We start from the raw sequence: 51,505 nt of genomic DNA on the forward strand, positions 1-51,505 counted from the left end.
GGGCCAGTAGAAAACCCGGACACAGTCTATAGAAGCGTCAACGCCGCGCACATTAACCCTTGGTCGCGTCGTAGGCTACTTTTGCCTGCACTACAACGCCAGCTTTCGTACTGTTCTCAGTCAACTTTTGCGCCACTGAGCCGTTCGAAAGCGTGACTGGTGCGTGTGACGAAACCTGTATCGGCACGAATCACAAAGAATGCACCAATGTCGTGTTTTTCGGCATAGTCCCAGGCCTTTTCAGGCCCGAGAATCAGCAACAGAGTCGATAGTCCATCGGCCATCAGCGCTGAAGGATGAATCACCGTGACCGACGCCAGGTCATGTAGGACGGGCGCACCGCTCCGGGCATCGAAGGTGTGGGAATAGCGCCGGCCATCCTGCTGAAAATAGTTGCGGTAGTCACCGGAGGTGGACAGGCCGTAGCCATCCACATTAATGACGCGCTCTGCCACCTGCTGATCGTCTTGCGGTTCTTCCAGAGCGATACGCCACGGCGAACCATCAAGCTTCTTGCCGGACGCCTTGAGCTCGCCGGTGGCTTCCGCGAGATAGTCATGGATGCCCAGAGCCTCGAGCCGCGCAGCAATGGTGTCGACCGCGTAACCGGCGGCGATGCTGTTGAAATCCACCTCGACCGCCGCATCCTTGCACAACCGGTCGCCGTCGATGTGCAGGTGTTGATGACCGACTCGCTGGCGCACTTCGGCCAGCGCCGCCGCATCCGGGACTTTTTCTTCACGCCCTTGCGGGCCGAATCCCCATAGATTCATCAGCGGCTCAACCGTGAGGTCGTAGGAGCCTTCGCTTTGTTGCGACAGCTGCTCGCCCACGCGGATCAATTCAAGGATCGGTGCGGGCATGATCTGACAGCGATCAGCCGGCAATGCATTGAAGCGCGAGATATCGGAGTCTGCGCGGTAAGTCGACATCTGCCGGTCGACGTCCGCGAGGATTTTTTCCACTTCGACACGCACCTCCTGCGGCGCAGGCAGATTGGCGTGGCGCACGTACTTGATCGAATAGGTGCTGCCCATCGTCGGGCCGCCGAAAGTCTCCAGGGAATCACCGTTGCCGCAGCCGGACAAAAAAACGCTCAGCAGCACGAGAATCCCCCACCGTCCAGTTAACAATTCTTCATCTCCCCGCAAAACCGCGCCGGCCATTATGGGCTACGAGCGCAACGCTTTCTTACAAGATTTAGAGCGAGTACCTACCCATGTCCTCCACGACCGGCAAAGGCAAGGCGATTTTTCGCGTTGTCAGCGGCAACTTTCTCGAGATGTTCGACTTCATGGTCTACGGCTTCTACGCCACGGCCATTGCCAAGACCTTCTTCCCCACCGACAGCGCCTTCGCATCCCTGATGCTTTCTCTGGCCACTTTCGGCGCCGGCTTCCTGATGCGTCCGTTGGGGGCGATTTTTCTCGGTGCCTATATCGACCGTCATGGCCGCCGCCAGGGCTTGATCATCACGCTGGCCCTGATGGCGGCCGGCACCGTGCTGATTGCCTGCGTGCCGGGCTACGCCACCCTTGGGGTTGCCGCGCCACTGATCGTGCTGTTCGGCCGCTTGCTGCAAGGCTTCTCGGCCGGTGTGGAACTGGGCGGCGTGTCGGTGTATCTGGCGGAAATCGCCACGCCGGGCCGCAAGGGCTTTTTTGTCAGCTGGCAGTCCGCCAGCCAGCAAGCCGCCGTGGTGTTCGCCGGCCTGCTCGGTGTCGGCCTCAACCATTGGCTGAGCCCCGAGCAGATGGGCGAATGGGGCTGGCGTGTGCCGTTCCTGATCGGCTGCATGATCGTCCCGGTGATTTTCGTCATCCGCCGATCGCTGGAAGAAACACCGGAGTTCCAGGCGCGTAAACATCGCCCTACCCTGCAGGAAATCGTCCGCTCGATCGGTCAGAACTTTGGCATCGTCATCGCCGGCATGGCGCTGGTGGTCATGACGACGGTGTCGTTCTACCTGATCACTGCCTACACACCGACCTTCGGCAAGGCGGAATTGCACCTGTCGGACTTCGATGCGTTGCTGGTGACTGTGTGCATCGGCCTGTCGAACTTCTTCTGGTTGCCGGTGATGGGCGCAGTGTCCGACAAGGTCGGGCGTAAACCCCTACTGTTGGCGGCGACGATTCTGGCGATCCTGACCGCTTATCCGGCGCTGTCGTGGCTGGTGGCGAACCCGAGCTTCAGCCATTTGCTGATCGTCGAATTGTGGCTGTCGTTCCTGTACGGCTCGTACAACGGGGCAATGGTGGTGGCGCTCACCGAGATCATGCCGGTAGAAGTTCGTACGACCGGATTCTCGCTGGCCTACAGCCTGGCGACCGCAACCTTCGGTGGCTTTACGCCGGCGGCCTGCACTTATCTGATCCACGTGCTGGACAACAAGGCGGCACCGGGGATCTGGCTCAGCGGCGCAGCCGTGTTGGGCCTGATCGCCACGCTGGTGCTGTTCCGTGGCAACAGGCACGAACTGCGCACGGCACAAGCCGCTATTCCCCGCTAAGGCAAATCGCGCACAAACAAAAACGCCCCGACCAGAGTCGGGGCGTTTTCATTTGCAGCTAAGGCTTAGCGCGGGAACGCTGGCGGGTTTACACCGGCCATGTCTTCCATTACGCGAACCACCTGGCAGCTGTAACCGAACTCGTTGTCGTACCAGACGTACAGAACAACGCGGTTGTCCTGAACGATGGTCGCTTCAGCGTCGACCACACCGGCGTGACGCGAACCCACGAAGTCGGTCGAAACCACTTCCTGCGAATTGACGAAGTCGATTTGCTTGTGCAGATCGGAGTGCAGCGCCATGTAGCGCAGGTACTCGTTCATCTCTTCACGGGTGGCGGCTTTCTCGAGGTTCAGGTTGAGAATGGCCATCGACACGTTCGGCGTCGGAACACGGATCGCGTTACCGGTCAGCTTGCCGGCCAGCTCAGGCAGGGCCTTGGCAGCAGCGGTGGCAGCACCGGTCTCGGTGATGACCATGTTCAGCGCGGCGCTACGGCCACGGCGATCGCCCTTGTGGAAGTTGTCGATCAGGTTCTGGTCGTTGGTGTACGAGTGAACGGTTTCGACGTGACCGTTGATGATGCCGAACTTGTCATTCACGGCTTTCAGCACCGGCACAATGGCATTGGTGGTGCAGGAAGCGGCGGACACGATCTTGTCGTCAGCAGTGATTTCGTTGTGGTTGATACCGTGAACGATGTTCTTCAGCTTGCCCTTGCCAGGCGCGGTCAGAACAACGCGGTCGATACCCGGGCACGCCAGGTGCTGACCCAGACCATCGGCATCACGCCATACTCCGGTGTTGTCCACCAGCAGCGCATCTTTGATGCCGTACTGGGTGTAATCCACTTCGGTAGGGTTCTTCGCGTAGATAACCTGGATCAGGTTGCCGTTGGCGGTGATGGTGTTGTTTTCTTCATCGATGGTGATGGTGCCGTTGAACGAACCATGTACCGAATCGCGACGCAGCAGGCTGGCGCGTTTGGTCAGGTCGTTTTCGGCGCCCTTGCGCACCACGATGGCACGCAGACGCAGGCCGTCGCCGCCACCGGTTTTCTCGATCAGGATACGCGCCAGCAGACGGCCGATACGACCGAAGCCGTACAGTACAACGTCGGTGCCTTTGCGTGCCGAAGCGTTTTGCTGGCCAACCACGTCAGCCATTTCTTCGCGAACGAATTGCTCGGCGGTGCGGCCGTTGCCTTCGTTGCGGAATTTGTACGCCAGTTTGCCCAGATCTACCGAGGCCGCGCCGAGCTTGAGCTCGCTCATGGCCTTGAGCAGTGGGAATGTTTCGTGGACGGAGAGTTCGCTGTCGTCGGCAGAACGGTGGCGAGCAAAGCGGTGAGCTTTGAGAATCGCGATGACAGACTGGTTGATCAGGCTGCGGCCATAGATCGAGCTCACCACGTTGTTGTTGCGGTAGAGCTGACCGATAAGCGGAATCATCGCTTCTGCGAGTGCTTCACGGTCGATCCATTCACCAAGACACTGGTCGGGCTTCTGAGTCACGGTAACCTTCCACATGTAGGGGCAGAAAAAAGGGGCTACATTATGCCGCCGAGAACCTCTTGTAGCAATGCGCGCTTGTCGCGCAATCGGTAACAAAAATCCGTCCAAAAAAATAACGCTCTCCGCCAGCCCAGTAAAACCGGGGCTTCCAGCGCAGTCAGTTTTTCGACGACTGTTAGACGATGTCTGTAACCCTCCGTAACACCACTCACTTTCGGCACTACATAACCGTAAAAAAAGCGCTGCTTTTTATGGTTACCACTACATTTTTCTCAAACAGCGCAGATAGACGCATCCCGCAACTGACAGGCGGCACCGGACGCCGCTACAATTACCGACTTTGTCGCAACGCCTGGAGCTCAACCTTCCGTGCCTGTTCTGCGTCTACCGCTTCTCCCTGCCGCGGCAGGTAAAGAGCACTGGGGCAACCTCCCCGGTGCCGCCCTGAGCCTGGCGATTGCCGAGGCTGCCAGCGCTGCCAAGCGCTTCACGCTGCTTTTGACCGCCGACAGCCAGAGTGCCGAACGGCTGGAGCAGGAGCTGAGTTTCTTCGCCCCGGATTTGCCGGTGCTGCATTTCCCGGACTGGGAAACCCTGCCCTACGATCTGTTTTCGCCGCACCAGGACATCATCTCCCAGCGCATCGCCAGCCTTTATAGACTGCCGGAGCTGGAACATGGCGTGCTGGTAGTGCCGATCACCACCGCCCTGCATCGCCTGGCGCCGACCAAATTCCTGCTCGGCAGCAGCCTGGTACTGGATGTCGGGCAAAAACTCGATGTCGAGCAAATGCGCTCGCGGCTCGAAGCCAGCGGCTATCGCTACGTCGACACGGTTTACGAACACGGCGAGTTCACGGTGCGTGGCGCGTTGATCGACCTGTTCCCGATGGGCAGCAAACTGCCGTATCGCATCGATCTGTTCGACGACGAAATCGAAACCCTGCGCACCTTCGATCCGGAAAACCAGCGCTCCATCGACAAGGTCGATTCGGTCAAGCTGCTGCCGGCCAAGGAATTCCCGCTGCAGAAAGACGCGGTCACGCGCTTCAAGGCGCGCTTTCGGGAGCGTTTCGACGTGGACTTCCGTCGCTGCCCGATCTTTCAGGACCTGAGCAGCGGCATCACACCGGCCGGTATCGAGTACTACCTGCCGCTGTTCTTCGAAGAAACCTCGACCCTGTTCGATTACCTGCCGCAGGACACCCAGGTGTTCTCGCTGCCGGGTATCGAGCAGGCGGCGGAAAACTTCTGGAACGATGTGCGCAATCGGTATGAAGAACGCCGCGTCGATCCATCGCGACCTTTATTGCCGCCGGCCGAACTGTTCCTGCCGGTGGAAGACTGCTTTGCCCGCCTGAAGAACTGGCCGCGCGTGGTCGCCAGCCAGCAGGACGTGGAAACCGGCGCCGGCCGCGAGCGCTTTCCGGCGCAGGCCTTGCCGAATCTGGCGATCGAAGCCAAGGCTACCCAGCCGCTGGCCGCGCTGTCGGCATTCCTCGACGAATTCCCCGGACGCGTGCTGTTTACCGCCGAATCCGCAGGCCGCCGCGAAGTGCTGCTGGAGCTGCTGGACCGCCTGAAGCTGCGACCGAAAACCGTCGACAGCTGGCCGGACTTCGTTGCGAGCAAGGATCGCCTGGCGATCACCATCGCCCCGCTCGACGAAGGCCTGATGCTCGACGAGCCGGCGCTGGCACTGGTCGCGGAAAGTCCGCTGTTCGGCCAGCGCGTGATGCAGCGTCGCCGTCGCGAAAAACGCGCCGACGCCAACAACGATGCGGTGATCAAGAACCTCACCGAGCTGCGTGAAGGCGCGCCGGTGGTGCACATCGATCACGGCGTCGGCCGTTATCTCGGCCTGACGATTCTGGAAATCGACAATCAGGCTGCCGAATTCCTGACCCTCGAATACGCCGAGAACGCCAAGCTCTACGTGCCGGTGGCCAACCTGCATCTGATCGCCCGTTACACCGGCAGCGACGATGCGCTGGCCCCGCTGCATCGCCTCGGCTCCGAGACCTGGCAGAAAGCCAAGCGCAAGGCCGCCGAGCAAGTGCGCGACGTCGCTGCCGAATTGCTCGACATCTATGCCCGCCGCGCCGCCCGCGAAGGTTATGCGTTCGCCGATCCGAAGGCCGATTACGCAACCTTCAGCGCCGGTTTCCCGTTTGAAGAAACACCGGACCAGCAATCCACCATCGAAGCCGTGCGCGAGGACATGCTTTCGCCGAAACCGATGGATCGCCTGGTCTGCGGCGACGTCGGTTTCGGCAAGACCGAAGTGGCCATGCGCGCCGCGTTCATCGCCGTGCACGGCGGCAAGCAGGTGGCGATCCTGGTGCCGACCACCCTGCTCGCCCAGCAGCACTACAACAGTTTCCGCGACCGTTTCGCCGACTGGCCGGTGACCGTGGAAGTGATGAGCCGATTCAAGTCGGCCAAGGAAGTCAACGCTGCGGTGGCCGAACTGGCCGAAGGCAATATCGACATCGTCATCGGCACCCACAAGCTGCTGCAGGACGACGTCAAAATCAAAAACCTTGGGCTGGTGATCATCGACGAAGAGCACCGCTTCGGTGTCCGTCAGAAGGAACAGCTCAAGGCCCTGCGCAGCGAAGTCGACATTCTTACGCTGACCGCCACGCCGATTCCGCGCACGCTGAACATGGCGGTGTCGGGCATGCGCGACCTGTCGATCATCGCCACGCCACCGGCACGACGCCTGTCGGTGCGCACCTTCGTCATGGAGCAGAACAAGAGCACGGTCAAAGAGGCTTTGCTGCGCGAGCTGCTGCGTGGCGGTCAGGTTTACTACCTGCACAACGACGTGAAGACCATCGAGAAGTGCGCCGCTGACCTCGCCGAACTGGTGCCGGAAGCGCGGATCGGCATCGGCCACGGGCAGATGCGCGAACGCGAACTCGAACAGGTGATGAGCGACTTCTACCACAAGCGCTTCAACGTGCTGATCGCCTCGACCATCATCGAGACCGGCATCGACGTGCCGAGCGCCAACACCATCATCATCGAGCGTGCCGACAAGTTCGGCCTGGCGCAGTTGCACCAGTTGCGCGGTCGTGTTGGTCGTAGTCACCACCAGGCTTACGCCTACCTGCTGACCCCGCCACGCCAGCAAATTACTGGTGACGCGGAAAAACGTCTGGAGGCGATTGCCAATACTCAGGATCTGGGTGCCGGTTTCGTGCTGGCCACCAACGATCTGGAAATCCGTGGCGCCGGCGAATTGCTGGGCGACGGTCAGAGCGGGCAGATTCAGGCCGTTGGATTCACGCTGTACATGGAAATGCTCGAGCGCGCGGTGAAGTCGATCCGCAAGGGCGAACAGCCGAACCTCGACCAACCGCTCGGCGGTGGCCCGGAAGTCAACCTGCGGGTGCCGGCGCTGATTCCGGAAGATTACCTGCCGGACGTTCACGCACGCCTGATCCTGTACAAACGCATCGCTTCGGCCACCGACGAGGAAGGTCTGAAGGATCTGCAGGTCGAGATGATTGACCGCTTTGGTCTGCTGCCGGAGCCGACCAAAAATCTGGTGCGCATCACGGCGCTGAAATTGCAGGCCGAGCAGCTGGGCATCAAGAAAGTCGATGGCGGCCCGCAAGGTGGCCGTATCGAGTTCGCGGCGCAGACGCCGGTCGATCCGATGACCCTGATCAAACTGATCCAGAGCCAGCCTAAACGCTACAAATTCGAAGGCGCCACGATGTTCAAGTTCCAGGTGCCGATGGAGCGCCCGGAAGAGCGCTTTAATACTGTGGAGGCGTTGTTCGAACGCCTCATCCCGAAAACTGCTTGAAGGACGCCGCATGCGCCTGTTTCGCTCTCTGACTTTGCTACTGACGCTCGTAGCACCGACGGCGTTTGCCGATGACCTGTATCAGGTCGAAATGATTCTGGTACGCCAGAACGCCGTGCCGGCAATTGTCAGCCGCGCCGCACCGGAAGACTGGGCGGCCGGCGCGCAACGCCTGGGCGATAACAGCAAACGCACCCCGGCGCTGAACGACGTTGTGACCAAACTCACCGCCAGCGGCGAGTACAGCGTGCTGATGCACAAAGCCTGGCAGCAGACGCTCGGCGAGACGCCGGCGAAGGTTGCAGTCAGCGAAGGTCAGGAGCAGTTCGGCCAATTCCCGATCGAAGGCACGATTGAAATGAAGCTCGGGCGCTTTACCGACGTGAACGCCGATTTCTGGGTCAACCAGATCGACGCCAACGGCATGGTCACCGCCAGCGAGCGCCTTAAACAGGACAGCCACACCAAGAACGGCCAACTCAACTACCTCGACAACGGCCATCTGGCCCTGCTGATCAAGATCACTTCACTGACGGCGCCCGCGCCTCGGGAAGCGCCTGAAGTCGTTCCGGACTGATCGAAGTCCTTATGCCCCCGCCACTGAGTAAACCGCTGGCCTCCTCCTGGGTCAGCCGATTCAAGGAACAAAGCCTGGAGCGTGGCCGTCGCTACGCGCTGGAAAACCGGGTGCGATTCGTGCAGGTCGGCGACGCGACCATTACCGCCAGCTGCGAAGGCTCTGGCGGTAACGTCTACCGTCAGACGATTCATCTGCGTGAGTCGGCCAAAGGCACGTTGCTGATGGTCGACGCCACATGCACCTGCCCGGTGCACAGCAACTGCAAACATTGCGCGGCGGTGTTGCTGCAAGTGCAGGAAACCCTCGAATACCCCGCTGCTGCCAAAGACGCCGAACTGCTGGAAAAACTCCAGGCCGTGCTGGAAAACCGCAGCCCGAAAGCGCCGCCGCAAGTGCTGGTGGACAATGTGCAGCCAGTGCCGCGCCTGTGGCTGGCCAGCGTCGAGTTCAGCGCGTTCGAGCCGCGCAACGGCAAGATGCAGCGTTACATCCAGCATCGTGCGGCATTGTCCTTCAGTTACCTCGACGAATACGTCAGCGGGCAGAAAAACAGCGACATCCTGATTCGCCAGGAAGCCCAGACCCTGCGGGTCAAACGGCATCCGGACGTCGAACAGAGCTACCGCGAGCAGCTGCGAATTCTCGGTTTTCGCATCGCCACCCGGCAGAGCAAGGCCCTGCCGGAAAGCGCCGGCGAACTCTACGAGATGGTCAACGACAGCGCGTGGCTGACCTTCACCCTCAACGATCTGCCGAAGCTGCGCACCCAAGGCTGGGAGCTATTGGTCGACGATGAGTTCGGTTTCGACCTGACCGCCGTCGACGACTGGTACGCCACCGTCGAGCAGACGCCGGAACGCGACTGGTTCGATCTGGAGCTGGGGATCATCGTCAACGGCGAGCGCCTGAGCCTGCTGCCGATCCTGCTCAACCTAATGCGTTCGCACACGGAAATCCTCAACCCGGAACGTCTCGCCCGCCGTCGCGACGATGAACTGATTCTGGTGAACATCCCGCAACGCAACAGCGAGCACGGGCCATTGCAGGTCGCCCTGCCCCTCGGCCGGCTGAAGCCGGTGCTGGCGACCCTTGGCGAGTTTTATTTGCAGGAGCCGGGAGAAACCACCCTGCGCCTGAGCAAGGCCGACGCCACACGCCTGAACTCGCTGGAAGGCATTCCCCTGCTCTGGGAAGGTGGCGAGCAGATCCGCAGCTTCGCCCAACGCTTGCGCGACATCCGCGACTACAGCGCCGAAACACCGAAGGGGCTTAATGCGACGCTGCGCCCTTATCAGCTCGAAGGCTTGAGCTGGATGCAGTCGTTGCGGCAACTGGAGGTCGGCGGGATTCTCGCGGACGACATGGGCCTGGGTAAAACCCTACAGACGCTGGCGCACATTCTCAGCGAGAAAAACGCAGGGCGACTGGATCGACCCTGCATGGTGGTGATGCCTACCAGCCTGATCCCCAACTGGCTGGACGAAGCGGCGCACTTCACTCCACAACTCAAGGTTGTCGCCCTGTACGGTGCCAGCCGTAAAAAGCATTTCGAGCATCTGGCCGATTACGACCTGATCCTCACCACTTATGCGCTGCTGCCCAAGGATGTCGAACGTCTGGCCCAGCAGCCGCTGCACGTACTGGTGCTGGACGAAGCGCAGTACATCAAGAACCCGAACAGCAAAGCCGCCCAGGCTGCCCGTGACCTCAATGCGCGTCAGCGTCTGTGCCTGAGCGGGACGCCGCTGGAAAATCACCTGGGCGAACTGTGGTCGCTGTTTCACTTCCTGCTGCCCGGATGGCTCGGCGACGTCAAAAGCTTCAACGCCGATTACCGTGTGCCGATCGAAAAACGCGCCAGCGAAGTCAGACTTCAGCACCTCAACGGTCGGATCAAACCGTTCCTGCTTCGTCGCACCAAGGAACAGGTTGCGACCGAGCTGCCGCCGAAAACCGAGATCATCCACTGGGTCGAGCTCAACGAGGCCCAGCGCGACGTGTACGAAACCATGCGCCTGGCCATGGATAAAAAGGTTCGCGACGAGATCACTCGCAAAGGCGTGGCGCGCAGCCAGATCATCATTCTTGAAGCGCTGCTCAAGCTGCGCCAGGTCTGTTGCGATTTGCGCCTGGTCAACGACGCCACCCTGCCCGCCCGCGGCAGCACCTCGGGCAAGCTCGACAGCCTGATGGAAATGCTTGAGGAGTTGTTTGAGGAAGGTCGGCGGATTCTGCTGTTTTCGCAGTTCACTTCGATGCTGACACTGATCGAGGACGAGCTGAAAAAACGCAATGTCGCGTATGCGCTGCTGACGGGACAGACCCGTGACCGGCGCACCCCGGTGAAGGAATTCCAGAGCGGCAAGCGTCAGATTTTTCTCATCAGCCTGAAGGCTGGTGGTGTGGGCCTGAACCTGACAGAAGCGGACACGGTGATTCACTACGATCCGTGGTGGAACCCGGCGACCGAGAATCAGGCAACCGACCGCGCCTATCGCATTGGTCAAGAGAAGCCGGTGTTCGTTTACAAGATGATTGCCCGGGGCACGGTCGAGGAGAAAATTCAGCTTCTGCAGCGGGAGAAATCCGACCTGGCGGCCGGCGTGCTGGATGGGCGCAAGGCCGGGGACTGGAAGTTGCAGAGTGATGATATCGAGGCGCTGTTTGCGCCGTTGCCGGACAAGTTTGAAAAGCGCTGAGATCTTTATCGGCTATCAGATCGATTCGCGGGCAAGCCCGCTCCCACAGGTTTAGCGTGACCTCTGTGGGAGCGGGCTTGCCCGCGAAAGGCTCGACTCGGTTTCGAGCCAGACTCAGCCCTTGAGCACGCGCGCCAACGTAGACTTCACCTTGCCCATGCCATCGTGCAACGCCTGCTCGATCTCAGCCATGGTGATCACTTCAGTGGTCTTGCCCGCAGCCGGGTTCACCACCAGCGACAGACAGGCGTAATCCAGATCCAGCTCACGGGCCAGCGCCGCTTCCGGCATGCCGGTCATGCCGACGATGTCGCAACCGTCACGTTCAAGACGCACGATTTCAGCAACGGTTTCCAACCGCGGGCCCTGGGTGCAGGCGTAAACGCCCTGATCGCTGTACTCGCAACCTTCGGCGGCCAACGCAGCAATCAGTTGCTGACGCAGCGGTTCGCTGTAGGGAAAGCTGAAGTCGATGTGAGTGACATGTTCCAGGTCATCGGCGAAATAGGTGTGCTCGCGACCACTGGTGTAGTCCACGATCTGATGCGGCACGCAGAAATGCCCAGTGCCCATTGCAGGATGGATTCCGCCCACGGCGTTGACCGCGATGATCGCTTCGGCCCCGGCCTGCTTCAACGCCCAAAGGTTGGCGCGGTAGTTGACCTTGTGCGGCGGGAAGCGATGCGGGTGACCGTGACGAGCGAGGAACAGCACTTCCTTGCCGGCGTATTCGCCAATCTGAACCTCGGCCGATGGCGCACCATAAGGCGTATCCACCGCCAGCGACTGACGAATGCTCAGGCCTTCCAGCTGGGTCAGGCCGGTGCCGCCAATGATTGCGTAAACCGTCATAGCGAAAAATCCTTAATCGATCAGTTGAGCGTCTTTGAGCGCGCCGACAGCGGTCAGCCAGCGCGGATCCTGACGGTATTCGGTATTGGCGAATGCCTGACCGCGCATGCGTGCGATGCGCGGCGACGGCTTGACCTTCATGCGCTGCGCGGCGCTCAGGGCAAGTTCAGCGGCGGCGCGGTCGTTGCACACCAGACCCATGTCGCAACCGGCACTGAGTGCCGCTTCGATACGGCTGGCGGCGTCGCCGACCACATGAGCGCCGGCCATCGACAGGTCGTCGCTGAAGATCACGCCATCGAACTGCAGCTCGCCGCGCAGGATGTCCTGCAACCAGCGCCGGGAGAATCCGGCGGGCTGTGCGTCGACTTGCGGATAAATAACGTGGGCGGGCATGACGGCGGCCAGTTGCTTGCTGAGTCTGGCGAACGGCACGAGGTCGTTGGCGCGGATCTCTTCCAGGCTGCGCTCGTCGTTGGGGATTGCGACGTGGGAGTCGGCTTCCGCCCAGCCGTGGCCAGGGAAATGCTTGCCGGTGGCGGCCATGCCGGCGCTGTTCATGCCTTTGATGAACGCGCCGGCGAGTAGCGCGGCGCGCTCCGGGTCACCTTCGAACGAGCGGGTGCCGACGACGGCGCTGCGCTGGTAATCCAGATCCAGTACCGGCGCGAAGCTCAGATCGAGTCCGACGGCCAGCACTTCGGTGGCCATGATCCAGCCGCATTGTTCGGCCAGGTATTCGGCGTTCGGGTTATCTGCGATGGCGCGCATGGCTGGCAAACGGACGAAGCCCTGACGCAGACGCTGAACGCGACCGCCCTCCTGGTCCACAGCGAGCAGCAAGTCCGGACGAATGGCCCGGATCGCCGCGCTCAGCTCGCGCACCTGACGCGGATGCTCGATGTTGCGAGCAAAGATGATCAGGCCGCCCACTTCGGGCTGGCGCAACAATTGGCGATCTTCGGCCGTCAGCCAGGTACCGGCGACGTCCACCATCAACGAGCCTTGCAGGCCAGCAGTCATAGAGATTCCTTGAAAACGAAAAACCCGTCGCCCACGAAACCACCACCTGGGGCATTGCCCGGCGGGTCGGTGATTTCAATGAGAAACGGGTTCAGAACGAGAGTCGACATGGGCGGCTAGCTTAGCGGATGTCAGCTGCCGCGCCCACCCATGGAGGGTTAAACCTTGGCAGGTGCCGGCGCGGATTTACTGCGTGGCCGCAACTGCGCTGTAGCCATCGCAGCATCGGTGACACCGGTTTCGGCACGCATGCCGGCCGCCAGGAACGGCACCATCAGACGCATCACCTGCTCGATGGAGGTGTTGACGCCGAAGTCGGTCTCGGCAATCGCACGCAGGGCCTTGATACCCGACATGCTGAATGCTGCGGCACCGAGCATGAAGTGCACACGCCAGAACAGTTCGATCGGAGGAATGCGCGGCGCGGCTTCGTTCACCAGCAACATGTAGCGACGGAATACCTTGCCATACATGTCTTCCAGATACCGACGCAGGTGGCCCTGGCTCTGACTGAAGGCCAGCCCAAGCAAACGCATGAAGATTGATAGATCATTGCCGCTGCGTGGCTGTACCACCAGCGCCTGCTCGACGAGGATTTCCAGCAGTTCTTCGAGCGAAGGCTTGTTCTCTGGCTTGGCTTGGCGGCGCTCCAGCTCTTTGTCGAGGCTGATGCAGAACGGACCGAGGAAGCGCGAGAAAACCGCCTGGATGAGCGCCTTCTTCGAGCCGAAGTGATAGTTCACCGCAGCGAGGTTGACCCCTGCCTTGCTGGTGATCAGACGCAATGAGGTTTCAGCGAAACCTTTTTCCGCGAACAGCTGTTCTGCAGCATCAAGAATGCGTTCAACGGTTTCCGACTGGGCCATGGCTACTCCGCCTGACAAACACTTGTTTGAAACATACGTTTCAGCCCATGCCTTGTCAAGCCTGCCCGTTCGTTTTGGGAATGGTCGGTCAGTTATTTAACCACAACAAGGACGCGACATTAATCGGCGTCTTCACTGACCGTCCGGCGGCATGGCAAAAAACGATCATTGCCAAGACCGCTTCACTGTATATAATCCCAGTCACTGTATAAAAAGACAGAGCGATCAATATGCTTAAGCTGACGCCACGCCAAGCCGAGATTCTGGCCTTTATCAAACGTTGCCTCGAAGACAACGGCTACCCGCCGACCCGTGCGGAAATCGCTCAGGAACTGGGTTTCAAGTCACCCAATGCGGCCGAAGAGCACCTCAAGGCACTCGCCCGCAAAGGCGCGATCGAGATGACTCCCGGCGCCTCTCGCGGCATTCGTATTCCCGGCTTCGAAGCCAAGGTCGACGAATCCACCCTGCCGATCATCGGTCGAGTGGCTGCAGGCGCGCCGATTCTCGCCCAACAACACATCGAAGAGTCCTGCAACATCAACCCGGCCTTCTTTCATCCGCGTGCCGACTACCTGTTGCGCGTTCATGGCATGAGCATGAAGGACATCGGCATTTTCGACGGTGATCTGCTGGCGGTTCATACCACTCGCGAGGCACGCAACGGTCAGATCGTGGTTGCGCGGATCGGCGACGAAGTCACCGTCAAACGCTTCAAGCGTGACGGCAGCAAAGTCTGGCTGATTGCCGAAAACCCCGAGTTCGCCCCCATCGAAGTCAACCTGAAAGATCAGGAACTGGTGATCGAAGGCTTGAGTGTCGGCGTTATCCGCCGCTAAAGGAGGCTTTATGCAGTTCCCACACGTACCTCAGCAAACACAACTGCCGTTGTTCGAAGCGTTTCTGGCGCAACCGCTCGCCCCCATCCTCAAAGATGTCGTCGAGCGTCCGTGGAATCCCGAACCCGAAACGTTCAGTGAGCTGTCACTGCGCGGCGCGGCCGGGAACTGCCTGAACCTGCTGGCGCCTATTCTTCGCGAATTGAGTGATGATCAGGACGCACGCTGGCTGACCTTGATTGCACCACCAGCGAGTCTGACCCAGACCTGGCTGCGTGACGCCGGATTGAATCGCGAACGCATCCTGCTCCTGCAACCGCGCGGCGCTCAAAGCGCTCAGCAACTGGCCTGCGAAGCATTACGCCTGGGCCGCAGTCACACGGTCGTCACGTGGCTGAATCCACTGAGCGCAGGATCACGGCAACAGCTGATCAGCGCCGCCCGTACCGGGGACGCTCAAAGCCTGAACATTCGTTTGGGGTGATTCAGCAACAATGTGCGCCAAGTTAAGCGCAGGGCTTCTCCAGGGATAGAGAAGCCGATCTGGAGCAGTGACTGACAGACAGCGGATCAATGAAGAACCCGCGGCCCCTCATCCTTATCGAATTCGCCTTCAACCATACGTCCTGCCATTTGCACGCCAACGCTCAACATCGCTTTGGCAATTTCAACGTGCTGGCCCTGTAGAAACGCCTTGGCATCCTCGGAGAAATCCAGAGTCACCAGAGAACCCTCGTCCTCAGCCCTGCGCAGTTCAATTCGGCCGTCTGGTAGCTCGACAATTTCTAGAAAGGACGTTGGCATATGGGTCTGTTCTCCACGAAAGGCAGGGATTATATAGACATCATTCAGGCTTCGCTCGGGATCTTGACCAGCAGCACGCCTCTCGTCGCCGCCAGTCCAAAGTTCCTCAGCACTCGTTCAAGCCTTCACGGAAGCGGATCGCCAGCCCCTTGAGGTTCTGCCGCCAGCTCTCGAGCTCTTCGCGGCTTAACTCTTCAATCACTTCTTCATCCAGATTCACCGCCTGAATCAATGGTTGCGTCACATCGCCCTTCGGCTTGTGTGGCACCCGTGGCGGCTGGAACAGCGCAGAGTGCGCGGCCAGCAATTTAGCCAGCCAGGTCTCCGGATTGCCTGCCAGCTCGATCATCTCCGCCAGCTCAGGAATGGCAATCGACTCCAGCACTTCGCGGGTCAGCAAGGCTTCCGCCCGCGACGCATTGGCTTGCGGCAGACGATAGAAGCCGGCGATTTCATGACACAGCCCCAACAACGCACCGTAGAGATGAAACAGTGCGGATTCGCGCCCGGCCTGAATCAGCGCCAGCGAGCTCATCGCCCGCCCCTCTTCGGCCCTGGCCAGCGCTTCCAGCGACAAACCCGCGAAATAGATCTTCTGATTGGTACGGGTATAGAGTTCGTGGGCCATGTCGGCACTCTCCACAACGAAATAATTGCTTCACACAGGCCGGACAGTGTCATGGATCAGCCGATCCGACCGCAAGCTTTAAACAAAAAGGCCGCATGAAAACCCTAAGGTTGTCATGCGGCCTTTTGATGTGTTGGGCCGACAGCATCAGCCCAACACAAGGTCAGAGTCAGCTCAAGCCTTGGCTTTCGCCGGACGCTTGTCCTCGACCGTCCACTTGCCACCGTCAAAGAACGCTTTCCAGCCAGTCGGCTTGCCGTCGACTTCGGTCTGAACGTATTGCTCCTTGGTCTTGCGGCTATAGCGGATCACGGCTGGCAGGCCATCCGGATCCTTCTGTGGCGCTTCGCACAGGAAGTGGTACTTCGGATCGATTTCGTCCTTGTGCGGCAGAATCTCGATCACCAGCGGAGCACGGGTCTCGCGGTTTTTCGGGAACTGGCTAGCCGCCAGGAACAGGCCGGAAGCACCGTCACGCAGAATGTAGGTGTCGTTGACCTTTTCGCATTTCAGCTCAGGCATCTTCACCGGATCCATCTTCGGCGGCGCCGCGTCACCGCTCTTCAGCAGCTTGCGGGTGTTCTTGCAGGTCGGATTGGTGCAACCGAAGAACTTGCCGAAACGGCCGGTCTTGAGCTGCATCTCGCTGCCGCACTTGTCGCATTCCAGGCTCGGACCTTCGTAGCCCTTGATGCGGTAGCTGCCCTCTTCGATCTCGTAGCCGGCGCAATCCGGGTTGTTACCGCAGATGTGCAGCTTGCGCTTCTCGTCGAGCAGGTAGGCGTCCATCGCCGTGCTGCAGATCGGGCAGCGGTGCTTGCCGCGCAGTACCAGGGATTCCGACTCACCTTCGTCGTCCGCCGCGATTTCATCGCCCGGCACCAGATTGACGGTGGCCTTGCAGCGCTCTTTCGGCGGCAGGCTGTAGCCCGAGCAGCCGAGGAACACGCCAGTCGAGGCAGTACGAATCTGCATCGGACGGCCGCAAGTGGTGCACGGAATGTCGGTCATCACCGGCTGGTTGGCACGCATGCCAGCTTCTGGGTTTTCAGCCACTTCAAGTTTTTTCTTGAAGTCGCCGTAGAACTCGTCCAGCACGTTTTTCCAGTCGCGCTCGCCCTGGGCCACGTCATCGAGGTTCTCTTCCATGCCGGCGGTGAAGCCGTAGTCCATGAGATTCGAGAAGCTTTCCGACAGACGCTCGGTAACGATGTCGCCCATCTTTTCCGAATAGAAACGACGGTTGTGCAGGGTCACGTAGCCGCGATCCTGAATGGTCGAGATGATCGCTGCGTAGGTCGAAGGACGACCGATGCCACGCTTTTCCATTTCCTTCACCAGGCTGGCTTCCGAATAACGGGCCGGCGGCTTGGTGAAGTGCTGGGACGGATCGAGCTTGATCAGCTTCATCACGTCGCCCTGCGCCATGTCGGGCAAAACATCGTCATCGCCAGGCTTGGTGATTTGCGGCAGCACGCGGGTGTAACCGTCGAACTTCAGGATGCGACCCTTGGCGCGCAGCTCGAAGTCGCCGGCAGCGACGCTGACGGTGGTCGACAGATATTGCGCCGGCAGCATTTGGCAAGCCAGGAACTGGCGCCAGATCAGCTCGTAGAGGCGCTCAGCGTCACGCTCCATGCCGGCCAGCTTGGCGGGCGTGGTGTTGGCGTCGGAAGGACGAATCGCTTCGTGAGCCTCTTGTGCGCCTTCTTTGCTGCTGTAGACGTTCGGCGATTCCGGCAGGTACTTCTTGCCGAACTCGGTTTCGATGTAATCGCGCGCCATCGCCACGGCATCAGCCGAGAGATTGGTCGAGTCGGTACGCATATAAGTGATGTAGCCGGCTTCGTACAGACGCTGTGCCATCATCATGGTCTTCTTCACACCGAAGCCCAGGCGGTTGCTCGCGGCCTGTTGCAGGGTCGAAGTGATGAACGGTGCCGACGGCTTGCTGCTGGTCGGTTTGTCTTCACGCTTGACGATGCTGTAGCTGGAGGACTTGAGCTTCTCCAGCGCAGCCGTAGCCTGCGCTTCATTCAGCGGCTTGAAGGCTTCGCCTTTCTCGCGAGCGACTTCGAAACGCACGGTCGAGCCTTTGGCGGTGCCGAGATCGGCATGCACTTCCCAGTACTCTTCCGGATTGAACGCACGAATCTCACGCTCACGCTCGACCACCAGCTTCACGGCAACCGATTGCACGCGACCGGCGGACAGGCCACGGGCGATCTTGGCCCACAGCAGCGGCGAGACCATGTAGCCCACAACGCGATCGAGGAAACGACGAGCCTGCTGAGCATTCACTCGATCGATGTCGAGTTCGCCCGGCTCCGAGAAGGCTTCCTGAATCGCCTTCTTGGTGATTTCGTTGAACACCACGCGCTTGTAGCGGCTGTCGTCACCGCCGATGGCTTCGCGCAGGTGCCAGGCAATGGCTTCCCCCTCGCGATCCAAGTCGGTTGCGAGATAGATGGTGTCAGCATCCTTGGCGAGCCGGCGCAGCTCTTCGATGACCTTTTCCTTGCCCGGAAGGATCTCGTACTTGGCTTTCCAGCCGTGTTCAGGATCGACTCCCATCCGCGAGACCAGCTGCTTGCGCGCCTTCTCTTTCGGCGACAGCGCTGGCGCTTCGCCCGCAGCAGCCTTGCCGCGCTTGGCGGCAGGCTCCTTGCTGGCGCTAGCCGAACCGCTGGTGGGCAGGTCTCGGATATGGCCGATACTCGACTTCACCACGTATTGGTTGCCCAGATACTTGTTGATGGTCTTGGCCTTAGCCGGGGATTCCACAATGACCAGCGATTTGCCCATGGATCAGAAAATTCCTGAATTCTAGAAGTGAAAGGCGGTTGGCGCCTGACGCGGCACCGCTATATATAGTGGCTACAAGGTGAGGTCAAGCGCAGGGTTTTGCGCGCACTCGCCTTACGGCTTCGAAAAAAGGCTCGGTTCGGCTTGCACCAAAGCAAAGCGTGGGACCTGCTCCCCGTCAACCTCGACGGACTCCAGGAACATGCTCAAGGGACGTACCCAAAAGCCGTAATCGCCATACAGGGCTTGGTAAAAGACCACTTCTTCTTCAGTCTCGGAATGCCGCGCGACACTGAATACGCGGTACTGCGGACCTTTGTAATGTTGGTAGAGCCCAGGTTGTATCGGCATGCTTCGGCCCTCACTCAAATTTTTTCAAAATAAAAACAAAAATAAATCCGCAAAAACAAAAACCGGGGCACTTGGCCCCGGCTTCCATCGACGAGACGCTTAAACGCGTTCGAAGACGGTGGAGATGCCTTGGCCGAGGCCAATGCACATGGTGGCCACCCCGAAGGTGCCGCCATTCTGCTTCATCACGCTCAGCAACGTGCCGGAAATACGGGCACCGGAGCAACCGAACGGGTGACCCAGGGCGATCGCGCCGCCGTGCAGGTTAACCTTCTCATTCATCTTGTCGAGCACTTTCAGGTCTTTCAGCACTGGCAGGGCCTGTGCGGCGAACGCTTCATTGAGCTCGAAGAAGTCGATATCGTTGATACCCAGGCCGGCACGTTTCAGTGCTTTCTGAGTAGCCGGTACCGGACCATAGCCCATGATGGCCGGGTCCACACCCGCTACCGCCATCGAGCGAATCACGGCCAGAGGCTGGATACCCAGGTCCTGTGCACGCTGTGCCGACATCACGATCATGCACGAAGCACCATCGGTGATCTGCGACGAAGTACCGGCCGTCACGGTGCCGCCCTTTGGATTGAACGCCGGCTTCAGAGCCGCCAGACTTTCCAGGGTAGTTTCCGGACGAATGGTTTCGTCGTAGTCGAAGGTTTTCAGGAAACCGTTCTCGTCGTAACCCTGCATCGGGATGATTTCGTCCTTGAACTTGCCTTCCACAGTCGCCTTGTGGGCCAACTGGTGGGAACGCACGCCAAAGGCGTCCTGCTGTTCGCGAGTGATGCCGTGCATTTTGCCCAGCATTTCAGCGGTCAGGCCCATCATGCCCGAGGCTTTCGCCGCGTACAGGGACATGTGCGGGTTCGGATCGACACCGTGCATCATGCTTACGTGACCCATATGCTCGACGCCACCAACCACGAACACGTCACCGTTGCCGGTCATGATCGCTTGCGCAGCGGTGTGCAGCGCGCTCATCGACGAGCCGCACAGACGGCTGACAGTCTGGCCGGCCGAAGTGTGCGGGATCTGGGTCATCAGCGACGCCATACGCGCGATGTTCCAGCCTTGTTCCAGGGTCTGGTTCACACAGCCCCAGATCACGTCCTCGACTTCGGCAGGATCGACCTTGGTGTTGCGTTCCAGCAGTTTGCTGATCAGGTGCGCCGACATGTCTTCGGCGCGGGTGTTGCGGTGCATGCCGCCCTTGGAGCGGCCCATCGGAGTACGACCGAAGTCGACAATCACGACGTCTCTAGGATTCAAGCTCATAAGTTCACTCTCACTCTAGTTGGGGGCGCTTAACCGAAGAAGCTCTGGCCGTTCTTGGCCATTTCGCGCAGCTTCGCGGTCGGGTGGTACAGCGCGCCCAAATCAGCGTACTGGTCGGCCAGGGCAACGAACTCGGCAACACCGATCGAATCGATGTAGCGCAGCGCACCGCCACGGAATGGAGGGAAACCAATACCGTAGACCAGACCCATGTCGGCTTCGGCGGCGGTTTCGACGATGCCGTCTTCCAGGCAACGCACGGTTTCCAGGCACAGCGGGATCATCATCCAGTTGATGATGTCTTCGTCAGTGACTTCGCGCTGCTCGTAGACGATCGGCTTGAGCACTTCCAGTACCGACGGGTCGGCGACTTTCTTCTGCTTGCCTTTCTTGTCAGCCTCGTAGGCGTAGAAGCCCTTGCCGTTCTTCTGACCCAGACGTTTGGCTTCGTAAAGCACGTCGATGGCCGAACGACGGTCGTCCTTCATGCGGTCCGGGAAGCCTTCAGCCATTACGTCACGACCGTGGTGACCGGTGTCGATGCCGACCACGTCCATCAGGTATGCCGGGCCCATCGGCCAGCCGAATTTTTCCATGATCTTGTCGATACGGACGAAGTCCACACCGGCGCTGACCAGTTTGGCGAAACCGCCGAAGTACGGGAACAGGACGCGGTTGACCAGGAAGCCCGGGCAGTCGTTGACGACGATCGGGTTCTTGCCCATTTTCTTGGCGTAGGCAACGGTGGTGGCGATGGCCAGCTCGCTGGACTTCTCGCCACGAATCACTTCCACCAGCGGCATCATGTGCACCGGGTTGAAGAAGTGCATGCCGACGAAGTTTTCCGGACGCTTGAGGGCCTTGGCCAGCAGGCTGATGGAAATGGTCGAAGTGTTGGACGCGAGGATGGTGTCCTCTTTGACTTGAGCTTCGACTTCCGCCAGAACGGCTTGCTTGACCTTCGGGTTCTCGACCACGGCCTCAACGACCAGGTCGACGTGACCGAAATCGCCGTAGGACAGCGTAGGACGAATGCCGTTGAGCACTTCAGCCATCTTCGCGGCAGTCATGCGGCCTTTATCAACACGACCGACCAGCAGCTTGGCGGCTTCCGCCAGACCTTGCTCGATGCCGTGCTCGTTGATGTCCTTCATCAGGATCGGCGTACCTTTGGAAGCCGACTGATAGGCGATACCGCCCCCCATGATGCCGGCGCCCAGTACGGCAGCCTGCTTCACGTCCTTGGCGATTTCGTCGTAGGCCTTGGCCTTTTTCTTCAGTTCCTGATCGTTCAGGAACAGACCGATCAAGCTCTGCGCGGCAGAGGTCTTGGCCAGTTTCACGAAACCTGCGGCTTCGACCTCCAGCGCCTTGTCGCGACCGAAGTTCGCGGCTTTCTGGATGGTCTTGATCGCTTCGACCGGGGCCGGGTAGTTCGGACCGGCCTGGCCAGCCACGAAACCTTTGGCGGTTTCGAAAGCCATCATTTGTTCAATGGCGTTCAGCTTGAGCTTTTCCAGCTTCGGCTGACGCTTGGCCTTGTAGTCGAACTCGCCGGAGATGGCGCGCTTGATCAGCTCAAGGGCGGCATCCTGCAGCTTTTCGGGAGCAACCACGGCATCGACGGCGCCGACTTTCAGCGCGTCTTCAGGACGGTTTTCCTTGCCGGCGGCAATCCACTCGATGGCGTTGTCGGCACCGATCAGACGCGGCAGACGCACGGTACCACCGAAGCCCGGGTAGATGCCCAGCTTGACTTCCGGCAGACCGATCTTGGCCTTGGTGGACATGACGCGGTAGTCCGCTGCCAGGCACATTTCCAGACCGCCACCCAGAGCAATGCCATTGATCGCGGCGACGGTCGGAACGTTGAGGTCTTCGAAATCGCTGAAGATCTTGTTGGCTTCGAGATTGCCAGCAACCAGCTCGGCATCCGGCAGCTTGAAGTTGTCGACAAATTCGGTGATGTCGGCGCCGACGATGAACACGTCCTTGCCACTGCTGACGATCACGCCCTTGATCGAAGCATCTGCCTTGATGGTGTCTACGGCCTGACGCAGCTCGTTCAGGGTAAGACGGTTGAACTTGTTGACGGACTCACCCTTGAGGTCGAATTTCAATTCGACGATGCCACTTTCAAGAGCTTTAACCGTGATGGCTTTACCTTCGTAAATCATCAACTGATCTCCACGATATGGAAGCTGAACAGTACACGTCGGACGCAGGCAAATGGCTCGGCAGGACGTTTTTTCGTCGATGCTGACACCCATCCACCCGGCACACCCGCCAACGCGATAGTCGGGATTCTGTAGGAGCAGTCTGCAATACAAACGCTCAATTCATACGCCCGTTTGATTTGGGTACGCCACCTTCACGGAATTTCCGACAATTGTCAATCGCCCTAAATACGGGTTGAAATGCGACTTTGCGGTCATTTCTGTAGGACGCAGCCCGGCCACACATGCTTGCATGTGAGGGCATTCATAAGATTAATAGTTAGAAAAGTCGCCCTAATTCACCGCAAGCCTTGTTTAACAGGCTACGCTGGCTGGACTACGAAGGAAAACAGGTGCACGTTTGCTGACCGGATCACTCCGGGTCAACGCCAAGAAGAATTTCCGGCCTGCCTGGCCAACCCCGCCCGATGAATCATGTCGGGCTTTTTATTGCGCGTCTGCCGGACGTTTCGCACCGTTGCAGCGCGAAAAGTCCGTGAGTCATGCCAGCGCTTTCAGCGTGGCATCAATTTCCAGCAAAACCGAAGCGTCACCCTTCTCGCCCCAATAGAGCGCGATCATCTGCTTGTCCGCCTCGACCTTGAAAACGTTGCCCGGCAATTTTTCGAAATGATTGAGCAGCAGCGGATCCTCACAGACTTCCTGCCACTGATTCACCCAAACCCCCGGCGATTTCTGCCAATACGCCCAGCACGCCGGCTGCTTGCCACGGCGTGGCCGATGGTATTGCGCGCACGGGTTTGGCGGCTCCTGGCTCAGCCAGTGCGGCCACTCTTGAGGCGCCAGTTGCATGGCCAGCCCGATGCGCCGGGCCTCCGTGCGCAAGGCTATCCGGCCACTCTGTGCACGGGACGGACGCAACCACGCCAGTGGGCTCAACACCACCAGCAGGATTGACACCACCAGCCAGACCGTCATATCTCTACTCCCGAATCTTGATGAGCCCATTGCGTCACTTTGGAACCAATGCGCTTGAAACCAGCCATACTTACCAATATTGATCCCTCACGAGGAGCACCTCATGCCCTACCACCATGTCCTGGTCGCCGTAGATCTGACCGAAGAGTGCGACCCTGTGATCCACCGCGCCCGAGAGCTGTCGGTGAGCAATGGCGCCAAGTTGTCACTGGTGCATATCGTCGAACCGATGGCCATGGCCTTTGGCGGTGACGTGCCGATGGATCTGTCACAACTGCAACAGCAGCAGTTCGATCAGGCCAAGGAACGTCTCGAACGCCTGAAGCACAAGTACACCGAACTCGAAGGCGCCAACTGCCACCTGACCTACGGCCAGCCACGTCAGGAAATCCACCATTTCGCCAAGGAACAGGGCTGCGACCTGATCGTGGTCGGCAGCCATGGCCGGCATGGTCTGGCGCTGTTGCTGGGCTCGACCGCCAATGACGTGCTGCACGGCGCACCTTGCGATGTGCTGGCGGTGCACCTGGTCAAACGCTGATTCCACTCTCTTATGAAAAGCTAAAAAAGCCCGACGCCCATCACTGGACGCCGGGCTTTTTCATGCCTGGAAACAATCAGGCGTCCAGCTCGGCCCAACGCTCCACCAGCGCATCCAGCTCAGCCTGCAACTGCTCCAGAGAAGCAATCACCTTGGCCGTCTCGGCCGGCGGACGCTGATAGAAGCCGGCCTCGGCCATTTCAGCCTCGACAGCAGCAATCTGCTGCTCCTTGGCATCGATGTCGCCCGGCAGCGCTTCCAGCTCGCGCTGAAGCTTGTAGCTCAGCTTCTTTTTCGCAGCCGGGGCCGCAGCAACCGGCGCGGCAACCGGAGCCGGTTCGGCAGTGACCACCGCCGAATTCAGGTCAGCCTTGCCGGATTTGCTTTCGGTCACGCCCAGCAGACGCGGCGAGCCGCCCTGACGGATCCAGTCCTGATAGCCGCCGACGTATTCGCGAACCTTGCCTTCACCTTCGAAGACCAGGGTGCTGGTAACCACGTTGTCGAGGAATGCCCGGTCGTGGCTGACCATCAGCACCGTGCCGTTGAAGGTCAGCAGCACTTCTTCGAGCAGCTCGAGGGTTTCCACGTCGAGGTCGTTGGTCGGTTCGTCGAGTACCAGCAGGTTCGCCGGCTTGCTGAACAGTTTGGCCAGCAGCAGACGCGCACGCTCGCCACCGGACAACGCCTTCACCGGCGTGCGGGCACGCTGCGGGCTGAACAGGAAGTCGCCGAGGTAGCTCAACACGTGGCGACTCTGGCCGTCGATATCGATGAAGTCGCGACCTTCGGCGACGTTGTCGATCACGGTCTTCTCCAGATCCAGCTGATGGCGCAACTGGTCGAAGTAGGCCACGTCGATCCTGGTGCCCTCTTCCACTTTGCCGCTGGTCGGTTGCAGACCGCTGAGCATCAGTTTCAGCAAAGTGGTTTTGCCGGTACCGTTGGCGCCGAGCAGGCCGATCCGGTCACCTCGTTGCAGCACCATGGAGAAATCGCGGATCAGGAACGGACCGCCCGGATGCGCGAAGCTCACGTTATCCAGCACCATCACTTGCTTGCCGGACTTCTCCGCTGTTTCCAGCTGGATGTTGGCCTTGCCGGTGCGCTCGCGACGCTCGCTGCGCTCCACACGCAATGCTTTCAGCGCACGTACGCGACCTTCGTTACGGGTGCGACGGGCCTTGATGCCTTGGCGAATCCACACTTCTTCCTGGGCCAGACGCTTGTCGAACAGCGCGTTGGCGGTTTCTTCGGCGGCCAGTGCGGCTTCTTTATGGACGAGGAAACTGGCGTAGTCGCCGTTCCAGTCGATCAGGCCGCCGCGATCCAGTTCAAGGATGCGGGTGGCGAGGTTTTGCAGGAAAGAACGGTCGTGCGTGATGAACAGCACGGCGCCCTGGAAATCCTTCAGTGCCTCTTCAAGCCAGGCAATCGCACCGATGTCCAGGTGGTTGGTTGGCTCGTCGAGCAGCAGCAGATCCGGCTCGGACACCAGCGCCTGCGCCAGCAGTACGCGACGACGCCAGCCGCCGGACAGTTCGGCAAGGGTCTTGTCGGCCGGCAGTTGCAAGCGGCTCAGGGTGCTGTCGACCAGGGTCTGCAAGCGCCAGCCATCGCGGGCTTCAAGGTCGTGCTGGACGTGCATCAGTTTGTCCAGATCGGCGTCGGTGACGATGTTCTGGCTCAGGTGGTGGTATTCGGCGAGCAACGCCCCCACGCCGTCGAGGCCTTCGGCGACCACATCGAACACTGTCCGCTCGTCGGCCACAGGCAATTCCTGCGGCAATTCACCGATTTTCAGACCGGGGGCACGCCACACCGAGCCGTCATCAGGCTTCTGGTCGCCCTTGACCAGTTTCATCATGCTGGATTTGCCAGTGCCGTTGCGGCCGATGATGCACACCCGCTCACCACGGGCGATCTGCCAGGACACCTTGTCCAACAACGGCATCGCGCCGAATGCAAGGGACACATCGCTGAATTTGAGCAGGGTCATGAGCTTCTCCAAAAACCGGGCGCGCATTCTACCTGAATCGGGGCCCGAGCAGGCCGGCAATTTCGCCGCTGACGCACTCTGCACAACATTTGTTGCGAACTTGTGCTGCGAGGCCGGCAAAGCTTTCGCCCCTTGCTGGCAAAAGGCTAAGCTACAGGCAATTCAGTGCGGGTTTGGGCCGGCACTTGTCATGATTTCTCTGCCCGGATGTCTCATGCGCAGTCGCCTCTTCAGTGTTTTGTCATGTTTGCTGCTTTCCGCCGCTGCCGTTCAATCCGCCCAGGCGGTGGACCTGTCCACCCAACGCCAGTATTACGATGAAGCCAAGCGCGCCCTGGCCAAGGGCGACAGCGGTCCCTATTTCCGTTACAGCCAGGCCCTCGCCGACTATCCACTGGAGCCGTACCTGGCTTACGACGAGCTGACTGCTCGGCTGAAAACCGCCAGCAACGCGGAGATCGAGAAATTCCTCGCCGAGCACGGTGACCTGCCGCAGGCCAACTGGATGAAATTGCGCTGGCTGCGCTGGCTGGCCGATCGCGGCGATTGGGCGACGTTCGTCAAGTATTACGACCCGAAACTGAATTTCACTGAACTTGACTGCCTCAACGCGCAGTACCAGATCAGCCACAACAAGAAGGCCGAGGGTTTCGCCAATGCCGATAAGCTCTGGCTGACCGGCAAATCCCAGCCTGCCGCCTGTGATGCGCTGTTCGGCATGTGGGCCGCCGAAGGTCAGTTGACCGAACAGAAACGCTGGGAACGCGCCAAACTCGCCGCCCAGCACCGTAACTATCCGCTGGCCAACAGCCTCGTCAACGGCCTGACCACCCTCGCCCCACGCGGTCGACTGTTGGTGGATGTGGCGCAAAAGCCGGAACTGCTCAACCAACCCTCGCGTTTCACGCCGGCCGATGAGCCGATGTCCGATGTGGTCAGCCTCGGCCTGCGCCGCCTCGCGCGTCAGGACCCGGACAAGGCCATGGCCCTGCTCGACGGTTATGCCAGCAGCATGCATTTCTCCCGGGATGAAAAAGTCGCGATCGCCCGGGAAATCGGCCTGACCCTCGCCCGCCGCTTCGACAGCCGCGCGCTGGATGTGATGACCAAGTACGATCCGGAACTGCGCGACAACACCGTGTCCGAATGGCGTCTGCGTCTGTTGTTGCGTCTGGCGCGCTGGGATGACGCCTACCAATTGACCCGTCGTTTGCCACAGGACCTGGCCACCACCAACCGCTGGCGCTACTGGCAGGCCCGCAGCCTGGAACTGGCGCAACCGCAAAACCCGGAAGCGCAGACGCTGTACAAGAACCTGTCGCGGGAACGGGATTTCTACGGTTTCCTCGCCGCCGACCGCTCGCAATCGCCGTACTCGCTGAACAACAAGCCGCTGGTGCTCAGTCAGGCGCTGATCAACAAGGTGCGCAACACGCCTGGCGTACGTCGCGCACTGGAGTTCCACGCCCGTGGGCAGATCGTCGACGGCCGCCGCGAGTGGTATCACGTCAGCCGGCATTTCAGCCGCGATGAAATGGTCGCCCAGGCAAAACTGGCCTACGACCTGAAATGGTATTTCCCGGCCATCCGCACCATCAGTCAGGCGCAGTATTGGGATGATCTGGACATCCGTTTCCCGATGGCCCATCGCGACACTCTGGTGCGCGAAGCCAAGATGCGCGGCCTGCATTCGAGCTGGGTATTCGCCATTACCCGCCAGGAAAGTGCGTTCATGGACGACGCCCGCTCCGGTGTCGGCGCCAGCGGCCTGATGCAACTGATGCCCGGCACCGCCAAGGAAACCGCTCGCAAGTTCAGCATTCCACTGGCCTCGCCACAGCAGGTGCTGGATCCGGACAAAAACATCCAGCTAGGCGCCGCTTATCTCAGCCAGGTGCACAGCCAGTTCAACGGCAACCGCGTGCTCGCCTCCGCCGCCTACAACGCCGGCCCCGGCCGCGTGCGCCAGTGGCTGCGTGGCGCCGACCATCTGAGCTTCGACGTGTGGGTGGAAAGCATCCCGTTCGACGAAACCCGCCAGTACGTACAGAACGTGCTGTCCTACTCGGTGATCTACGGCCAGAAACTCAACTCGCCGCAACCACTGGTGGATTGGCATGAGCGGTATTTCGACGATCAGTGATCGGGGCGCCTATCGCCGATAGATCGACGTAAACAAAAATGCCCGCATCGAGAGATGCGGGCATTTTTTATGGCGTTCCACTAGGTCGATTACCTAGTCGGTTACAGGGTCGGTTGAAACCTGATGACCATCACTGAACTGCAACGCCGCCAACCGCGCATACAGCGGATTGCTGGCGATCAACTCCTGATGCGTGCCGATCGCCACCAGTTTGCCCTGATCCATCACCGCGATCCGGTCGGCGTTTTTCACCGTGGCCAAACGGTGGGCGATGACCAGCGTGGTGCGGTTTTGCATCAGGCTCGGCAATGCTTGCTGGATCAGGTGTTCGCTTTGGGCGTCGAGGGCGCTGGTGGCTTCGTCGAGCAGCAGGATCGGCGCGTCGACCAGCAGCGCCCGGGCAATGGCCAGGCGCTGGCGTTGCCCGCCGGACAGGCCGAGGCCGCCATCGCCCAGGTGGGTCTGGTAACCGTCGGGCATCTGTTCGATGAAGTCGTGGGCGTGGGCGATTCTGGCGGCCTCGCGGACTTGTTCAAGGGTCGCCGACGGGCAGCCATAACGGATGTTCTCTTCGACACTGCCGAAGAACAGTGCCGGGGTTTGCGAGACCAGCGCGAAGCAGCGACGCAGGTCCAGCGGATCGAGGCTCGTCAGCGGTACGCCATCGATCAGGATCCGCCCTTCCCGGGGATCGTAGAAACGCAGCAGCAAGTCATACACCGTGGACTTGCCCGCGCCAGACGGTCCTACGAGCGCCAGGGTTTCGCCGGCGTTGATCGTCAGACTCAAGCCATCGACGGCGAGGCTTTCGGGACGCGAAGGGTAGGAAAAACGCACATCCTGCAATTCCAGCTCGCCTTTGACTCGTTCCGGCAGCGTCACCAATCCCGTGGTCGGTGGCTGGATGATGTTCTCCGACCGCAGCAATTCGGCAATGCGCTCGGCGGCGCCGGCCGCTCGCTGCAACTCGCCAATCACTTCGCTCAACGTGCCAAACGCACTGCCGACGATCAGGCTGTAGAACACGAACGCCGCCAGTTCACCGGCAGAAATCCGCCCCGCGATCACGTCCATTCCGCCGACCCACAACATCACCGCGACGGCGCCGAGCACCAGCACGATCACCAGCGTGATCAGCCAGGCCCGTTGGAAAATCCGTTTGCGCGCAGTCTCGAACGCCTGCTCGACGGTACTGGCGAAACGCTGTTCGTCCTGCACCTGATGGTTGTAGGCCTGTACGGTCTTGATCTGGCCGAGGGTTTCCGAGACGTAGCTGCCGATGTCGGCGATCCGGTCCTGACTCAGCCGGGAGAGGTTACGCACGCGGCGGCCGAAAATCAGGATCGGCGCAATCACCAGCGGCAGTGCGATCACCACGATGCTGGTGAGCTTCGGGTTGGTGATGAACAGCAGCACCACACCGCCAATGACCATCAGCAGATTACGCAGGAACAGCGACAGCGACGAGCCGATCACCGATTGCAGCAGCGTGGTATCAGCCGTCAGCCGCGACTGGATTTCCGAGCTGCGGTTGTCCTCGTAAAACCCGGGATGCAGGTACACCAGATGGTTGAACACCTGCCGGCGGATATCCGCCACCACGCGCTCACCGATCCAGGACACTAGATAAAACCGCGCAAAGGTGCCGACCGCCAGACCGAACACCAACAACATGAACAGGCCGATGGATTGATTGAGCAAGTGCGGCGATTGAGTCATGAAGCCTTGGTCGACCAGCAGCTTGATGCCCTGCCCCATCGACAGGGTGATGCCCGCCGTGACGATCAGCGCCAGCAGTGCGCCGAAGGCCGGCCAGCGATAGGGAGCAAGGAAATGACTGGTCAGGCGCAAGGCCCGGCGGTGGCGCGAGGAAAGCATCGGGATCATTCAGGTTCACGTCGTGTGCGGGTGGATAGGGCCAGCCTACAGACTCAAATGGGGTGGAACTCTGTAAATCACAATGAGTCAGGTTAAATATGACCGGCTCGACTACCCTCTAGATGCTATTGGTCTAAGGTCCGGGTTGAGACGGACGGTCATTTCTGTTTGAGTGGAGATGCCGTTCCGATCCGACCGCAGGGAGTTGTCACAGCCTGGTCACCTGACGGTTTTAATCTAGGCACACAACCTGATGAGGAGACAGGCCATGTCCTTGCAACACAGCAGCGATGACAAGATTGAAGTGATCCGCACCAAGCCCGGCCAACCTCTGGGTTGCTCGATGATCGATAAGGATGGGCGCGAAGTGCCAATCACTGAAGACATGATCCAGAACGCCTGCCGCGAACTGGAGAAGCGATTGGTCAAGCCTGCCGAACAAAAGTGATATCGCCACCGTCTTCCTGACCCGGCCTCTGCAGGCCGGGTTTTTTCTGCCCGCTGTTTATACGGCCATTGCGCCCAGCGCGGTCACGATCTGGCGCAGGGCCGGCGAATCACCGTCGATCCGCACCTTCAAGCCTTCGATCTCGCGTCGCGACGGATACTGTTTGCGCAGCAGATCAAACGCGGCACGTTGTTCACCGACGCTGCCCAGCAGCGTGCGTCGGAAATCCGCGTCATCCCGGCGCGGGTCGTACACGCCACGGCACAACATCGCCAGCGCCCAGGCCGGATCGCTGTCGGCGTGCAGGGAAACTTCCGACAACCATGGTGCCGGCAGCAAATCGCCGAGCTGAATGATGGCGGGCTCACCGATAAAGTCGCAGTAAGCCTGATAGATCTGCGCCGTGCCGCGCTGCTTGCCGTCGAGGCTGTAACCGGCGATGTGCGGCGTCGCCAACACACAGAGCTCGGCCAGCGCCACATCGACTTGCGGCTCGGCCTCCCAGACATCGAGCACTGCTTGCAGGTCTTCACGCTCCAGCAGCACTTCGCGCAACGCGGCGTTATCCACCACCGGACCGCGAGCCGCGTTGATCAACCAGGCGCCGGGCTTGAGCTGCTGCAAACGCTGCTCGTCGAACAAATGCCAGGTCGCGTCATCGCCGTGGCGGGTCAGCGGGGTGTGCAGGCTGATCACGTCGCACTGCGCGATGATCTGCTCCAGGCTGACATAGTCGCCGCCCTCGGCCGCCTGACGCGGCGGGTCACAGACTTTCACGTTCCAGCCCAGGCCTTTGAGCACCTTGATCAGGCGACCGCCGACTTCACCGGCGCCGATCACACCGTAAGTACGTTCACGCAAATCGACGCCTTCGATTTCGGCCAGGGTCATCAGACTGCCAAGCACATAATCGACCACGCCCCGGGCATTGCAGCCGGGCGCGCTGGACCAGGTGATGCCGGCCTCGCTGAAGTAATCGAGATCCAGATGATCGGTGCCGATGGTGCAGGTGCCGACGAAACGCACCTTGCTGCCTTCGAGCAATGCGCGATTGACGTTGGTCACCGAGCGCACCAGCAATACATCGGCCTGTTCGACCGTGGCTCGGTCGATGGAGCGGCCAGGCACCCGGCGGATCTCGCCGAAACCGGCAAAAAAGGCATCGAGCAGCGGGATATTTTCGTCGGCAACAATCAGCATGGCGAGGCTCCTTGGGCGGATCGGCAGTGTAGGCGCTGGGGCTGCGATGAGCCAGCAGGCTGTGATTTCTTGATGAGGCGCGGCGATTACAAATCCGCAACAGAGGATTTTTCCTGACCGTTACGTCAGCGGCGTAGAATGCCCGGCCTTGCGCATCAACCCCTGTGGACGCTTTGCCTGTGAATTCCGTGACTGACCGCCCTGCTGCCGTTTCCCTCAACCGCCCTGCCCGGGTTCGCCTGGAGCTGAAGAATCTGCTCGGCCTGGCCCTGCCGATCATGATCGCGCAACTGGCGACCACCGCCATGGGCTTCGTCGATGCGGTAATGGCCGGGCGCGTCGGGCCCAAGGATCTGGCGGCTGTGGCGCTGGGCAACTCGATCTGGGTGCCGGTGTTCCTGCTGATGACCGGCACTTTGCTGGCGACCACGCCTAAAGTCGCCCAGCGCTTCGGCGCCGGCACCCACAGCGAGATCGGCCCGATCGTGCGTCAGGCCTTGTGGCTGGCACTGGTGGTGGGCTTGATGGCTACCACCATGCTGTTCAGCGCCGAACCGATCCTGCACCTGATGAAGGTCGATCCGGAACTGATCGGCCCGTGCATGCAGTACCTGCACGGCATCGCCAGCGGTCTGCCGGCTGTGGCCTTCTACCATGTGCTGCGCTGCACCAGTGACGGCCTCGGTCGCACCCGGCCGGCGATGGTATTGGGCCTGTGCGGCCTGGCGCTGAACATCCCGCTCAACTACGTATTCATTTATGGCCACTTCGGCGTGCCGGCCATGGGCGGCGTCGGCTGCGGCTGGGCCACGGCGATCGTGATGTGGGTGATGGCGCTGGGCCTGGCCGGTTATGAGCGCTGGGCCCCGGCCTACAAGTCTAGCGAACTGTTCAGCCGTTTCGACTGGCCGCAATGGGCGGTGATCAAGCGTTTGCTGGCCATCGGTCTGCCGATCGGCGTTGCAGTGTTTGCCGAGTCGAGCATTTTCGCGGTGATCGCGCTGCTGATCGGCAGCCTCGGCGCCACGGTGGTGGCCGGGCACCAGATCGCGCTGAACGTCAGCTCCCTGGTGTTCATGATTCCGTACTCGCTGGGCATGGCCGTGACCGTGCGGGTCGGTCAGGCCCTGGGCCGTGAAGAACCCCGTGAAGCGCGATTCGCCGCGGGTGTCGGCATGGGCACCGCGCTGGCTTACGCCTGCCTGTCGGCGAGCATGATGCTGCTGATGCGCGAACACATTGCGGCGATCTATACCTCTGACCCGATGGTGATTCACATCGCGGCGATGCTGATCGTGTACTCGGCGCTGTTCCAGTTTTCCGACGCGATTCAGGTTACTGCCGCCGGTGCGTTGCGCGGATATCAGGATACTCGCGTGACGATGATCCTGACCCTGTTCGCCTATTGGGGCATCGGCCTGCCGGTAGGTTACGCCCTCGGCCTGACCGACTGGCTCGGCGAACCACGCGGCCCGAGCGGCTTGTGGGAAGGCCTGATCGTCGGCCTCAGCTGTGCGGCGCTGATGCTGTCGATCCGCCTGACGCGCAGCGCACGCAAACGCATTCGCATCAGTCGCTCGATGGGCTGACCGGCCATAAAAAAAAGACCTGCATTTGCAGGTCTTTTTTTGCCTTTCGATCAACCGGACTTCTTGCGGATCCAGTACAGATAGGTTCCGGCCTCTTCGTGCTGCCCCACCAGTTCATGGTCGAGAAACACGCAGAACTTGGGGATGTCGCGGCGGGTCGACGGGTCGGTGGCGATTACCTTGAGCAGGCCGCCAGGCACCAGGTCACGGATGTGCTGGTGCAGCATCATCACCGGCTCCGGGCAGTTGAGGCCCGTGGCGTCGAGGGTGCCGTCGACCGGCGTATCAATCATTTCACTCATGATTCACTCCTGAAACTGGCCGGCATTGTCACCCAATGCCGGGTGTTCGGTCACCTGTCGTGCGCTCAGCGGGCTTTGGCTTTCTTCACGTCATGGCGGCGCAAATGGCAGGTCACTTCCTCGCGGTCGTGGTACAGCTGCTTGCAGCCGATGTCGACCTTGATCCCACGGGCCTTGAAACCGTCGGCGATGCGTTCGAGCAAACGCTTCACTTCGGCGTAACGCTGCTTCATCGGCAACTTCAGGTTGACCACCGCTTCCCGGCAATGACCCTCGCCGATCCACTCTTCGAGCATCGCGGCGTTGCGCGCCGGTTTCTCGACGATGTCGCAGACCATCCAATCCACCGGTTGCTTCGGTTTGAAAGTGAAACCGTCAGCCATCAAGTGCTGCACCAGACCGGTGTCCATCAGGCTTTCGGCCATCGGACCGTTGTCGATGGCAGTCACCAGCATGCCGCGATTGACTAGCTGCCAAGTCCAACCGCCCGGCGCCGCGCCGAGGTCGACGCCGGTCATGTCGCTGTGCAGGCGATCTTCCCACTGATCGCGGGGGATGAAGTGGTGCCAGGCCTCTTCCAGCTTCAGGGTCGAACGGCTCGGCGCCTCGCGTGGGAACTTCAGGCGCGGAATGCCCATCGGCCACATCGCCGAGTTACCGGCGTCCGCCAGACCGAGGAACACCTCACGACCGCTCTTGAAGGTCAGCAGCAGACGCGGCTTGCTGGTGTCCTCCACCAGTTTGCCGGCGCCGGTCAGGGCCTTGCGCAGCGGGCCTTCGAACTTCTTGCAGAAGTTCGACAGCTCCTTGCCGTCGTTGGTGTCGACGACTTCCAGCCACAGGCTGCCACAGACCGGGAATTCAGCCATGTGCGCGAGGATCACGCTGATACGGTCGTTTTCCGGCAGATCGATGAAAAACCCGCGCGCCCACTGGCGCGGAAAAATCAGCTCGGCGAAACGCTGGCCGCGCATCAGGCGTTCGGCGCCGTCTTCTTCGGTGCAGACAAACTCGGCGCAAGCGGTGGCCGGTTTGGCCTTGGCGTAGCCGGCCACATTCAGTCGGGCGGCGAGGTCGGAAATCTCCGAGCAGACTTCGCCTTCGAAGCCTGGCCGGCAATGCATGAATAGGGTGTTCATTCTTACTCCTGGGCAGAGGGCGATCATTCATCCCCTGCGCGATGCCCAGACCTGCGTTGAAGCAAAGCCTGTCACGAAAACCGGCGCATGATAGCCCATGTCGGAACCTTGGACTTGCCCATAGAGTCCAGTTATTAGCCAGCTACTGAAAACAGGGCTACGTTGATAGCTCTGCCCGTCCCCTCAGTCCGTAGCCGTGCGGACTCAAAGGAGTGATCGTAATGCCGTCCCTCGATAGTCTGAATTCACTGAAAACCCTGAAAGTCGATGACAAGACTTACCACTATTTCAGCCTGCCGGATGCCGCCAAGACCTTGGGCGATCTCGACAGGTTGCCGATGTCGCTGAAAGTCCTGCTGGAAAACCTGCTGCGTTGGGAAGATGAAAAAACCGTCACCGGCGCCGACCTCAAGGCCATTGTCGCGTGGCTCAAGGAGCGTCGCTCCGACCGGGAAATCCAGTACCGCCCTGCCCGCGTGCTGATGCAGGACTTTACCGGCGTACCGGCCGTGGTCGATCTGGCGGCGATGCGCGCCGCCATGGCCAAGGCCGGCGGTGATCCGCAGCGAATCAACCCGCTGTCGCCGGTGGATCTGGTGATCGACCACTCGGTGATGGTCGACAAATTCGCCAGCGCCAGCGCCTTCGAACAGAACGTCGACATCGAAATGCAGCGCAACGGCGAACGCTATGCCTTCCTGCGCTGGGGCCAGAGCGCCTTCGACAACTTCAGTGTGGTGCCGCCAGGTACCGGAATCTGCCATCAGGTCAACCTCGAATACCTCGGCCGCACCGTGTGGACCAAGGACGAAGACGGCCGCACCTATGCCTTCCCCGACACGCTGGTCGGCACCGACTCCCACACCACTATGATCAACGGCCTCGGCGTACTTGGCTGGGGCGTGGGCGGGATCGAGGCGGAAGCCGCGATGCTCGGGCAACCGGTGTCGATGCTGATTCCGGAAGTGATCGGCTTCAAACTCACCGGCAAGCTCAAGGAAGGGATTACCGCCACCGACCTGGTGTTGACCGTGACCCAGATGCTGCGCAAGAAAGGCGTGGTCGGCAAATTCGTCGAGTTCTATGGCGACGGCCTCGCCGACCTGCCGCTGGCCGACCGCGCGACCATCGCCAACATGGCTCCGGAATATGGCGCGACCTGCGGCTTCTTCCCGGTGGATGACGTGACGCTGGATTACCTGCGCCTGTCCGGCCGTCCGCCGGAAGTGGTGAAGCTGGTCGAGGCCTACACCAAGGCTCAGGGACTGTGGCGCCTGCCCGGTCAGGAACCGGTGTTCACCGACAGTCTGGCGCTGGACATGGGCAGCGTCGAAGCCAGCCTCGCCGGGCCGAAACGCCCGCAGGACCGCGTCTCGCTGCCGAATGTCGGCCAGGCGTTCAGTGACTTCCTCGACTTGCAGTTCAAACCCACCAGCAAGGAAGAAGGACGCCTGGAGAGCGAGGGCGGCGGCGGTGTCGCCGTGGGCAATGCCGATCTGGTCGGCGAAACGGATTACGAGTACGACGGCCACACCTATCGCCTGAAAAACGGTGCCGTGGTGATTGCCGCGATCACCTCCTGCACCAACACTTCCAACCCGAGCGTGATGATGGCCGCCGGCCTGCTGGCGAAAAAAGCCGTGGAAAAAGGCCTGACCCGCAAACCGTGGGTGAAGAGCTCGCTGGCTCCGGGTTCGAAAGTCGTCACCGATTACTACAAAGCCGCCGGGTTGACGCAATACCTCGATCAGCTCGGTTTTTCGCTGGTCGGCTATGGCTGCACCACTTGTATCGGCAACTCCGGGCCGCTGCCGGAACCGATCGAAAAAGCCATCCAGAAAGCCGACCTGACCGTGGCTTCGGTGCTGTCCGGTAACCGCAACTTCGAGGGCCGGGTGCATCCGCTGGTGAAAACCAACTGGCTGGCCTCGCCACCGCTGGTCGTCGCTTACGCCCTGGCCGGCACTGTGCGCACCGACATCAGCAGCGAACCGCTGGGTAACGACCAACAGGGTAACCCGGTGTACCTGCGCGACATCTGGCCGAGCAGCAAGGAAATCGCCGACGCGGTAAATCAGGTCAACACGGCGATGTTCCACAAGGAATACGCCGAGGTGTTTGCCGGTGACGAACAGTGGCAAGCCATCGAAGTCCCGCAAGCCGCGACCTACGTCTGGCAAGCGGATTCGACCTACATCCAGCATCCGCCGTTCTTCGATGACATTGCCGGGCCTTTGCCGGTGATCGCCGATGTGAAAGGTGCTCGAGTGCTGGCGCTATTAGGCGATTCGGTGACCACCGACCACATCTCCCCTGCCGGCAACATCAAGGCCGACAGCCCGGCCGGACGTTACTTGCGCGAGCAAGGCGTCGAGCCACGGGACTTCAACTCCTACGGTTCACGCCGGGGCAACCACGAAGTGATGATGCGCGGCACGTTTGCCAACATCCGTATCCGCAACGAAATGCTCGGCGGCGAGGAAGGCGGCAACACGATCTACATTCCGACCGGCGAGAAACTGGCGATCTACGACGCGGCCATGCGTTATCAGGCCTCTGGAACCCCGCTGGTGGTGATTGCCGGGCAAGAATACGGCACCGGCTCCAGCCGAGACTGGGCGGCGAAGGGCACCAATCTGCTGGGCGTGAAAGCGGTGATCGCTGAAAGCTTCGAGCGCATCCACCGTTCCAACCTGGTGGGCATGGGCGTGCTGCCGTTGCAGTTCAAGCTGGATCAGAACCGCAAGAGCCTGAACCTCACCGGCAAGGAAACCCTGGACATCCAGGGCCTGAGCGGTGTCGAGCTGACGCCACGGATGAACCTGACCCTGGTCATCACTCGTGAAGACGGACGGCAGGAGAAAATCGAAGTGCTGTGCCGCATCGACACCTTGAACGAGGTGGAGTACTTCAAGTCCGGCGGGATTCTGCATTACGTGTTGCGCCAGTTGATCGCCTCGTAAACCTGCAGATGCAGAAACACCGCCGGATCGGCGGTGTTTCTGTTTGAACGTGACACTTTTCTGCGAGCGAAAAAAAACCCGCCGAAGCGGGTTTTTCCCAAGACCATTATCGACTCCCTGTCGGCAGCGATCCTTGCTAATGGTCGATCATCCGTGATCCTGAAACACTCCCTGTGCTTCAGTTGATGAGGCTAGATTACGCTCTGGATCCAATCGGCAATAGTCGAAAAAGCTACCAGCACGTGTAAGACATTCGCCATAGCAGGCCTTCCGAAAACCCTTAGACATGTCAGGCATCAAGCGCAAAAGCCGCCAGTTGCGCGACTTTCAGCCACGGACTGAACAGGTCGAGATCAGCCACCTTCACGCTCGCGGGCCCGGTCGCTCTCCGTGAGGAAATGTTCGAGCCGGCTCAACTGCTCCTCCCAGCCCCGACTGTCCATGTAGTACGCCTCTTTCTGGCGCACGTCGGGGATGTGCGCAAAGCCTGATTCGGAGACCTTCAGCAGCGTGCCGTTCTCGTAGTCCTGCAGTTCGAACTTGACCAGCGTGGTCGGTTCCTGGGAGTAGTCGATTTTCGGGTTCACCGCGTACGGGTGCCAGCGGAAGGAGAACAGCTGCTGCGGCTCGACTCGCTCCACCAGCACGTTCCAGAGCACATGTTCATAACCGGGGTAAGTGACCTGCCCCTGCGTCCATTCGCCGGCGATAAACCGCCGGCCCTCCAGCGCAACGCCGAACCACTGGCCGAACGCCTCGGCATCGACCAGGGCGCGCCAGACATGGGAGCGCGGCGACCTGAGCATGATCTTGCGTTCAAAGCTGTTGGGTACTGGTTTCATACGTCACCTCCTGTTTTGAACAGTAGGCTTGTATGACCACATGTCCAATGCGAAGTTGTATCAATCCAGTGCAACGATCAGGTCTGATTGAAATATCCGGCAGTATTTTGGATCACCGGTTCGTCAGAATGCGCACGGATCAGCGCGGCGAAACTGCTAACGTTCCCAGCGAATTGAACGACACAAGGACGTCATCATGCAGCTCTCCCTCCCCGAACGTTATCGTGGCGCCCTGCTCGGCCTGGCGTGCGGCGATGCCGTGGGAACCACTGTCGAATTCCAGCCTCGCGGCAGCTTCCAGCCCCTGACCGACATGGTCGGCGGCGGGCCGTTTCGCCTGAAGCCCGGTCAATGGACCGACGACACCTCGATGGCGTTGTGCCTGGCGGAAAGTCTGCTGAACAAAAACGGCTTCGATGCCGCTGATCAGATGGGCCGCTATCTGAACTGGTGGCAATGGGGTTATCTGAGTTCGACCGGCGAATGTTTCGATATCGGCATGACCGTGAGTCAGGCGCTGGATCGCTATCAACACACCGGAGAGCCGTTTGCCGGCGCCACCGATCCCTACAGCGCCGGAAACGGCTCGTTGATGCGCCTGATCCCCGTGGTGCTGTTTTATTTCCCCGATGCCCGGAAAATCAGGCGATTCGCCGCCGACAGTTCACGCACCACACACGCGGCGCCCGAGGCCATCGAATGCTGCCAGCTGTTTGCCGAACTGCTCGGCAAGGCCCTGGAAGGTGCATCGAAAGCGGATCTGCGCACTCTGGCGCAAACAGTCTTCAGCCAACCCAAGGTGGCGGCGATCGCCCGGGGTCACTACCTGCACAAGACCGAGCGCGAAATTCGCGGCAGTGGCTACTGCATTGAATCTCTGGAAGCGGCGTTATGGTGCTTCCACCACACCGACAGTTTTGCCGCAGCCGTCCTGCGAGCGGCCAATCTGGGCGATGACGCAGACACCACGGCCGCCATCGTCGGCCAGTTGGCCGGCGCCCATTATGGTGTGCAGGGAATCCCGTCCGGGTGGCTGGAAAAGCTGCATGACGGAGAAGAAATCGCCGCGACTGCCGAGCGCTTGCTCAACGCATCGAGACATCGCACACCTTCTTAGCGCAACGAAGTCGCTAAACTGCCCGGCACGTTCATTCATCAAAGCGAGATGACTCATGTCCCCACGCCTGCTTCTGGCCCTGACGCCTTTTCTTTTCACTTCCGTTGCTCACGCTGCCGTGGACTGCGCCAATGCCAGCGATCAGGCGACGATGAATCAATGTGCCGCGCAGGAAAACAAGGCGGCGGACAAGGAGTTGAACGCGGTTTATCAGCAGATTACCGCCCGGTTGAAGGACAACCCTGATGGCAAGAAACTGCTGGTGAGCGCGCAACGGGCGTGGATCGGCTTTCGTGATGCCGAGTGCAAGTTTTCGGCATCCGGGGTGGCAGGCGGGAGTGTTTATCCGTTGATCTACAACAATTGCATCGCCTCGGTGACAAAGACGCGAACCGAGGCGCTCAAGCAGTACTTGAAATGTGAGGAAGGGGACATGAGCTGCCCGGTGCCTGGGGCCTGATTTTCCAGAGTTTTTGAAGGCCTCATCGCTGGCAAGCCAGCTCCCACAGGTTTTGTGTCGATCACAAAAAACTGCAACTGCACAAATCCCTGTGGGAGCTGGCTTGTCAGCGATGGCGACCTGTCGGATCACATCAATTTCAGATCTGCCACACCTCGCCATTCACGAAAAACGCTCGGGCATTGTCTTCGAGACTTTCCAGGTGATAGCCGCCTTCCTGCACGATCAGGCATGGCAGGCCCAGGCTGCGAACTCGCTGGCCCAGTGCTGCAAAACCTTCGCGGGTCACGGCGACCTTGCTTTGCGGGTCAAGCTCATAGATGTCGAAGCCCAGCGACAGCACCAGCACCTCGGCGCCGAACTCGCGCACCGCGTTCAATGCGACGTCCAGTTGCCCAAGGAAATCCGCTTCGCTTGAACCATGAGCCATCGGCAGGTTGAGGTTGAAGCCCTCCCCCGCGCCGCTGCCACGCTCATCGGCGAACCCGGCGACGCCTGGATAGAAGTTGGTCGGATCGCCATGCACCGAGACGTAGAGCACGTCATCGCGGTCGTAGAAAATCTCCTGAATGCCCTGGCCGTGGTGCATGTCGGTGTCGAGCACCGCGACTTTTTCAAACTTGGCGCGCAGCACCTGCGCCGCCACCGCCGCGTTGTTCACGTAGCAGAAACCGCCCGCCGCTTCGGCCCGGGCATGATGTCCCGGTGGACGGCACAAGGCGTAGGCTGCCGGCTCGCCGTCGATCAGCGCCTGAGCCCCGGCCACTGCGCTTTGCGCCGACCAGTACGCCGAGCGCCAGGTCTGCTCGCCGACCGGGCAACTGCCGTCCGCCAGATACCGCGCCGCCTGAGCGAGGATGCCGCGCAAGGCGTTGGGCTCGCGGACGAAGATGTTCGACATCACTTCATCGCCCCAGTCTTCCGGGATTTCTTTCCAGCGTGCGTGCGCTTCCTGAAGAAAGGTCAGATACGGCGCGCCATGCACCGCCAGCAACGGTGCGAGACCGGCATCGGCGGGCTGCTCGACACTGAAGCCCAGACCGTGGGCGGCCTGCACCAGACGCTGCGCACGCTCGGGAACTTCTTGCGGCGTACGCATCTGCCCGCGCGAGTAATAGCTGCGTGGATGGTGGAGCAATTGTTCGGGGTGGAAAAAACTGCGCATGGTTCAGGCTCCCTGTTCGATTCGACCGGCACGGGCCAGTACGGCGTTGAGCAATACATCGGTGCCCTGTTTCACGTCTTCGGGCAACACGTCTTCGGCTTCGTTGTGACTCAGGCCGCCAACGCACGGGATGAACACCATCGCCGTCGGGCAGTAGCGCGCGAGGTGAATCGCGTCATGCCCGGCGCCGCTGACAATCGACTGCTGAGCGTAGCCCAGCGCGTCCACCGCCTCTTGCACGGCCGCCACACATTCGGCATCGAACGGTGTGGCCGGGCTGATCCAGTGCGGGGTGATCGTCAGGTTCAGGCCTCGGCCATCGGCGATCGCCTGCAAGCGGGCGCGGACTTGTTGTTCCATGGCGGCAATGGCGTCGTCGCGGTGATGACGCAGATCGACGGTGAAATTCACCAGCCCCGGAATGGTGTTGCGCGAGGATTTGTTGATGCTCAACTCGCCGACCGTGGTCAGGCCTTCGGGGGCAAAATCTGCGGCCAGACCTTCGATTGCCTGAATCATCCGCGCCACACCGTACAGCGCGTCTTTGCGCAGCGGCATCGGCGTGGTGCCGGCGTGGGCGGCCATACCTTCCACGCGCACATCGAGCCAGCGGATCGCCTGACCGCCCGTGACTACGCCGATGCTTTTGGCGTTGTCCTCGAGGATCGGGCCTTGCTCGATGTGCGCTTCAAAATACGCGTCCACCGCGCCGCCCAAAGGGCGATCACCGGCGTAACCGGTACGCTGCAACGCCTCGGCAACGCTGATGCCATTGATATCGCGCACCGCCAGCGCGGCATTCAGATCCATGATCCCGGTGAACACTGCCGAGCCGAACATGGCCGGGGTGAAGCGCGCGCCTTCTTCGTTGGTCCACACCGCCACTTCCAGCGGTTTGCGGGTCTGGATGTTGAGGTCGTTTAGGCAACGCACCACTTCCAGACCGGCGAGTACACCGTAGACGCCATCGAAACGCCCGCCTTCAGGCTGGGTGTCGAGGTGGCTGCCCATCATCACCGGCGCGGCGTCCGGATCGGTGCCGGCGCGACGGGCGAACAGGTTGCCGATGGCGTCCACGCTCAGGGTCATGCCGGCTTCGCGGCACCAGTGGGCGAACAGTTCGCGACCGGCCTTGTCTTCGTCGCTCAATGCCAGACGGCAGCTGCCGCCTCGGGCTGTCGCACCGATTTCGGCCATGGCCATCAGGCTCGCCCACAGGCGTTCGCCATTGATTTTCAACATGAGGTTCTCCTGAAATTCCGGGTCAGCCACGGGCCATTTCCGCGCGATGGGCACTGGCGTGGCGACGGGCGAGGGACAGCACGCAGACCAGCGAAATGCCGGCGATCAGGCTGTAGAACACCGCCATCGGCCACCACTGCCCGGTGAATTTGTGCGCCAGCATGGTGCCGATCAGCGGCGTCAGCCCACCGGCCACCGCGCCGCAAATCTGATAGGCCAGCGAGATCGCGGTGTAGCGCACGCGGGTCTCGAACATGCCGCTGACGTAGCCGGCAATCACCGCGTAGAACGAGGCCATGCACACCACCGCCAGCGCGATGCCGAGGATAATCAGCGGCGCCTGGGCCGAGCTGACCAGCACGAACATCGGATACGGCGAGGCCATCGCCAGCAGCGACACCAGGCACAGGAAACGCGTCGCGCCGATCTTCTCGGCAGTCCATGCAGCCAGCGGCTGGATGCAGAACTGGATAATCGCGACGAAGAACAGGCATTCGAGAATCAGCGAGCGCGGCAGCGCCAGTTGCTGAGTGGTGTAGGCGATCATGAAGGTGTTGGTGAAATACACCCCGGCGATGCCCAGCGTGTTGGCACCGATGCACAGCAACAGCGGACGCCACGCGGTGCGCAACACTTCCATCACTGGTGCCTGTTCATTCTTGATCTGCTTGCTGGCCTGCTCGCGGCTGGCGAGGAATTCCGGTGACTCGTTCACGCCCAAGCGAATCGCCAGGCCCACCAGCAGCAACAGCGCACTGGCGAGAAACGGCAGACGCCAGCCCCAGCTCATCAGGTCTTCTTCCGGCAAACGGGTCACCGCGCTGAAGGCCAGCAGCGACAGGATCAAACCCGCCGGGCTTCCCAGTTGCGCGAACGACGCGAAGAAATTGCGCCGGCCCTTCGGCGCGTGCTCGCCAGCCATCAACACCGCCCCGCCCCACTCGCCGCCGACGGCGATGCCCTGGACGATGCGCAGCAGAATCAGCAGCACCGGCGCCGTCGCGCCGATCTGCGCGTAGGTCGGCAGCAGACCGATGCACACCGTGACCACGCCCATCATCAACAGCGTGATGATCAGTGATTTCTTGCGGCCGATACGGTCGCCGATATGACCGAAAATGATCCCGCCCAATGGCCGGGCAAAGAAGCCCACCGCGAAGGTGCCGAATGCGGCCATGGTGCTGAACAGCGGATCGTCGGAGGGAAAGAACAGCGCGCCGAACACCAGCGCAGCGGCGGTGGCGTAGATGTAAAAGTCGTACCACTCGATCATGGTGCCGATGAAGGCTGCGGCCGCCGCACGGCGCGGCTGGTTCGAAGCGTGGGGCTTCATGGGTCGGGCTCCTTTGATTGTTTTTTTGGCAGGAGGAAAACGCTGAATCCGAGGCGCTCTGGCGGCGCCTGTCGTGGGGTGATTTATCGTCCCGGGGCTATGATTAGTCAATTTTCTATTTATTATTCCGAGTATTACTTCTTCTTATAATCGAGAGCCGCCATGGCCGAACGCGATGTGCAACGCCTGCTCAACGACCGCCTCGACTGGAACCTGCTGCGCACCTTCCGGGTGATCGGCCAGGAGCTGAGCATCAGCCGTGCCGCCGCGCGTCTGCATCTGACGCAACCGGCGGTGAGCCAGGCGCTCAAGCGTCTTGAGGAGCAACTGGGTCGCCAGTTGATCGCCCGACGCGGCCCACGATTTGCCCTCACCGAAGTCGGCGAGCAGATCTTCGAACTGGCCGGCGAGATCTACGGGCAGATGTCCCAGGTCAGCAGCCTGCTGGAGCAACCGGCCGACGAGGTGATCGGCAAGGTGCGACTGCTGATCATCAGCCGGATCTTCTCCGAGCGCTTCGATGACTTCCTCGCTGACTTTCATCGGCAGTATCCACGGGTGGATCTGGAGGTCGATGTGATGCGCAGTTCGGACATCGTCAGTGCCCTTCAGGAGAAAACCGCGACCCTCGGCCTGAGCCTCAATCGCCGCCCGCAACCGCGACTTGAACAGCGTCTGTTCCTGCGGCAGCGCTATGCGTTTTTCTGTGGCAAGCACCACGCGCTGTTTGGCCGACAGGACATCGGCGAAGGCGATCTGCAGCGGGAGAACTTCGTCAGTTTCACCAGCGACCAGATTGGCGGCATGCTCTCGCCGCTGACGATTTTTCGCGATCAGCAAGGCTTCAGCGGGCGCATCGTTGCCTCCTCGCCAAGCCTGGAAGAGGTGCGGCGACTGGTGATCGCCGGGTTCGGTATCGGTTGTTTGCCGGAGCACGTGGTGGCGGCGGACGTCGAGGCCGGATTGCTCTGGCGCCTGCCGCCCCACGAAGGGATTGCCGATGTCGACATTCATCTGTTGTGGAACCGCGAGCAGCGCATGAGCCGCGCCGAGACGCTGTTCATCGAACGTTTGCAGGCCTGTCTGGCGGATCAGTAACCGAGCAGTCGATCCGCGCTGTTGAGCAAAGGCTCACCGGCATTCAGACGGCGGAAGTTCTCGGCGATCTGCTCGGCGATGCAATCGTGGGAGGCCGCCGAAGCCATGTGCGGGGTGATGGTCACGCCCGGGGTTTTCCACAGTGGATGATCGGCGGGTAACGGCTCCTGTTCGAAGACATCGAGCAGCGCACCGCGCAGTTTTCCACGAGCCAGTGCCTGTTGCAGATCCTCGATGTTCAGATGCCCACCGCGACCGACGTTGACCAGTGCCGCGCCGTTGGCCAGCCGGTCAAAGGTCTGGCGATTGAGAATGCCGCGCGTCTCGTGGGTGAGCGGCAACAGATTGATCAGCAACTCCACGCCGTCGAGAAATGGATTGAAGGTTTCAGTGCCGGCGAAGGTCTGCACGCCCGGTAAATCCTTTTTGCGGCGCGCCCAGCCACGCACGTCATAACCGGCGCTGGCCAGGTCTAGCGCAATCGCGCTGCCGAGCGAGCCGAGGCCCATCACACCGATCCGGAACTCATGGGCCGGGCGTTGCAGCGGTCGCTCCCAATGCTGTTGGCGCTGTTGCTCCAGCACTTGATCGAAGCCGCGATGAAAGTGAATCACCGCCCAGCGCACGAACTCGGTCATGCCTTGGCGATGCCCGGGATCAACCACCCGGCACACCGGCAGATCCGGACATGACGGATCGTGCTCCAGATGATCGATGCCGGCGGCGACCGAGTGAATCACTTGCAGATTGGGCAACGCGGCGAGGCTGTCCGGCAGCGGAAACCAGCACGCCGCGATCTGCGCATTCGCCGCTTGGGGATCGTCGGCCAGCACCGCCGAAAGCTGCGGTGCACGGCGGGCAAAGGCTTCCTGCAATTGTTTGAGCAACAGCGTGTCGCGGGACATCAGCGCAACGGTGTTCATGACAGGTAGGACTCGCGCTGGGATTCGATCAGGGTCAGTGCGGCCTGCCAGGCCAGGTCGATGATGTTGTCCTGTTCATCGCGGTCGAACTGTTCGGCGGTGTGGGCACAGACTTCCGGCGACGGGAAATGCAGCTCGCAACCGCCGGCCAGCGCCTGCACCTGAGCCTGGCAGGCACGCTCCAGAAAGTGGATTTCCTGGAACGCCTGGGCCACCCCGGAGCCACCGACCAGCAAACCGTGATTGCGCAGGATCATCGCCCGATGCGGGCCGAGGTCGGCGATCAACCGCTCGCGCTCGTCCAGCGACAAGGCGATGCCTTCGTAGGTGTGGTAAGCGAGTTTTCCGTAGAACTTCAGCGCGTGCTGACTGATCGGCAGCAGGCCTTGTTTCTGTGCAGCGACGGCCATGCCGGCAGCGGTGTGGGTGTGAATCACGCAGTTCAGATCCGGCCGCGCCATGTGGATCGCCGAATGGATCACGAAACCGGCGGCGTTGACCCGATGCCCGGCGTATTCAGGGTCGACGATGCGCCCGTCCTGATCGATACGCACCAGATCGGAGGCACGCATGCGGTCGAAAATCACGCCGTAGCGGTTGATCAGGAAATGATGCTCCGGCCCCGGAATCCGCAGGGTGATGTGGGTGTCGATCAGGTCGGTCATGCGAAAGTGCGCGATCAGGCGGTACAGCGCGGCGAGCTCGCAACGGGCTTGCCATTCGATCGGGTCAATGTGGGCGGGCTTACTCACGAATACACCTCTTTGTTGGTATGAAGGGTGACCGGGTTGGCCCGCAGACGTGCGAGGCCACAGACACCGATCAGAGACAGGGCCGACAGTAACGTGAAGAACACCGCCAATGGCAGCCACTGCCCGGAGAACTTGCTGGCCAGCAGCGTGCCGATCAGCGGCGTGGTGCCGCCGGCTACTGCGCAGCTCAGTTGGTAAGCGATGGAGATGCCCGAATAGCGCAGATGCACCGGGAAGGCTTGGGTCATGTACCCGGCGATCACCGCGTACAGGGCCGAGAGAATCACCACCGCGACGGCGATGCCGAGGGTCATCAACAGAATGTTCTGAGTGCCAACCAGCAAGAACATCGGGTACGGCGTGACCGTGCACAGCAACGCCACCAGCATCAGGAATCGCCCTTCGCCGATGCGCTCGGCGAGCAGCGCCGACAACGGTTGCGAGAGCAATTGAATGATCGTCACCAGGAACAGGCAGTCGAGAATGGTCGCCCTTGGGATGCCCTGATATTGGGTGACGTAGGTGATCATGAACGTGTTGGTGAAGAAGAACCCGGCCGAGCCGATGGTAACGGCGGCGGCCGCGAACAGGATCTGCCGCCAGCACTGACGGATCACGTCTTTCACCGGGTACTTCGCCGTCTCGTTGTTGTCCCTGGCCTTGGCGAATTCCGGCGACTCATGCACCCCGGAACGGATCATCAGACCGACCATCATCAGCACGCCGCTGGCTAGAAACGGCAGACGCCAGCCCCAGGCGAGGAAGTCTTCCGGCGACAGCGACGTCACCAGTCGAAACGCGATCAACGCCAGCAGCAAACCCGCCGGGCTGCCGAGCTGGGCGAACGAGGCGTAAAAGGTTTTGCGTTTGGCCGGGGCGTGTTCGCTGGCCATCAACACCGCCCCGCCCCACTCGCCGCCGACGGAGATGCCCTGGATCAGGCGTAATACGATCAACCCGATCGGCGCCCAGATGCCGACGCTGGCGTAGCTCGGTAGCAGACCGATGCCGGCGGTGGCGAGGCCCATCAGCGCCATGGTCACCAACAGCATTTTCTTGCGACCCAGACGATCACCCAGATGTCCGAACACCATCCCGGCCATCGGGCGGGCGATGAAGCCGACGGCGAAACTGCCGAATGCGGCGAGGGTGCTGGTCACCGGGTCGCTGCTGGGAAAGAACACTTGCCCGAGCACCAGTGCGGCGGCGGTGGCGTAGATATAGAAATCGTAGAACTCGATGGTCGTGCCAATGAAGGCAGCGGCCGCGGCGCGACGCGGCTGAGCGGTGGTGTGCATGCAAGAACCCCTGTGTATTTATAGTTTTGGGCAGGTGTCGAAGCGGCTGACGGTCGCGCTCTGTGGCGCTTGTGGGCTTTATCGCTTCCGTGACAGGATTAGTCAATTTTCAAAAACTTATCTTTACTATTAGCGTGACTACTACATGACCTCCTCCGCCAATCCCTGGATCGGCCGACGTTTTCTCAATGACCGGCTCGACTGGAACCTGTTGCGCACCTATCTGGTGATCGGTCAGGAAGGCAGCATGAGCCGCGCCGCTGCGCGATTGCACATCACCCAGTCGGCAGTCAGCCAGGCGTTGAAACGTCTCGAGGAACAACTGGATTGTGTGTTGATTGCCCGGAGCGGTCGGCGTTTTGATCTGACGGAAACCGGGGAGGAAGTCCTGCGGATTGCGGCGGATATCTACGGCGATATTTCCCGTCTGGGCACCGTGGTCGAGAATCGCCATGATGACGTAGTGGGCAAGATCCGTATCCTCACCGTCAGTGGCGTGCAGGCGCGGCATTACGACGAGTTTCTTGCGGATTTCCACGAAACTCACCCGAAAATCGAGCTGGAAGTCGAGGTGATGGGCAGCTCGAACATCATCAGTTCATTGCTGCAGAAGACCGCTACGGTCGGCGTCGGACTTTGCCGTCTACCACAGCCTCGGCTGGAGCAGCGGGTACTGTTCCGAGAGCGCTACGCCTACTTTTGCGGGCAACGGCATCGACTGTTCGGACAACAGAATCTGACGCTGGAACAGCTCGCGGCGGAGAACTTCGTCAGCTTCACCAGCGATCAGCTCGGCGGCAATCTTTCGCCATTGACGCTGTTTCGTGACCAGCAGGGGTTTACCGGCAAGATCGTCGCCTCCTCCACCAGTTTCGAAGAGATTTACCGCCTGATCTGTGCAGGGTTCGGGATTGGTTGCTTGCCGATTCACTTGGTGCGACGGGATGTCGAACAGGGTTTGCTGTGGCGCTTGCCGCCGGAGGACGGGGTGGTGGATTTCGATATTCAGCTGCTGTGGAACCGCGAGCAGAAGATGACTCAGGCGGAAACGGTATTCCTCGACAGCTTCCAGCACATGCTCAGCTTGCGTGAGCCTGTGCTGTGAAGCTTTAGCGGGTTACACGTGAGGATCGCCCGGCGCTTTGGTCGGCGCCGCGTATTGCGGCTTGAGGTGACCGTCCTGGTCGAGTAGCCAGGCGTCCATGATCTGCCGCACCACCGGACCTGCAACTCGGCCACCGGCCTCGCCGTTTTCGATCATCACCGAGATCGCGATTTTCGGATGCTCGGCCGGGGCAAACCCGACAAACAGGGCGTTGTCACGATGTCGCTCGAGGGTTTTCTCGCGGTTGTAACGCTCACCCTGTTTGATCGCCACCACCTGCGCCGTACCACTCTTGCCGGCGATGCGGTATTGCGCACCGGCCGCTGCCGCACGAGCAATGCCTCGGGCATCGTGCATCACCATCTGCATGCCGTGGTTGACCTGCTCCCAGTCCCGCGGATCCTTGAGCAGGATGTTCGGCATCGGGTGCTCGTCCACCGGTGCCACACCATCCACGGTCTTGGCCAGGTGCGGACGGTTCCAGACGCCCTTGTTGGCGATCAGTGCGGTGGCTTGAGCCAGTTGCAGCGGCGTGACCTGCATGTAGCCCTGGCCGATACCGAGGATCACGGTTTCGCCGGGGAACCAGGCCTGACGCCGGGTGGCGCGCTTCCACGCCTGGGACGGCATCAAGCCCGGTGACTCCTCGAACATGTCGAGCGAGACTTTCTCGCCAAGGCCGAACATCGCCATGTAGTCGTGAAGGCGATCGATGCCGAGCTTGTGCGCCAGGTCGTAGAAGTAGGTGTCGTTGGACCGCATGATCGCTGCATCCATGTCTACCCAACCGTCGCCGCTGTGGTTCCAGTTGCGATACTTGTGGTCGAAATCCGGTAGTTGGTAGTAGCCCGGATCGAAGACTCGGGTTTGTGGCGTGACCACGCCGGTGTCGAGTCCGGCAATCGCCACCTCTGGTTTGATCGTTGAACCGGGAGCGTACAGACCGCGCAGTACTCGGTTGAACAGCGGTCGGTCGATGGAGTCTCGCAGCGCGGAATATTCCTTGGAGCTGATACCAGTCACGAACAGGTTAGGGTCGAAGCTCGGATTGCTGACCATGGCCAGCACTTCGCCGGTCGATGGATCCAGCGCAACCACTGAGCCGCGGCGGTCGCCCAATGCAGCTTCCGCGGCCTCCTGAAGTTTGACGTCGAGACTTAGAACTATGTTTTTGCCTGGTATCGGATCGGTGTGTTTCAGAACCCGTAGTACTCGACCTTGTGCGTTGGTCTCTACCTCCTCGTAACCGACGTGGCCGTGCAGCTGTGGCTCATAGAAGCGTTCGATACCCGTCTTGCCGATGGATTGGGTGCCACGGTATTCGACGGAGTCGAGGGTTTTGGATTCTTTTTCGTTGATACGGCCAACGTAACCGATCGAGTGTGCGAAGTGCGCACCCAACGGGTAGTTACGAACGAATTGTGGCTCGACATCCAGGCCCGGTAGACGGAACTCGTTAACTGCCAGCACGGCGATCTGTTCTTCGGTCAGCTCATAGAACAGCGTTACGGGTGTAAACGGATGACGCGACTGCTTCATGGCTTTGTCAAAGACTGCGCGGTCTTCGGCGGGCAGGTGCAGGAGGTTGATGACTTCATCCAGCTCTTGATTGACGTCAGTCGCCCGTTCGCGGGTGATGGTCAGGTTGTAGCTGGGACGATTATCAGCCAGCAACACGCCGTTGCGATCGTAAATCAGGCCGCGTGTCGGCGGGATCGGCAGGACATGGACGCGATTGTTTTCGGAGATGGTCGAGTGGTAATCGAACTCGACGACTTGCAGGATGTACAGGCGCACCACCAGGGCACAACTGATGGCGAAGACGAACAAGGCACAGGCGATCAGGCGTTTGTTGACCAGCCGCGTCTCTTTTTCGTGGTCCTTGATAGGGATGGGTTCAGGCATTTCTGCAGCCACTCTTTGACAAAAAATGAGCGCCGATCCTTGGGCATGACATCAGTCCGTTAAAAAACGAGCTGCACCATACCAAAAACCAGGCGGTCATTTCAGAAGGATTTCCCCAATGGTTCCGGTCGAGACGGCTGGAGGTTTCTCCAGGCACTTTCCTGCGGACAAAACAAAACCCCAACCGCTTTCGCAATTGGGGTTTCGGAATTTAATCTTGACGATGACCTACTCTCACATGGGGAAACCCCACACTACCATCGGCGATGCATCGTTTCACTTCTGAGTTCGGGATGGGATCAGGTGGTTCCAACGCTCTATGGTCGTCAAGAAATTCGGGT

40 protein-coding genes and 1 rRNA gene are annotated in these 51,505 nt (G+C 60.6%); 15 read left to right on the forward strand and 26 right to left on the reverse strand.

Features of this window, described 5'->3' with window-relative positions:
* Positions 1 to 116 precede the first annotated feature (116 nt).
* Positions 117 to 1,166, reverse strand: coding sequence for an FAD:protein FMN transferase (locus CAF77_RS09560; protein ID WP_223290690.1), 1,050 nt, complete (start codon positions 1,164 to 1,166; stop codon positions 117 to 119).
* A gap of 53 nt (positions 1,167 to 1,219) precedes the next feature.
* Here CAF77_RS09560 and CAF77_RS09565 point away from each other — a divergent pair, with 53 nt between their 5' ends.
* On the forward strand, positions 1,220 to 2,512 hold the full coding sequence (locus CAF77_RS09565) for an MFS transporter (RefSeq protein WP_085654378.1): 1,293 nt from the start codon (positions 1,220 to 1,222) through the stop codon (positions 2,510 to 2,512).
* A gap of 65 nt (positions 2,513 to 2,577) precedes the next feature.
* Here CAF77_RS09565 and CAF77_RS09570 read toward each other — a convergent pair whose 3' ends face one another.
* Positions 2,578 to 4,041: a glyceraldehyde-3-phosphate dehydrogenase gene (locus CAF77_RS09570; protein ID WP_011335187.1), complete on the reverse strand. Its 1,464-nt coding sequence runs from the start codon at positions 4,039 to 4,041 to the stop codon at positions 2,578 to 2,580.
* 354 nt (positions 4,042 to 4,395) lie between these two features.
* On the opposite strand from CAF77_RS09570, the gene mfd reads away from it, so the two are divergent.
* The 3 genes from mfd to CAF77_RS09585 are packed head-to-tail and all read left to right on the forward strand — an operon-like array spanning position 4,396 to position 11,124.
* Positions 4,396 to 7,845, forward strand: coding sequence for a transcription-repair coupling factor (gene mfd / locus CAF77_RS09575; protein ID WP_085654379.1), 3,450 nt, complete (start codon positions 4,396 to 4,398; stop codon positions 7,843 to 7,845).
* Positions 7,846 to 7,855: 10 nt separating this feature from the next.
* Complete coding sequence (locus CAF77_RS09580; RefSeq protein WP_064381093.1) at positions 7,856 to 8,422, forward strand: CsiV family protein; 567 nt, start codon at positions 7,856 to 7,858, stop codon at positions 8,420 to 8,422.
* Between the two features lie 11 nt (positions 8,423 to 8,433).
* Positions 8,434 to 11,124 (forward strand): DEAD/DEAH box helicase, encoded by a 2,691-nt coding sequence (locus CAF77_RS09585; protein ID WP_064381096.1) that lies wholly within the window; start codon positions 8,434 to 8,436, stop codon positions 11,122 to 11,124.
* Positions 11,125 to 11,238: 114 nt separating this feature from the next.
* On the opposite strand, the gene CAF77_RS09590 is transcribed toward CAF77_RS09585, so the two are convergent.
* From CAF77_RS09590 to CAF77_RS09600, 3 genes are all read right to left on the reverse strand, one after another.
* On the reverse strand, positions 11,239 to 11,976 hold the full coding sequence (locus CAF77_RS09590) for an S-methyl-5'-thioinosine phosphorylase (protein ID WP_007953033.1): 738 nt from the start codon (positions 11,974 to 11,976) through the stop codon (positions 11,239 to 11,241).
* 12 nt (positions 11,977 to 11,988) lie between these two features.
* Positions 11,989 to 12,987 carry a beta-N-acetylhexosaminidase gene (gene nagZ / locus CAF77_RS09595; protein WP_169432674.1) on the reverse strand — a complete coding sequence of 333 codons (999 nt, stop codon included), beginning with the start codon at positions 12,985 to 12,987 and terminating at the stop codon, positions 11,989 to 11,991.
* A gap of 170 nt (positions 12,988 to 13,157) precedes the next feature.
* A complete protein-coding gene (locus tag CAF77_RS09600) occupies positions 13,158 to 13,865 on the reverse strand; it encodes a TetR/AcrR family transcriptional regulator (protein WP_064381100.1) in 708 nt (235 codons plus the stop codon).
* A gap of 230 nt (positions 13,866 to 14,095) precedes the next feature.
* Here CAF77_RS09600 and lexA point away from each other — a divergent pair, with 230 nt between their 5' ends.
* Together lexA and sulA are read left to right on the forward strand one after the other, a co-directional pair.
* The gene (lexA, locus tag CAF77_RS09605; protein WP_007953044.1) at positions 14,096 to 14,704 is read left to right on the forward strand and encodes a transcriptional repressor LexA; all 609 of its coding nucleotides are present in this window, start codon (positions 14,096 to 14,098) and stop codon (positions 14,702 to 14,704) included.
* A 10-nt stretch (positions 14,705 to 14,714) separates the two neighbouring features.
* A complete protein-coding gene (gene sulA / locus CAF77_RS09610) occupies positions 14,715 to 15,188 on the forward strand; it encodes an SOS-induced cell division inhibitor SulA (protein ID WP_064381103.1) in 474 nt (157 codons plus the stop codon).
* An 86-nt stretch (positions 15,189 to 15,274) separates the two neighbouring features.
* Here the strand turns inward: sulA and CAF77_RS09615 are convergent, their stop codons facing one another.
* The 7 genes from CAF77_RS09615 to CAF77_RS09650 form a co-directional block, all read right to left on the reverse strand.
* A complete protein-coding gene (locus tag CAF77_RS09615) occupies positions 15,275 to 15,508 on the reverse strand; it encodes a hypothetical protein (RefSeq protein ID WP_007953047.1) in 234 nt (77 codons plus the stop codon).
* A 106-nt stretch (positions 15,509 to 15,614) separates the two neighbouring features.
* Positions 15,615 to 16,136 (reverse strand): DUF6586 family protein, encoded by a 522-nt coding sequence (locus CAF77_RS09620; protein ID WP_064381105.1) that lies wholly within the window; start codon positions 16,134 to 16,136, stop codon positions 15,615 to 15,617.
* A gap of 174 nt (positions 16,137 to 16,310) precedes the next feature.
* Positions 16,311 to 18,941: a type I DNA topoisomerase gene (topA, locus tag CAF77_RS09625; protein WP_007953057.1), complete on the reverse strand. Its 2,631-nt coding sequence runs from the start codon at positions 18,939 to 18,941 to the stop codon at positions 16,311 to 16,313.
* A 114-nt stretch (positions 18,942 to 19,055) separates the two neighbouring features.
* Positions 19,056 to 19,292, reverse strand: a complete 237-nt coding sequence (locus CAF77_RS09630; protein ID WP_007953059.1) for a DUF1653 domain-containing protein — start codon at positions 19,290 to 19,292, stop codon at positions 19,056 to 19,058.
* A 99-nt stretch (positions 19,293 to 19,391) separates the two neighbouring features.
* On the reverse strand, positions 19,392 to 20,567 hold the full coding sequence (gene fadA, locus CAF77_RS09635; RefSeq protein ID WP_085654380.1) for an acetyl-CoA C-acyltransferase FadA: 1,176 nt from the start codon (positions 20,565 to 20,567) through the stop codon (positions 19,392 to 19,394).
* A gap of 29 nt (positions 20,568 to 20,596) precedes the next feature.
* Positions 20,597 to 22,744 carry a fatty acid oxidation complex subunit alpha FadB gene (gene fadB, locus CAF77_RS09640; RefSeq protein ID WP_085654381.1) on the reverse strand — a complete coding sequence of 716 codons (2,148 nt, stop codon included), beginning with the start codon at positions 22,742 to 22,744 and terminating at the stop codon, positions 20,597 to 20,599.
* 540 nt (positions 22,745 to 23,284) lie between these two features.
* Positions 23,285 to 23,722 (reverse strand): hypothetical protein, encoded by a 438-nt coding sequence (locus tag CAF77_RS09650; RefSeq protein ID WP_064381109.1) that lies wholly within the window; start codon positions 23,720 to 23,722, stop codon positions 23,285 to 23,287.
* Positions 23,723 to 23,825: 103 nt separating this feature from the next.
* Here CAF77_RS09650 and CAF77_RS09655 point away from each other — a divergent pair, with 103 nt between their 5' ends.
* Positions 23,826 to 24,263 (forward strand): universal stress protein, encoded by a 438-nt coding sequence (locus CAF77_RS09655; RefSeq protein WP_064381112.1) that lies wholly within the window; start codon positions 23,826 to 23,828, stop codon positions 24,261 to 24,263.
* Positions 24,264 to 24,339: 76 nt separating this feature from the next.
* On the opposite strand, the gene CAF77_RS09660 is transcribed toward CAF77_RS09655, so the two are convergent.
* A complete protein-coding gene (locus tag CAF77_RS09660) occupies positions 24,340 to 26,262 on the reverse strand; it encodes an ATP-binding cassette domain-containing protein (protein WP_064381114.1) in 1,923 nt (640 codons plus the stop codon).
* A gap of 214 nt (positions 26,263 to 26,476) precedes the next feature.
* On the opposite strand from CAF77_RS09660, the gene CAF77_RS09665 reads away from it, so the two are divergent.
* Positions 26,477 to 28,405 carry a transglycosylase SLT domain-containing protein gene (locus tag CAF77_RS09665; RefSeq protein ID WP_085654382.1) on the forward strand — a complete coding sequence of 643 codons (1,929 nt, stop codon included), beginning with the start codon at positions 26,477 to 26,479 and terminating at the stop codon, positions 28,403 to 28,405.
* A 93-nt stretch (positions 28,406 to 28,498) separates the two neighbouring features.
* Here the strand turns inward: CAF77_RS09665 and CAF77_RS09670 are convergent, their stop codons facing one another.
* The gene (locus tag CAF77_RS09670) at positions 28,499 to 30,292 is read right to left on the reverse strand and encodes an ABC transporter transmembrane domain-containing protein (protein ID WP_170928944.1); all 1,794 of its coding nucleotides are present in this window, start codon (positions 30,290 to 30,292) and stop codon (positions 28,499 to 28,501) included.
* A 259-nt stretch (positions 30,293 to 30,551) separates the two neighbouring features.
* Between CAF77_RS09670 and CAF77_RS09675 the strand changes: the two genes are divergently transcribed.
* Positions 30,552 to 30,731 carry a PA1571 family protein gene (locus CAF77_RS09675; protein WP_085654383.1) on the forward strand — a complete coding sequence of 60 codons (180 nt, stop codon included), beginning with the start codon at positions 30,552 to 30,554 and terminating at the stop codon, positions 30,729 to 30,731.
* 57 nt (positions 30,732 to 30,788) lie between these two features.
* Here CAF77_RS09675 and pdxB read toward each other — a convergent pair whose 3' ends face one another.
* Positions 30,789 to 31,931: a 4-phosphoerythronate dehydrogenase PdxB gene (gene pdxB, locus CAF77_RS09680; protein WP_085654384.1), complete on the reverse strand. Its 1,143-nt coding sequence runs from the start codon at positions 31,929 to 31,931 to the stop codon at positions 30,789 to 30,791.
* Positions 31,932 to 32,110: 179 nt separating this feature from the next.
* On the opposite strand from pdxB, the gene CAF77_RS09685 reads away from it, so the two are divergent.
* Entirely contained in the window at positions 32,111 to 33,520 is a 1,410-nt protein-coding gene (locus CAF77_RS09685) for an MATE family efflux transporter (RefSeq protein WP_041475594.1), read from the forward strand.
* Between the two features lie 50 nt (positions 33,521 to 33,570).
* On the opposite strand, the gene tusA is transcribed toward CAF77_RS09685, so the two are convergent.
* On the reverse strand, positions 33,571 to 33,822 hold the full coding sequence (gene tusA / locus CAF77_RS09690) for a sulfurtransferase TusA (protein ID WP_007953079.1): 252 nt from the start codon (positions 33,820 to 33,822) through the stop codon (positions 33,571 to 33,573).
* Positions 33,823 to 33,887: 65 nt separating this feature from the next.
* Positions 33,888 to 34,961: a 23S rRNA (cytidine(2498)-2'-O)-methyltransferase RlmM gene (rlmM, locus tag CAF77_RS09695; protein ID WP_064381121.1), complete on the reverse strand. Its 1,074-nt coding sequence runs from the start codon at positions 34,959 to 34,961 to the stop codon at positions 33,888 to 33,890.
* A 221-nt stretch (positions 34,962 to 35,182) separates the two neighbouring features.
* On the opposite strand from rlmM, the gene acnA reads away from it, so the two are divergent.
* Positions 35,183 to 37,924 (forward strand): aconitate hydratase AcnA, encoded by a 2,742-nt coding sequence (gene acnA / locus CAF77_RS09700; protein WP_064381123.1) that lies wholly within the window; start codon positions 35,183 to 35,185, stop codon positions 37,922 to 37,924.
* 353 nt (positions 37,925 to 38,277) lie between these two features.
* Here acnA and CAF77_RS09705 read toward each other — a convergent pair whose 3' ends face one another.
* Positions 38,278 to 38,766 carry an SRPBCC family protein gene (locus CAF77_RS09705; RefSeq protein ID WP_007953087.1) on the reverse strand — a complete coding sequence of 163 codons (489 nt, stop codon included), beginning with the start codon at positions 38,764 to 38,766 and terminating at the stop codon, positions 38,278 to 38,280.
* A 196-nt stretch (positions 38,767 to 38,962) separates the two neighbouring features.
* Here CAF77_RS09705 and CAF77_RS09710 point away from each other — a divergent pair, with 196 nt between their 5' ends.
* On the forward strand, positions 38,963 to 39,883 hold the full coding sequence (locus CAF77_RS09710; protein WP_064381125.1) for an ADP-ribosylglycohydrolase family protein: 921 nt from the start codon (positions 38,963 to 38,965) through the stop codon (positions 39,881 to 39,883).
* A gap of 55 nt (positions 39,884 to 39,938) precedes the next feature.
* Entirely contained in the window at positions 39,939 to 40,343 is a 405-nt protein-coding gene (locus CAF77_RS09715; protein ID WP_064381126.1) for a lysozyme inhibitor LprI family protein, read from the forward strand.
* A gap of 139 nt (positions 40,344 to 40,482) precedes the next feature.
* Here CAF77_RS09715 and CAF77_RS09720 read toward each other — a convergent pair whose 3' ends face one another.
* Genes CAF77_RS09720 through CAF77_RS09730 form a run of 3 tightly spaced genes read right to left on the reverse strand, consistent with a single transcriptional unit; the run spans position 40,483 to position 44,083 of the window.
* Positions 40,483 to 41,508, reverse strand: coding sequence for a histone deacetylase family protein (locus tag CAF77_RS09720; protein WP_064381128.1), 1,026 nt, complete (start codon positions 41,506 to 41,508; stop codon positions 40,483 to 40,485).
* 3 nt (positions 41,509 to 41,511) lie between these two features.
* Complete coding sequence (locus tag CAF77_RS09725) at positions 41,512 to 42,750, reverse strand: Zn-dependent hydrolase (RefSeq protein ID WP_064381130.1); 1,239 nt, start codon at positions 42,748 to 42,750, stop codon at positions 41,512 to 41,514.
* A 22-nt stretch (positions 42,751 to 42,772) separates the two neighbouring features.
* Positions 42,773 to 44,083 carry an MFS transporter gene (locus CAF77_RS09730; protein WP_064381133.1) on the reverse strand — a complete coding sequence of 437 codons (1,311 nt, stop codon included), beginning with the start codon at positions 44,081 to 44,083 and terminating at the stop codon, positions 42,773 to 42,775.
* Between the two features lie 162 nt (positions 44,084 to 44,245).
* Between CAF77_RS09730 and CAF77_RS09735 the strand changes: the two genes are divergently transcribed.
* Positions 44,246 to 45,181: a LysR family transcriptional regulator gene (locus CAF77_RS09735; protein WP_064381135.1), complete on the forward strand. Its 936-nt coding sequence runs from the start codon at positions 44,246 to 44,248 to the stop codon at positions 45,179 to 45,181.
* On the opposite strand, the gene CAF77_RS09740 is transcribed toward CAF77_RS09735, so the two are convergent.
* The 3 genes from CAF77_RS09740 to CAF77_RS09750 are packed head-to-tail and all read right to left on the reverse strand — an operon-like array spanning position 45,175 to position 48,154.
* Complete coding sequence (locus tag CAF77_RS09740; RefSeq protein ID WP_064381138.1) at positions 45,175 to 46,104, reverse strand: glyoxylate/hydroxypyruvate reductase A; 930 nt, start codon at positions 46,102 to 46,104, stop codon at positions 45,175 to 45,177. The two genes, CAF77_RS09735 and CAF77_RS09740, sit on opposite strands and share 7 nt — an antisense overlap.
* Complete coding sequence (locus tag CAF77_RS09745) at positions 46,101 to 46,856, reverse strand: class II aldolase/adducin family protein (protein WP_064381140.1); 756 nt, start codon at positions 46,854 to 46,856, stop codon at positions 46,101 to 46,103. The genes CAF77_RS09740 and CAF77_RS09745 overlap by 4 nt, the downstream gene beginning before the upstream one ends.
* On the reverse strand, positions 46,853 to 48,154 hold the full coding sequence (locus CAF77_RS09750; protein WP_064381142.1) for an MFS transporter: 1,302 nt from the start codon (positions 48,152 to 48,154) through the stop codon (positions 46,853 to 46,855). Before CAF77_RS09750 ends, CAF77_RS09745 begins: the two co-directional genes overlap by 4 nt.
* A 145-nt stretch (positions 48,155 to 48,299) precedes the next feature.
* Between CAF77_RS09750 and CAF77_RS09755 the strand changes: the two genes are divergently transcribed.
* The gene (locus CAF77_RS09755) at positions 48,300 to 49,259 is read left to right on the forward strand and encodes a LysR family transcriptional regulator (RefSeq protein WP_064381145.1); all 960 of its coding nucleotides are present in this window, start codon (positions 48,300 to 48,302) and stop codon (positions 49,257 to 49,259) included.
* A gap of 12 nt (positions 49,260 to 49,271) precedes the next feature.
* On the opposite strand, the gene mrdA is transcribed toward CAF77_RS09755, so the two are convergent.
* A complete protein-coding gene (mrdA, locus tag CAF77_RS09760) occupies positions 49,272 to 51,164 on the reverse strand; it encodes a penicillin-binding protein 2 (RefSeq protein WP_064381147.1) in 1,893 nt (630 codons plus the stop codon).
* 215 nt (positions 51,165 to 51,379) lie between these two features.
* Positions 51,380 to 51,495: ribosomal RNA gene (rrf, locus tag CAF77_RS09765) — 5S ribosomal RNA — on the reverse strand.
* Positions 51,496 to 51,505 lie beyond the last annotated feature (10 nt).

The organism is Pseudomonas sp. R15(2017) (assembly GCF_002112685.1).
Taxonomy (GTDB): domain Bacteria; phylum Pseudomonadota; class Gammaproteobacteria; order Pseudomonadales; family Pseudomonadaceae; genus Aquipseudomonas; species Aquipseudomonas glycinae.

What these genes read in the sequence shown, in the direction of transcription:
- CAF77_RS09740 (WP_064381138.1), bottom strand. Translation starts at nt 46,104, where the DNA reads ATGAACACCGTTGCGCTGATGTCCCGCGACACGCTGTTGCTCAAACAA.
- CAF77_RS09710 (WP_064381125.1), top strand. Translation starts at nt 38,963, where the DNA reads ATGCAGCTCTCCCTCCCCGAACGTTATCGTGGCGCCCTGCTCGGCCTG.
- CAF77_RS09725 (WP_064381130.1), bottom strand. Translation starts at nt 42,750, where the DNA reads ATGTTGAAAATCAATGGCGAACGCCTGTGGGCGAGCCTGATGGCCATG.
- CAF77_RS09720 (WP_064381128.1), bottom strand. Translation starts at nt 41,508, where the DNA reads ATGCGCAGTTTTTTCCACCCCGAACAATTGCTCCACCATCCACGCAGC.
- CAF77_RS09590 (WP_007953033.1), bottom strand. Translation starts at nt 11,976, where the DNA reads ATGACGGTTTACGCAATCATTGGCGGCACCGGCCTGACCCAGCTGGAA.
- CAF77_RS09675 (WP_085654383.1), top strand. Translation starts at nt 30,552, where the DNA reads ATGTCCTTGCAACACAGCAGCGATGACAAGATTGAAGTGATCCGCACC.
- sulA (WP_064381103.1), top strand. Translation starts at nt 14,715, where the DNA reads ATGCAGTTCCCACACGTACCTCAGCAAACACAACTGCCGTTGTTCGAA.
- CAF77_RS09565 (WP_085654378.1), top strand. Translation starts at nt 1,220, where the DNA reads ATGTCCTCCACGACCGGCAAAGGCAAGGCGATTTTTCGCGTTGTCAGC.
- CAF77_RS09750 (WP_064381142.1), bottom strand. Translation starts at nt 48,154, where the DNA reads ATGCACACCACCGCTCAGCCGCGTCGCGCCGCGGCCGCTGCCTTCATT.
- CAF77_RS09655 (WP_064381112.1), top strand. Translation starts at nt 23,826, where the DNA reads ATGCCCTACCACCATGTCCTGGTCGCCGTAGATCTGACCGAAGAGTGC.
- pdxB (WP_085654384.1), bottom strand. Translation starts at nt 31,931, where the DNA reads ATGCTGATTGTTGCCGACGAAAATATCCCGCTGCTCGATGCCTTTTTT.
- CAF77_RS09630 (WP_007953059.1), bottom strand. Translation starts at nt 19,292, where the DNA reads ATGCCGATACAACCTGGGCTCTACCAACATTACAAAGGTCCGCAGTAC.
- tusA (WP_007953079.1), bottom strand. Translation starts at nt 33,822, where the DNA reads ATGAGTGAAATGATTGATACGCCGGTCGACGGCACCCTCGACGCCACG.
- CAF77_RS09670 (WP_170928944.1), bottom strand. Translation starts at nt 30,292, where the DNA reads ATGATCCCGATGCTTTCCTCGCGCCACCGCCGGGCCTTGCGCCTGACC.
- CAF77_RS09650 (WP_064381109.1), bottom strand. Translation starts at nt 23,722, where the DNA reads ATGACGGTCTGGCTGGTGGTGTCAATCCTGCTGGTGGTGTTGAGCCCA.
- CAF77_RS09570 (WP_011335187.1), bottom strand. Translation starts at nt 4,041, where the DNA reads ATGTGGAAGGTTACCGTGACTCAGAAGCCCGACCAGTGTCTTGGTGAA.
- CAF77_RS09715 (WP_064381126.1), top strand. Translation starts at nt 39,939, where the DNA reads ATGTCCCCACGCCTGCTTCTGGCCCTGACGCCTTTTCTTTTCACTTCC.
- fadA (WP_085654380.1), bottom strand. Translation starts at nt 20,567, where the DNA reads ATGAGCTTGAATCCTAGAGACGTCGTGATTGTCGACTTCGGTCGTACT.
- rlmM (WP_064381121.1), bottom strand. Translation starts at nt 34,961, where the DNA reads ATGAACACCCTATTCATGCATTGCCGGCCAGGCTTCGAAGGCGAAGTC.
- CAF77_RS09580 (WP_064381093.1), top strand. Translation starts at nt 7,856, where the DNA reads ATGCGCCTGTTTCGCTCTCTGACTTTGCTACTGACGCTCGTAGCACCG.
- CAF77_RS09620 (WP_064381105.1), bottom strand. Translation starts at nt 16,136, where the DNA reads ATGGCCCACGAACTCTATACCCGTACCAATCAGAAGATCTATTTCGCG.
- CAF77_RS09615 (WP_007953047.1), bottom strand. Translation starts at nt 15,508, where the DNA reads ATGCCAACGTCCTTTCTAGAAATTGTCGAGCTACCAGACGGCCGAATT.
- CAF77_RS09730 (WP_064381133.1), bottom strand. Translation starts at nt 44,083, where the DNA reads ATGAAGCCCCACGCTTCGAACCAGCCGCGCCGTGCGGCGGCCGCAGCC.
- CAF77_RS09560 (WP_223290690.1), bottom strand. Translation starts at nt 1,166, where the DNA reads ATGGCCGGCGCGGTTTTGCGGGGAGATGAAGAATTGTTAACTGGACGG.
- CAF77_RS09665 (WP_085654382.1), top strand. Translation starts at nt 26,477, where the DNA reads ATGCGCAGTCGCCTCTTCAGTGTTTTGTCATGTTTGCTGCTTTCCGCC.
- CAF77_RS09600 (WP_064381100.1), bottom strand. Translation starts at nt 13,865, where the DNA reads ATGGCCCAGTCGGAAACCGTTGAACGCATTCTTGATGCTGCAGAACAG.
- acnA (WP_064381123.1), top strand. Translation starts at nt 35,183, where the DNA reads ATGCCGTCCCTCGATAGTCTGAATTCACTGAAAACCCTGAAAGTCGAT.
- fadB (WP_085654381.1), bottom strand. Translation starts at nt 22,744, where the DNA reads ATGATTTACGAAGGTAAAGCCATCACGGTTAAAGCTCTTGAAAGTGGC.
- mrdA (WP_064381147.1), bottom strand. Translation starts at nt 51,164, where the DNA reads ATGCCTGAACCCATCCCTATCAAGGACCACGAAAAAGAGACGCGGCTG.
- CAF77_RS09705 (WP_007953087.1), bottom strand. Translation starts at nt 38,766, where the DNA reads ATGAAACCAGTACCCAACAGCTTTGAACGCAAGATCATGCTCAGGTCG.
- CAF77_RS09585 (WP_064381096.1), top strand. Translation starts at nt 8,434, where the DNA reads ATGCCCCCGCCACTGAGTAAACCGCTGGCCTCCTCCTGGGTCAGCCGA.
- lexA (WP_007953044.1), top strand. Translation starts at nt 14,096, where the DNA reads ATGCTTAAGCTGACGCCACGCCAAGCCGAGATTCTGGCCTTTATCAAA.
- CAF77_RS09660 (WP_064381114.1), bottom strand. Translation starts at nt 26,262, where the DNA reads ATGACCCTGCTCAAATTCAGCGATGTGTCCCTTGCATTCGGCGCGATG.
- CAF77_RS09755 (WP_064381145.1), top strand. Translation starts at nt 48,300, where the DNA reads ATGACCTCCTCCGCCAATCCCTGGATCGGCCGACGTTTTCTCAATGAC.
- CAF77_RS09735 (WP_064381135.1), top strand. Translation starts at nt 44,246, where the DNA reads ATGGCCGAACGCGATGTGCAACGCCTGCTCAACGACCGCCTCGACTGG.
- topA (WP_007953057.1), bottom strand. Translation starts at nt 18,941, where the DNA reads ATGGGCAAATCGCTGGTCATTGTGGAATCCCCGGCTAAGGCCAAGACC.